This window comes from Pseudomonas sp. Root562, assembly GCF_001427125.1.
Taxonomy (GTDB): domain Bacteria; phylum Pseudomonadota; class Gammaproteobacteria; order Pseudomonadales; family Pseudomonadaceae; genus Aquipseudomonas.
Window position 1 is genome coordinate 394,671 of record NZ_LMGK01000024.1, and the last position, 54,105, is coordinate 448,775.

Here is a 54,105-nt window from a genome sequence, read left to right on the forward strand (position 1 = left end):
CCTTGACCGTGGTCGACGGCGCGCAAGGCGTGGTCCATGGTCGCCATGATGTGCAGGCGCTGGGTTGCGACTTTTATGTGTTTTCCAGCCACAAGCTCTACGGCCCCGATGGCCTCGGTGCGTTGTTCGGTCGCAATGAAGCGTTGCAACGACTGCGCCCCTGGCAGTTCGGCGGCGAGATGGTACTGGACGCCAACTACCACGACGCACGCTTTCGCCCGGCGCCATTGGGATTCGAGGCCGGGACACCACCGATCGCCAGTGTGATCGGTCTTGGGGCGACACTGGACTATCTCGCCGCTCTCGATCAGGACGCGGTGTCCGCCCATGAAGCGGCGCTGCACGACTATCTGCTCAAAGGCCTTGCTGCACGCAATGGCGTCCACTTGCTGGGCAAGCCACAGTTGGCACTGGTCAGTTTTACTGTCGAAGGTGTGCATAACTCTGACTTGGCGCACTTGCTGACCGAACAAGGGATCGCGGTGCGCGCCGGTCATCACTGCGCCATGCCGTTGCTCAAGAGCTTCCATCTGGCCGGAGCGATTCGGGTGTCGTTGGCGTTGTATAACGACTCCGAAGATCTGGAGCGGTTCTTTGAAGCACTGGATCAAGCGCTGGAGCTGTTGCGATGAACCTGCCTGTCGATGCCGTGACGGCACTCGAAACCTTTCAAAACGCGGCCGGCTGGGAACAGCGGGCGCGCCTGCTGATGCAGTGGGGCGATCGCCTGCCTGCGTTGAGCGATGCGCAAATGTGTGATGCCAACCGTGTGCACGGCTGTGAAAGCCAAGTGTGGCTGGTGGGTGAATTACGCGACGGGCACTGGCAATTCAGCGCCAACAGCGATGCGCGATTGATTCGTGGATTGGTGGCGTTGTTGTTGGCGCGGGTTAACGGGTTGTCGGCGCTTGAGCTGCAGCAGGTGGATTTGCACGACTGGTTCAATCAATTGGGGCTGGGTCGACAGTTGTCGCAGTCGCGCAGTAATGGCTTGAATGCCGTACTGCAACGGATGAATGAGTTGGCTGGTTAATCGCTATCGCTGGCAAGCCAGCTCCCACAGGGTTCTATGCCGCTCACAGATCAAGTGAACTCACTGAAATACCTGTGGGAGCTGGCTTGCCAGCGATGGGGCCATCGGCCACGCCGATCAAACTTCAGGCTTGACCCGATCCGCCGGCCGCCGCACACCCGCCACAATCTTGTCCACAGCCTTGGTCGCCGCGACCATGCCGAATGTCGCCGTCACCATCATCACGGCGCCAAAACCACCGGCGCAGTCGAGCTTCACACCCTCACCGACAAAACTCTTCTGCAAACAAATACTGCCGTCCGGTTTCGGGTAGCGCAGTTGCTCGGTGGAAAACACGCACGGCACGCTGTAGTGGCGGGTTACGGTGCGGGAGAAGCCGTAGTCACGGCGCAAGGTGGAACGGACTTTCGAGGCCAGCGGATCGTTGAAGGTACGGTTGAGGTCGCAGACCTGGATCAGCGTCGGATCGATCTGCCCGCCAGCACCGCCGGTGGTGATGATCTGGATTTTGCGGCGTTTGCACCAAGCGATCAGCGCCGCCTTGGCGTTGACGCTGTCGATGCAATCGATCACGCAGTCGATGTTCGGCGTGATGTATTCAGCCATGGTGTCACGGGTAACGAAGTCAGGCACTGCATGCACCGTGCAATCCGGGTTGATCCCGCGCAGGCGCTCGGCCATCACCTCGACCTTGGGCTTGCCGACGGTGCTGTCTAGTGCATGCAACTGACGGTTGGCGTTGCTGACGCAGACGTCGTCGAGGTCGAACAACGATATTTCGCCTACACCACACCGGGCCATGGCTTCCGCCGCCCAGGAACCGACGCCGCCGACGCCGACGATCGCCACATGGGCGGCTTTCAAGCGCTCAAGGCCTTCGATGCCATACAAACGGGCGATGCCAGCAAACCGCGGATCTTCTGTACTCATGACCATTACCCTAAAAACCGGCGCGCATTATAGGGCCACCGACGGTCAAGAGCATCATTACGCTATGAACGGACATCTTCCGGAAAAACTACATCGAACGAAGATTTACCTGACGCGCTCTAACCAAAGAACTTAAACCGACTTGGATTGCCCAACGTCCGGCATTTCCCTGTCCGGTGTACGTTCAGTGAACCGCCAGTGTAGGATGCGCGCCCTTCTACGGCCGCCGACCGTTTATTTGTTCCACAGTCTTTGGAACCCGAAATAGCTATGTCATCGCGTAAATTTGGACTCAACCTGGTGGTGGTACTCGCCATCGCCGCCTTGTTTACCGGCTTCTGGGCGCTGATCAATCGCCCGGTGACCGCTCCCAACTGGCCTGAACAGATCTCCGGCTTCTCGTATTCGCCGTTTCAGCAAGGCCAATTCCCACAGAAAGAACAGTACCCGACCGACGATCAAATGCGTCGCGACCTGGAGATCATGAGCAAGTTGACGGACAACATCCGTACTTACTCGGTCGACGGTACGCTGGAGAACATCCCCAAACTGGCGGAAGAGTTCGGCCTGCGGGTAACCCTGGGGATCTGGATCAGTCCGGACCAGGAACGCAACGAACGGGAAATCACCCGCGCCATCGAAATCGCCAACTCCTCGCGCAGTGTGGTTCGCGTGGTGGTCGGCAACGAGGCGATCTTCCGCAAGGAAATCACCGCAGCAGAACTGAGCGTGATCCTCGATCGCGTCCGTGCTGCCGTGAAAGTGCCGGTGACCACCTCCGAGCAGTGGCACGTGTGGGAAGAACACCCGGAACTGGCCAAGCACGTTGACCTGATCGCCGCTCACGTCCTGCCTTATTGGGAATTCATCCCGATGGACAAGGCCGGGCAGTTCGTCCTCGACCGTGCCCGCGACCTGAAAAAGATGTTCCCGAAAAAACCGTTGCTGCTGTCCGAAGTCGGCTGGCCGAGCAACGGCCGCATGCGCGGCGGTGCCGATGCGTCGCCGGCGGATCAGGCGATCTACCTGCGCACACTGGTCAACAAACTCAACCGCCAGGGTTTCAACTACTTCGTCATCGAAGCGTTTGACCAACCATGGAAAGCCAGTGACGAAGGCTCGGTGGGCGCTTATTGGGGCGTGTTCAACGCTGCGCGCCAGCAGAAATTCAACTTCGAAGGCCCGGTGGTCGCGATCCCGCAATGGCGCGTACTGGCCATCGGTTCGGTCGTCCTGGCCCTGCTGTCGCTTACCTTGCTGATGATCGACGGCTCGGCCCTGCGCCAGCGTGGCCGTACCTTCTTGACCTTTATCGCGTTCCTTTGCGGTTCGGTACTGGTGTGGATCGGCTATGACTACAGCCAGCAATACAGCACCTGGTTCAGCCTGACGGTCGGCTTTTTGCTCGCCCTTGGCGCGCTCGGGGTGTTTATCGTGCTGCTGACCGAGGCTCACGAGCTGGCTGAAGCGGTGTGGATTCACAAACGGCGCCGGGAATTCCTGCCGGTGGTGGGTGATTCCAGTTACCGGCCAAAAGTCTCGATCCACGTGCCCTGCTACAACGAGCCGCCGGAGATGGTCAAACAGACCCTCAACGCCCTGGCCAATCTCGATTATCCGGACTTCGAAGTCCTGATCATCGATAACAACACCAAGGACCCGGCGGTCTGGGAACCGGTGCGCGATTATTGCGAGACCCTCGGCCCGCGCTTCAAGTTCTTCCACGTCGCGCCTCTGGCCGGTTTCAAGGGCGGCGCGTTGAATTACCTGATTCCGCACACGGCCAAGGATGCCGAAGTGATCGCGGTCATCGACTCCGATTACTGCGTGCACCCGAACTGGCTCAAGCACATGGTGCCGCACTTCGCCGATCCGAAGATCGCCGTGGTGCAGTCGCCGCAGGACTACCGCGACCAGAACGAAAGCACTTTCAAGAAGCTTTGCTACGCGGAATACAAAGGCTTCTTCCACATCGGCATGGTCACCCGCAACGACCGTGACGCGATCATCCAGCACGGCACCATGACCATGACGCGGCGCTCGGTGCTCGAAGAACTGGGCTGGGCCGACTGGTGCATCTGTGAAGACGCCGAACTGGGTCTGCGCGTGTTCGAAAAAGGCCTGTCGGCGGCGTATTACCACGACAGCTACGGCAAAGGCCTGATGCCCGATACCTTCATCGACTTCAAGAAACAGCGGTTCCGCTGGGCCTACGGTGCGATTCAGATCATCAAGCGTCACACCGCCAGCCTGCTGCGCGGCAAGGACACTGAGCTGACCCGCGGTCAGCGCTATCACTTCCTCGCAGGCTGGTTGCCGTGGGTGGCGGACGGCATGAACATTTTCTTCACCGTTGGCGCGCTGTTGTGGTCAGCGGCGATGATCATCGTGCCGCAACGGGTCGATCCACCGCTGCTGATTTTCGCGATCCCGCCATTGGCGCTGTTCGTATTCAAGGTCGGCAAGATCATCTTCCTTTACCGTCGCGCCGTTGGCGTGAACCTCAAGGATGCGTTCTGCGCGGCGCTGGCCGGGCTGGCGTTGTCGCACACCATCGCCAAAGCGGTGTTGTACGGTTTCTTCACCAGCAGCATTCCGTTCTTCCGCACCCCGAAAAATGCCGACAACCACGGTTTCTGGGTGGCGATTTCGGAAGCCCGGGAAGAGGTGTTCATCATGCTGCTGCTGTGGGGCGCTGCCTTGGGGATCTTCCTGGTCAATGGCATGCCGAGCAACGACATGCGGTTCTGGGTGGCCATGTTGCTGGTGCAATCGCTGCCGTATCTGGCGGCGTTGATCATGGCGTTCCTGTCGTCCTTGCCTAAACCGGCGCCAGAGACGCAAACGGCACCTGCCGTCTAAATCTTTGCGGATGCACTAAACGGCGGCCAATGGTCGCCGTTTTGCTTTAAGATAACCGCCATTTTGCGGGGCCAGCCCCTACGCCCTGTAGGAGCAAAGCTTGCTCGCGATGAACGCGACTCGATGTAACAGAACCACCTCATCATCGTTCATCGCGAGCAAGCTTTGCTCCTACACATTTACAGCTTCCGGAGTTTTCCATGACGGCCCACGCCGACCTTTCGCCGACCCTTCAACTCGCCATCGACCTGATTCGCCGTCCGTCCGTGACGCCGGTCGACGCCGATTGCCAGAAGCAGATGATGCAGCGCCTGGGCGATGCCGGTTTTGCACTCGAACCGATGCGCATCGAAGATGTGGATAACTTCTGGGCCACCCACGGCAAACACGATGGCCCGGTGCTGTGCTTCGCCGGTCACACCGACGTGGTCCCGACCGGTCCGGTGACCGCGTGGCAGATCGATCCGTTCAACGCGGTGATCGACGAACATGGCATGCTCTGTGGCCGCGGCGCGGCGGACATGAAAGGCAGCCTGGCGTCGATGACCGTGGCGGCCGAACGTTTCGTCGCCGACTACCCGGATCACAAGGGCAAAGTTGCGTTCCTGATCACCAGCGACGAAGAAGGCCCGGCACACCACGGCACCAAGGCAGTGGTAGAGCGCCTGGCGGCGCGCAAGGAGCGCCTGGACTGGTGCATCGTCGGCGAACCGTCGAGCACCGCCCTGGTGGGTGACGTGGTCAAGAACGGCCGTCGTGGCTCCCTCGGCGCCAAGCTGACAGTGCGCGGCGTCCAGGGTCACGTGGCCTATCCGCACCTGGCGAAGAACCCGATCCACCTCGCCGCCCCGGCGCTGGCCGAGCTGGCCGCCGAGCACTGGGACCACGGCAACGATTTCTTCCCGCCGACCAGTTTCCAGATTTCCAACGTCAACTCCGGCACCGGCGCGACCAACGTGATTCCAGGTGATCTGGTGGCGGTGTTCAACTTTCGGTTCTCCACCGAGTCCACCGTCGAAGGCCTGCAAAAGCGCGTCGCCGACATCCTCGACAAGCATGGCCTGGACTGGCACATCGACTGGGCGCTGTCGGGTCTGCCGTTCCTCACCGAACCCGGCGCGCTGCTGGACGCGGTGTCGTCGAGCATCAAGGACATCACTGGCCGTGAAACCAAGGCTTCCACCAGCGGTGGCACTTCCGACGGGCGTTTTATCGCGACCATGGGTACGCAAGTGGTTGAGTTGGGGCCGGTCAACGCGACCATCCACCAGGTCAATGAACGCGTTTTGGCGGCCGACCTCGATGTGCTGACCGAAATCTATTACCAGACCCTGATCAAGTTGCTCGCCTGATGCTTGCTTGCCCCATCTGCAGTGAACCGCTGAACGCGGTGGACAATGGCGTGGCCTGCCCCGCCGGGCATCGTTTCGATCGTGCGCGTCAGGGTTACCTGAACCTGTTGCCGGTGCAGCACAAGAACAGCCGCGACCCTGGGGATAACCAGGCCATGGTCGAAGCGCGCCGCGACTTCCTGAACGCCGGGCATTACGCGCCGGTGGCCAGGCGCCTGGCGGAATTGGCGGCGGGCTATGCGCCGCAGCGCTGGCTCGACATCGGCTGTGGCGAGGGATACTACACCGCGCAAATCGCCGAGGCCTTGCCGGGTGCCGATGGCTACGCCCTGGATATTTCCCGGGAGGCCGTCAAACGCGCCTGCAAACGCAATCCGAAACTGACCTGGTTGATCGCCAGCATGGCGCGAGTGCCATTGGCTTCCGGTAGCTGCCAGTTCCTGGCCAGCGTGTTCAGCCCGCTGGACTGGGAAGAAGCCAAACGCTTGCTCAGCCCCGGCGGCGGCCTGATGAAAGTCGGCCCGACCAGCGGCCACCTGATGGAATTGCGCGAGCGGCTGTACGACGAAGTCCGCGAGTACATTGACGACAAACATCTAGACCTGGTGCCGCAAGGCATGGCGCTGGCACACAGTGAGACGCTGACGTTCAAACTGACCCTGGACAAGCCGCAGGACCGCGCCAACCTGCTGGCGATGACGCCTCACGGCTGGCGTGCCAGTGCCGAGCGTCGCGCGGCGGTCATCGAACAGGCCGAGCCGTTCGAGACCACCGTATCGATGCGCTACGATTATTTCGTTCTTCAATAACTTTTGGTTCCGGGCGAGTGCCCGGGGCCGGCTAAATCCGCGAATGGATTTTTCAGACCCGCAGTGAGGACATCCATGCGCCAACCCGATATAGAGATTTACCTGAAAGACGCCGACGTCGATCACAAAGCCATTTCGGCCTGGCTCGCAGCGGCATTGGGCCCGTGCACCGACTGGGTCCAGAAAGGCCAGACCTACAAGTGCAAGGCCGGCAACGTGCCAGTGACCTGGCTGCCGAAAGCCGTTGGCAAGTGGAACAGCCTGTACCTGGAAAGCGACCAGACCCCCTGGGACGACGACATCGCCTGCGCCCGCGCCGCATTTGCCGCACTGAACGTCGAAGTGCGTTGCGCGCCGGGGACTTGGGTCGAGGAAGAAGGTGAGGAAACGGCGGATCGCTGGATTCGCATCAGCGCCGATGGTGAAGAAGAGATCACCTGGAAAACCGCCTGATTCCGCCCGTTCCCATGCTCTGCGTGGGAATGCAGCCCGGGACGCTCCGCGTCCCAAAGCGGACGCAGAGCGTCCGTTGAGGCATTCCCACGCAGAGCGTGGGAACGATCATCACAGGCCTACAACATCCTCAGCCTGCAACCCCTTCTGCCCTTCCACCACCGCGTACTCGACCTGCTGGCCTTCAGTCAGCGAGCGGTGGCCTTCACCGCGAATCGCACGGTAATGCACGAACACGTCCACCCCGTCTTCGCGCTGAATAAAGCCGTAACCCTTGGCGTCGTTGAACCACTTCACGTTGCCGGTTTCGCGCGTTGCCATGTCAGTACCCCCTTTGTTTTTATTTTGAGCGGCCGAGTATATGACAGACACAAAAACTCTCAACTACAGAATGGTTGACTGCTTTTTTGCCGATTTTCGACGAATCCGGCACACTACGGCCCTCCCAAGCAATTGCTTGGTTTTACTCACTCACGCAGAAGCCGTATGACCCGTTCCCCGTTCCGCCGTCTTGTGTTTGGCACCTTGCGCCGCCTGTTGTACCTCTGGGTCCGCTCGGAGACGATCAACCAGTCGTCGTTCACCCTCAACCTCGACCGCAGTCGTCCGGTGTTCTACGTCCTGCAAAATCCTTCGCTGACCGATCTGGCCGTGGTCGACACCGAGTGCAGCAAAGCCGGGCTGCCGCGTCCGGTGCTGCCGGTGTCGGTCGGTTCATTGATCGAGCCGGCGGCGTTTTTTTACCTGACGCCCGATCCCGACTGGCTCGGCCGCCAGGACAAGCGCGGTGCGCCACCCACCTTGACTCGCCTGGTCAGTGCCCTGAGCCAGAACGCCGCCGAAGACGCGCAGATCATTCCGGTAAGCGTGTTCTGGGGCCAGTCGCCGGACAGCGAGAACAGTCCATGGAAACTTCTGTTCGCCGATAGCTGGGCCGTTACCGGGCGCCTGCGTCGGTTGTTGAGCATCATCGTGCTGGGACGCAAAACCCGCGTACAGTTTTCCGCGCCCATCCACCTGCGCGAACTGATCGACCACAACAAGGGCCACGAGCGTACTGTGCGCATGGCCCAGCGCATTCTGCGGGTGCACTTTCGCAACCTGAAGGCCGCCGTGATCGGCCCGGACATCTCCCACCGGCGCAATCTGGTCAAGGGCCTGGTCAATCAGCCCTTGGTCAAGCAGGCAATCCTCGATGAAGCCGAGCGCGAGAACATCTCACCGGAGAAAGCCAAGGCCCAGGCCCTGCGCTACGGCAACGAGATTGCTTCGGACTACACCTACACCGCTATCCGCTTCCTTGAAGTGGTGCTGAGCTGGTTCTGGAACAAGATCTACGACGGCATCAAGGTCAACCACATCGAAGGCGTGCAGAAGGTCGCCCAGGGTCACGAAGTGATCTACGTGCCTTGCCATCGCAGCCACATCGACTACCTGCTGCTCTCGTACCTGCTGTTCCGCAACGGCCTGACGCCACCGCACATTGCCGCCGGAATCAACCTCAACATGCCGGTGATCGGCAGCCTGCTGCGACGTGGCGGCGCGTTTTTCATGCGGCGCACGTTCAAGGGCAACCCGCTTTACACTTCGGTGTTCAACGAGTACCTGCATACCTTGTTCACCAAGGGTTTCCCGGTGGAATACTTTGTCGAGGGCGGCCGTTCGCGCACCGGGCGCATGCTGCAACCGAAAACCGGAATGCTCGCCATCACCCTGCGCAGTTTCCTGCGCTCTTCGCGCATGCCCATCGTGTTCGTGCCGGTGTATATCGGCTATGAGCGGGTGCTGGAAGGTCGGACCTATCTGGGCGAGTTGCGCGGTGCAAGCAAAAAGAAAGAATCGATCTTCGATATTTTCAAAGTCATCGGCGCGCTCAAACAGCGCTTCGGCCAAGTGGCGGTGAACTTCGGCGAGCCGATCAAACTGGCGGAATTCCTCGACAGCGAACAACCCGACTGGCGTCAACAGGAACTCGGCCCGCAGTTCAAACCGGCGTGGCTCAACGAAACCACCAACCGCCTCGGCGAGAAAGTCGCACAGCATCTGAACGAAGCGGCGGCGATCAATCCGGTGAACCTCGTCGCGCTCGCGCTGCTGTCCACCAGCCGCCTGGCCTTGGACGATCGCGCCATGGCGCGGGTGCTGGACCTGTATCTGGCGCTGTTGCGCAAAGTGCCTTACTCGTCGCACACCACATTGCCGGAAGGCGACGGCCGCGCGCTGATCGAGCACGTCAAGGCCATGGACCTGCTGTCCGAGCAGAGCGATGCGTTGGGCAAGATTCTGTACCTGGACGAGCAGAATGCTGTCCTGATGACGTACTACCGAAATAACGTGCTGCACATTTTTGCGCTGCCGGCGTTGCTGGCCAGCTTCTTCCAGAGCACTTCGCGCATGAGCCGCGAACAGATCCTGCGCTACACCCGAGCGTTGTATCCGTACCTGCAATCGGAGCTGTTCATTCGCTGGCCGCTGGATGAGCTGGATGCGGTGATCGATCAATGGCTGCAAGCGTTCGTTGAGCAAGGCCTGTTGCGTTTCGAGAACGACGTGTATCTGCGCCCGGCACCGAGTTCGCGGCATTTTGTGTTACTGACGCTGTTGTCGAAAAGCATCGCCCAGACCTTGCAGCGCTTCTACATGACTGTGTCCCTGCTGCTCAACAGTGGCCAGAACAGCATCAGCGCCGAAGAACTGGAAGACCTGTGCACGGTCATGGCCCAGCGCCTGTCGATCCTGCACGGCCTGAATGCGCCGGAGTTCTTCGACAAAAGCCTGTTCCGCCATTTCATCCAGACCCTGCTCGACCTTGACGTACTCAAGCGTGATGAAGCCGGCAAGCTGGGTTATCACGAACTGCTCGGCGAATTGGCCGAAGGCGCGGCTAAACGGGTACTGCCGGCGGAGATTCGCTTGTCGATCCGTCAGGTGGCATTGCATCGCAGCGAAGATGCGGCGGATCTTGTCGAACAGGTCTGACGTCTCAAAGCGACAGAGGCAAGGACGCTTCTGATCTGTCCCGTTAACAATTCGCTGACTACTAGCGAACGCTTCCTACATAACACTTGAATGTTCAGGAGATAAGCTCAGCGCTCGTCATTTACGACGAATTCATTTGATAAGGAAATCATCATGACCCAACACACTATCAACACGCTCCTGCATTTCCCCCCCCGATTTGAACTTCTGCCAGGTTGCGAAATCAGCATCAAAGTACAGGACATCAGCGACAGGAATGCACCAAAACTTCACAGCCAGTGGGGTAGCAACCATCTTTCATCGACACTCCCCATCAACTTCCCGGTTGTGATCGACTCCGAAGTGAACGAGGTCGGCAGCCGCTTCTCCATCAATGTAAAAATCTCTTTTCTGGACTCGCAGTTGCTGTTGGATCTGGATCAGACGTTCTGGTGGGGAGGAGGCGATCACGATACCGATATTTACTTGAGCACCGTGAGCCACATCGCTGTGTTCAAATCGTGGATGCCTCAAATTGGTTATCCTGCCGACTCAAAGTTGTTCGTGAAGTTGGTTGAGTTGAACGACGATGGCCAGCCAGGGGCTGTCATCGATGAAGCCGTGGGGTTGACCGCACAGACCACGCCCATCTACTTGAAATATAACCCGTTCAAGATTTGGCCAGGCCAGGAATATGCGTTGATTGGCTCGTTCGAAGGCTATGGTCAGAAGGTGCTGGCTCTGGGTCTTAAGCCGGGGAAATTGATTCTGCAGCCGCAAATCGAACAGACGCCAATTTTCGGCGACTGATTCCAACCGTTCACAACAACGCTTGACGTAAACTTCGCGACGACCGGATTCAAGCGCCAGTTTGCTGCTGGCGCCTTTGCAACACGAATCGACCATCATGCCGTGCAACTCGACGCTTCGCGCCGCGAACAAATCGAGCTGGCGTTGATTGTGAATTTAATCTACTGAAGGAAGCATCCCCAATGTTCCGCCCTACCCTTCGCTTCGCCGCCCTGTGTGCCAGTTTGATGATCGGCGCCAATGCGATGGCCTTGTCACTCTCTGACCTGTCGCAGCAGGACGCCACCGGCGGCCTCAAGGACGCCCTGACCCAAGGCGCGCAATTGGCCGTGAAGCAACTCGGCACGCCGGGCGGCTTCAGTAACAACCCGGAGGTGAAAATCGAACTGCCGGGCAAGCTGGGCAAGGTTGCCAGCAAAATGAAACAGTTCGGCATGGGCGATCAGGTCGATCAACTGGAAACCAGCATGAACAAAGCGGCTGAAACCGCTGTGACCCAAGCCCAGCCCATACTCGTGGATGCGGTGAAAAAAATGTCCGTGGCGGACGCCAAGGGCATTCTCAGTGGCGGCAACGATTCGGCCACCCAATACCTGAACAAAACCAGCCGCGAGCAAATCCGCGCCAAGTTTCTGCCTATCGTCAAGCAAGCCACCGACCAGGTGGGTTTGGCCAAGCAATACAACTCATTTGCCGGCCAGGCCGCGACCATGGGCGTGATCGATACCAAGAACGCCAACATCGAAAGCTACGTGACCGAACAGGCATTGAATGGCCTGTTTGAAATGATCGGCAAACAGGAAGAAGCCCTGCGCCAGAACCCGGCGGCGGCGGCGACCAGTTTGGCCAAAAAAGTGTTCGGTACTTTGTAATTCCTGGCTGACAGCACACAAGAAAAGCCCGCTGAACCTGTGAAGGTCAGCGGGCTTTTCCTTTTCTACTGCTGCGGATTGAGCTGATCCAGCACCTCGCCCACTGAAAGCTGCGCCAGGACAATCATCTGTTGAATACCGAGTACCAGATTACAAGTCGGGCCGGTCAGGATGGATGATAACTCCGTCGCCATTACATTGGCCGAGGCGAGGGTTTCATAAGCATGAACCAACAGGGTTTCGGAATTGATGCCTGGGCGGATGGTGAAAATTGGGCAGGGGTGGTTTGCCGTTTGCTTTTCAGATTTCGAGGCTGAGTAATCAGGACTGTCTTTGATCATTGCGAACCTCCCAAAGTTGGTGCCTAACGAACTATTGGCGGGCTTGCAGTCCCGGTCACTGAATTGGCAGCGACGATCAAAGGCTAGAGATTGAGCTTCCGACGGGCAACCTGAAAGTCTTGTGGGAATGGTCTGAATTTTTGATTAGGCGATAAACAGTTTCCAACTGATAAGCCAGCATTGAGAACACAGTAAGTTGCAGAACTGGATTGGGTAGCATCTGGTAGAGATTGGTTGGCTGTCAGGCCGTCATCGCTGGCAAGCCAGCTCCCACAGGGATTGAGTACATCTGGTAGAGATTGGTTGGCTGGCAGGCCGTCATCGCCAGCAGGCTGGCTCCTACATTGGATTGGAGATATCTGATAGAGATTGGTCGGCTGGCAGGCCGTCATCGCCAGCAGGCTGCTGCTGGCAGGCCGTCATCGCCAGCAGGCTGGCTCCTACATTGGATTGGAGATATCTGATAGAGATTGGTCGGCTGGCAGGCCGTCATCGCCAGCAGGCTGSCTCCTACATTGGATTGGAGATATCTGGTAGAGATTGGTCGGCTGGCAGGCCGTCATCGCCAGCAGGCTGGCTCCTACATTGGATTGGAGATATCTGATAGAGATTGGTCGGCTGGCAGGCCGTCATCGCCAGCAGGCCGCCAGCGGTCGGCTGGCAGGCCGTCATCGCCAGCAGGCTGCCTCCTACATTGGATTGGAGATATCTGATTGAGATTAGTCGGCTGGCAGGCCGTCATCGCCAGCAGGCTGGCTCCCACAGAAGAGCAAAAGCAGAACACCATACAACCGCTGTTGCCCCTCACCACTCCACAGGCCGAGCGTTAGCTCGCCTGCCGCTCTTGATCTGGGCGCCCCCTCGAGAGGCCGAGTGGAGGTTCTGCGCAGTGGGCAACCCGGCATGGATGCCGGGTTAGCCGCCGCCGGCCATGGATGGCCGATGGCGGCGGGCCCACGGAGCAGGACCGGAGCGAGGGCATGCCGAGCCTAGGCGAGGCACCGAACGACAGGGGCAAGAGCGTTTGGTTACTTTGCGCCGGGCGGCGTTCCGCTTTTCAAAGTAACCCGCTGTAAAAGCGGAACCATAAGCGGCCGTTACCGAAGCAACGGATATACACCAAAAACAACCAACAGCCTGGTCGGCCCTAAGGCCGCCACGTTCAAACCATCAAACCGACTCCTTGCGAACCCTGAACCAAGCCGCATAAAGCGCCGGCAAAAACAGCAACGTCAACGCCGTCGCCACAATCAACCCCCCCATGATCGCCACCGCCATCGGCCCGAAAAACACACTGCGCGACAACGGAATCATCGCCAACACCGCCGCCAGCGCCGTCAGCACAATCGGCCGGAACCGCCGCACCGTCGCCTCGATGATCGCCTGCCAAGGCTTGAGCCCCGCCGCGATATCCTGCTCGATCTGATCGACCAGAATCACCGAGTTACGCATGATCATCCCGGACAAGGCGATGGTCCCGAGCATCGCCACAAACCCGAACGGCTGGCGGAACACCATCAGGAACAGCGTCACCCCGATCAGCCCCAACGGTGCCGTGAGAAACACCATCACCGTACGGGAGAAGCTGCGCAACTGCAGCATCAGCAAGGTCAACACCACCACGATGAACAGCGGCACGCCCGCCTTCACCGAGTTCTGCCCACGGGCCGAATCCTCGACCGTGCCGCCCACATCCAGCAAATAGCCATCGGGCAACTCAGCGCGAATCGGATCGAGCGTTGGCATGATCTGCTGGACGAGTGTCGCCGGCTGCTCCTTGCCATAAATATCGGCACGAACGGTGACGTTCGGCAGGCGGTTACGATGCCAGATCACACCTTCTTCGAAGCCGTATTCCAGCGTCGCAATCTGCGAAAGCGCCACGCTGCGACCGTTGTCGGTCGGCACCGCCAGGCTTGGCAGCAGCGACAACTCGGTGCGTTCATGCAGGGTGCCGCGCAACAGGATCTCGATCAATTCGTTGTCTTCGCGGTACTGGCTGACACTGGAACCGGTGAGCGAGCTCTGCAGGAACCTCGACAAGTTTGCCGTGCTCACGCCCAGCGCCCGAGCGCGGTCCTGATCGATGTTCAGATAGACGACTTTGCTCGGCTCTTCCCAATCCAGGTGCACATTGGCCACGTGCGGGTTCTCGCGAACCTTGGTCGCGACTTTGCGCGCCAGCGCCCGGACTTCCTCGATGTGCTCACCCGTGACCCGGAACTGCACCGGATAGCCGACCGGAGGGCCGTTTTCCAGACGGGTCACCCGCGAGCGCAGGGCCGGGAATTGTTCGTTGAGCGTTGCAATCAACCAGGTGCGCAGGCTTTCGCGCTCCTCGATGGTTTTCGCCAACACCACAAACTGGGCGAAGCTCGCCGCAGGCAGTTGCTGATCCAGCGGCAGGTAGAAGCGCGGTGAACCGGTGCCGACGTAGGCAACGTAATTGTCGATCCCGGCTTTGTCCTTGAGCAGTGCTTCGAGGCGTTTGACTTCATCGGCAGTGTTGCTCAGGGAAGCCCCTTCGGCCAGCTTCAGGTCGACCATCAATTCCAGACGCCCGGATGCCGGGAAGAACTGTTGCGGCACGAAGCGAAACAGCACGATGGAGGCAATGAACAACACCACGGTCGCGGTGATCACCGTTTTACGCCAGCGCACGCACCATTCCACCAGGCGCCGAACACGCTGATAAAACGGCGTAGCGTAAGGATCGGGTTGGCCGGAACCGTGTTTGGCTGCATGAATTTTCGCCAGGTCCGGCAGGAGTTTTTCCCCAAGAAAAGGCACAAACAATACCGCCGCCACCCACGATGCCAACAGGGCGATGGTCACCACCTCGAAGATCGAGCGGGTGTATTCGCCGGTGCCCGACTGCGCCGTGGCAATCGGCAGGAAACCGGCTGCGGTGATCAGCGTGCCCGTGAGCATCGGGAACGCGGTGCTGGTCCAGGCGTAGCTCGCGGCTTTGATCCGGTCGAAACCCTGTTCCATTTTGATCGCCATCATTTCCACGGCGATGATCGCGTCGTCGACCAACAATCCCAGGGCCAACACCAATGCCCCGAGGGAAATCTTGTGCAGACCGATGCCCAGGTAATACATGCAGGCGAAGGTCATCGCCAACACCAGCGGAATCGCCAGCGCCACCACCATGCCGGTGCGCACGCCAAGGGAGAAAAAGCTCACCAGAAGCACAATGGCCAGCGCTTCCACCAGCACTTGAACGAACTCGCCGACACCGGTTTTTACGGCGGCGGGCTGATCGGAAACCTTGCGCAACTGCATCCCGGCGGGGAGGTTTTTCTGGATACGATCGAACTCGATTTCCAGCGCCTTGCCCAGCACCAGGATGTCGCCGCCGTCCTTCATCGCTACCGCAAGACCAATCGCGTTCTCGGCCATGAAGCGCATGCGCGGCGCCGGTGGATCGTTGAAACCACGGCGCACGTCGGCCACATCGGAGATACGGAAAGTGCGATCACCGACGCGAATCGGAAAGCTTTTTATCTCATCGACTGTCTGAAAATTGCCCGAGACCCGTAACTGCAATCGCTCGCTAGTGGTTTCGAAGAAGCCGGCCGTGGACACCGCGTTCTGTTCTTCAAGGGCTTGCTGCACCGCTGCCAACGGCAAGCCGAGGGTGGCGAGTTTGACGTTGGAAAGTTCGATCCAGATCTTTTCGTCCTGCAACCCCAGCAGCTCGACTTTGCCCACGTCCTTGACCCGTTGCAGCTGGATCTGGATGCGGTCGGCGTAGTCCTTGAGCACGGCATAATCGAAACCATCGCCGGTCAATGCGTAGATATTGCCGAAGGTGGTACCGAATTCATCGTTGAAAAACGGCCCTTGAATTCCCGGCGGCAAGGTATGGCGGATGTCGCTGACCTTCTTGCGCACCTGATACCAGAGTTCCGGGATGTCCACCGAATGCATGGAGTCGCGGGCAATGAACGTCACCTGGGATTCGCCCGGGCGGGAGAACGAGACGATGCGTTCGTATTCGCCTGTTTCCATCAGCTTCTTTTCAATGCGTTCGGTGACCTGGCGCGAGACTTCCTGCGCCGTTGCACCTGGCCAGTTGGTACGAATCACCATGGCCTTGAACGTGAACGGCGGGTCTTCGCTCTGGCCGAGTTTGGTGTAGGACAGTGCCCCGACGATCGCCAGCAACAGCATCAGAAACAGGACGATCTGGCGATTGCGCAGCGCCCAGGCGGAAAGATTGAAACCCATCGGGGATTACTCCTTGTGCGCCAGATTGACCACGCGGTTGGAGCGATCCACCGGGCGTACTTGTTGCCCGTCGAGCAGCACATGGACGCCCGCGGCTACCACCCAGTCGCTGGCGTTGAGTCCTTCGAGCACCGGGACGGTTTTCTCGCCGAAGGCACCCACCCGCACCGGGGTGCGCTTCAAAGTGTTGTTGGCGCTGACGACCCAGACGTAGGTCACGCCGCCTTCTGCGGTCAACGCCGACAGCGGCACAGACAACGGTGCGGCTTGGGCAGCCTGGACAAACACGCGGGCACTCTGGCCGAGTTCCACCGGCACCTTGCCGGTGTTGAACGCGATGCGCGCGGCGAAGGTGCGGGACTTGGGATCAGCGGCCGGCGACAATTCGCGGATATGCCCGGCGAAGCGCTGGTCCGGATGCGTCCACAGTTCCACAGCTACCGGCTGGCCGACCTTGAAGCGGCCGAAGCTTTGTTCCGGCAGGCTGATCAGGACTTCACGCTCGCCATCGGTCGCCAGGGTAAACACCGTTTGCCCAGCGGCCACCACTTGCCCGACTTCCACGGCGCGTTTGGCTACCACGCCATCCTGTGGCGCACGCAGCACCGCGTAACTGGCCTGATTGGTCGAAACGTTGAATTCGGCTTTGATTTGTTTGAGACGCGCTTCACCGGAACGGTAAAGGTTTTCGTGATTGTCGTATTGCGAACGGCTGACCAGCTGACGCTCCATCAGCGTTTTATAGCGATCACGTTCAGCGCGCACCATGCTCAGATTGGCTTCGGCGGCGGCTACCTGGGCGCGGGTGGCCTCCAATTGCAGGCGCACGTCCTGGGGATCGAGTTCGGCCAGCGGCTGATCAGCCTTGACGCGCTGCCCCTCATCGACCAGTCGTCGGCTGACTTTGCCGCCGATGCGGAATGCCAGATCCGGCTCATAGCGCGCACGCACTTCACCGGGATAGCTTTCCATCGACTGCGTCGAAGGCTCTGGCTGAACCACCATGGCCGGGCGAACGCTGACTTGCGGCGCCTCTTCGTGACCACACGCAGTCAATAAAAACGCCAGGGTAACTGGCAGTGCGAGGGGCAAGGCATAGCGGAACATGGTGAAGGACCTTTCGCTAATGGTGCTTGGAATAATTATACTGGCGAGTATGTTATTAATAGCAAACTCACCAGTCCAGTAATAAAAGCGCATATGCCGAACAATCTTTCAGCACCCAATGGCCCGGGCCGCCCCAAGGATTTGGCCAAGCGCCAGGCGATCCTCGATGCAGCGAAGACGCTGTTTCTGACCAAGGGTTATGCCAACACCAGCATGGATGCCGTCGCTGCCGAGGCCGGGGTGTCAAAGCTGACGGTCTACAGCCATTTCAACGACAAGGAGACGCTGTTCTCCGCTGCCGTGATGGCCAAGTGTGAGGAGCAACTGCCGACGCTGTTTTTCGAATTGCCCGAAGGCGTGGCAGTGGAAACCGTGCTGCTGAACATCGCGCGCGGTTTTCATCAATTGATCAACAGTGACGAGTCAGTGAACCTGCACCGCTTGATGATGACCCTGGGCAGTCAGGACCCGAAGCTTTCGCAGATCTTCTTCGAGGCCGGACCGCAGCGCATGCTGCACGGCATGGAGCGCCTGCTGAGCAAGATCGACGAAAGCGGCGTGCTGAGCATCGACAAACCGCACAATGCGGCTGAGCATTTCTTCTGCCTGCTCAAGGGCGCGGGGAATTTTCGTCTGCTTTATGGTTGTGGCGAACCGCTGGTTGGCGATGAAGCCGAAAGCCATGTGCAGGAAGTGGTGGGGTTGTTTATGCGGGCTTATCGGCCCTAGCGGTGATCGTTCCCACGCTCTGCGTGGGAACGCCTCAGGGGACGCTCCGCGTTCCAGCTCTCGAATGGGACGCGGAGCGTCCCGGGCTGCATTCCCACGCAGAGCGTGGGAACGATCAGCTTCAACTTACGGCTTGAGCGCCTTCTTCGGATAAATGTCATACCGACTGGACTTGCCATCCAGCGCATGGCTCGGCTTCGGCCCTTCAATGCACGGGGCCTTGCGCGGGCGCTTGACCACCACCCGGTGGCTGGCCAACGCCAACGCGGCCTCGAGCAATGCCGGTGCATCCGGGTCATCCCCCACCAGCGGCCGGAACAGGCGCATTTCCTTCTTCACCAACGCGGTTTTCTCACGGTGAGGAAACATCGGGTCGAGGTAGATCACCTGCGGCGGCTCGCCCTGCCAATTGCGCATCACCTCGATCGAGTTGCCCTTGAGCAAGCGCATCCGCGCGACGATCGGCGCCACATCGAAATCTTCCGCGCCTCGGGCCAGACCATCCTCCAGCAAGGCGCCAATCAAAGGCTGGCGCTCGATCAGGCTCATCTCGCAACCGAGGCTGGCCAGCACGAACGCATCCTTGCCCAACCCCGCCGTCGCATCCAGCACCCGCGGGCGCACGCCCTGGGCCACGCCGACAGCCTTGGCGATCATCTGCCCGCTGCCACCGCCGTACAACCGGCGATGCGCCGCGCCGCCCTCGACGAAGTCCACCCGCACCGGGCCCGGCGCATCCGGCCCCAGCTGTTGCAGCTGCAAGCCCATGTCACCCACCTGCAATGCAAACTCGCCATCAGCCACTTGCAGCGGCAGGCCCAGGCGCTCGGCCCATTGCTCGGCCTGGGGTTCGAAGGCTGCGTCCAACGCCTCGACATGGATGCGGCACGCCGCGGGTTGATCAATCATCGGAAAACACGCTCAAAAAATTAATGATCGGCAAAAACGGCCGATAACAAAACTATCGAGCATTTTGCCAGAGCTGAGCGTCGACCGAGAGAAATGTCAGACATTCAACCGACAATCACAGGTTTTATCTCGCCCTACGGCGACTACAACCTGCGAAATACCCAGGCACTGAGCGGCGTCAGCCACATCTGGCAGGATTTCTTTGCCCGGGCGCTGGCCGAACAGTCGGGTGAAGTGCTGCCCAAATCGCTGAACTTTCCACCGGTCGATCTCGACAGCCCGGTTGAACCCACCGTTGGCAGCGATCTGCTGGCGCACATCGTTGCCCAGCGCGAATGCGATGTGCAGGACAACGAGATTCGCCCGCCCGAGCCACTCTTCCTGCCGATTGCCGAGTTCGAAATGGACCTGGCCGACAAGCCGTTCCCACCGTTCCCGGCGCAAGAAATCGTCGCCCAGCAGAAACAACAGGATTTCGAAAGCGGCTGGGTGCGCCCGCTTGTGCTGACCGCCGGCCAGCCATTGCCGGAAGCCGGCCCCGCGCCGCAACCGCGTCCACTGCACCTGCCGATTGCCGAGTTCGAACTGGACCTGCTGGACAAGCCGTTCCCGCCGTTCTCCCCGGAAGAGTTGCTGGAGCAACAGAAACAACTCGATTTCGATAATGGTTGGGCGCGCCCGATCATCCTGCAGAACCTGCGCCTCGCCGCCTGAGCCTCAACGTCCGCTTCAGCGACAAACCCACCACGGCCCGACATCGACATGAAAGTGATTGCGATGCGCGGCGTTGTAATCCGGCCCCAACACCACACTGAACAAGCCGCAGGCGCCATCGCGGACTTGTCTTAGAAACTGCGCATCCTGATTGTCCTTGGGCCAATCCTTGAGCACGCTAATGGTTCGACCATCGGCCAGGCGAAAACCGGCGATGTCCAGCGCATTGGCCGACGCGTGTTGACTACGCCGGCCATTCTCGCGGCTGTAGACATTGCGACAGGCAAAGCTGCCGAGATGGTCGACCCGCGCCACCGCTTGCCCATAGACCGCCTGCGCCGCGGGTTGCAGGGCGTGATGTTCGAACAGCGCGAACGACACGGCCAGGCGGCAACTGGCGAGGAAACTGCTGCTCAGGGCAACATCACCGCCCTGTACGCGCAGGGCATTGCTGAGTGGGCATTGGGCGTCGGGGCTGTTGGCTTGCGGGGTCACGCGCAGACCGGAACTGCTCAGGGCTTGCGCGCAGAGTTGCGGATCATCGCGCAGGCGCATCAGTTTGTAGCGGGTCAGCAGGTTCGGTGCAGCCTTCACATCCAGCGGCGCCCAGGGGTTCCATTGCGGCGGTATTTCCAGCCAACCGCGCCAGATGCTGAGCACCCCACCGCCAATGATCAACAGCACCAGCAGCATCCAGCGCCCGTTGCCCATGCTCAGCCTTTGAACAACTGATTGGCCTGGGCGTACGGCATGGAGCGCGACGTGAACCCGAAGGTGCCGGACGTCTTGATCTCTTCGGCGGCGCGATAGAACTCCCCCAGCGCTGCCAATGCCAGCGCCGAGCCGACGCTGATGCGCTTGACGCCCATGTCGCTCAATTGCTGCACCGTCAGCTGCAAACCTCCGGACATCAACACATTGACCGGTTTCGGCGCCACCGCGCGGACAACCGCCAGCACATCGTCAGCACTGCGCAAGCCCGGCGCATACAACACGTCGGCCCCGGCCTCCGCGAATGCCTGCAAGCGGCGAATCGTGTCGTCCAGATCCGGATTGCCGTGCAGGAAATTCTCGGCCCGGGCGGTCAGCATGAAAGGGAAAGGCAGACTGCGGGCGGCAGCGACGGCGGCCTCGATGCGCGCGACGGCATGCTCGAAGCAGTAGATCGGAGCGTCCTCGCGGCCAGTGAAGTCTTCAATCGAACCGCCCACTGCCCCGGCCTGCGCTGCGCGCAACAGACTTTTCGCGCATTCCGCCGGGTCATCGGCAAAACCATTTTCCAGATCGACCGCGACCGGCAAATCGCTGGCGCCGACAATCGCCCTGACGTTGGCGAGGGTATCGTCCAGGGTCAGGCCACCATCCGGGCGCGCGTTGGAAAAAGCGTAACCGGCGCTGGTGGTCGCCAGCGCCTCGAAGCCCAGGCTGGCGAGCATTTTTGCCGATCCGGCATCCCACGGGTTGGGAATAACGAAAGCGCTGCTGCGTTCGTGCAAGGCTTTGAACGCTTGGGCTCGAAGGGTTTGCGCATCCATTGGCAGGCTCCTGAAGAAGGCGAACGAATCCGCCTTCAGAGCAAGCCAAGTTGCTCGGCGGCGGGTTTCCTGTATAGCTCAGGCAGCGCCGGCAAGCCAGGTAATCGCAGCATCAGGCGACGGTGAAAACGCTGGGCCAGTTTAGCCGCCAGCAGATTGTCGGCGGTGTGCAGGAAAATATACGGCGTGCGCCCCTCTTCAATCCACAGGGCAATTTTTTCCACCCACGGCAATAGAAACGGGTCGTTGGCCTCAAGCTCTGGATGACCGATGAAACGCACCTGCGGAAATGGCGTGAACGCTGCCGGGCGAGGTGGAACACGCGGTTTTTTCGATTGCGCGTGAAGCACCGAAGGATCGATCGAGGTGCAGCTGAACAATGCGCGCGGGTCGAGGCAGATGCGTTCAACGCCGCGATCCAGCAACAGGCGGTTGAGCATCCGTTCGCTGTCACCCTTGGCGAAAAAATCGTCATGCCGCACTTCCACCGCCAACGGCCGCTCCAACGCGTCGATGAATGCAGCCAGCTCGGGCAAGCGTTGCGGGGTGAAGCTTTTCGACAATTGCAGCCACAGTGGCGACACCCGCTGACCCAGCGGGCTGAGCAATCGGGTGAAGGTTTCGACAGCGGTCAGTTGGTCGCGCAGGTCACCGCCATGGCTGATGTCGCCGGGGAATTTGGCGGTGAAGCGAAAGTGCTCGGGCATGGCCTCGGCCCAGCGCTGCACGGTGCCGGCAGCGGGGCTCGCGTAGAACGTCGTATTACCTTCCACGGCGTTGAACACCTGGCAATACAGATCAAGAAAATCGGCGGGTTTGGCGTCAGGCGGATACAGGTATTCGCGCCAGGCGTTTTCACTCCAGGAGGGGCAGCCGAGGTAGTAAGGCAGCAACATCAGATGTACAGGTCGAGACCCAGCACTTCCGCATCCCAATCGACGAACCCGGCGGTGCTGAGGTAGCTGGCCAAAGCCATCGCCACACTTTTGCTCATCGCACGGTGGTAGAGCATGTCCTGCTGACGGGCGGGAAGATTGCTAAGGCGTTGCGCAGCGGACTTGGCGGCTCGCGCAGCCAGTTGCTCTTCAGACGCAAACTCCGGCTCGCCGTCGATTTCGACGGACTCGTCCTCCACCACATGGCCTTTGCGAGGCTTGCGCTTGATGGGGTAGGACTGAGAGGAAATGCCGTCTATACGCATAAGTGCATGCTCGGTATCAGTGATGGCAGTTTAGTGGCGCACAGCCCGCTTCGCAAACCGCCGAGTGATAACTAGAACACATAAAAAGCAAAAGGTTTAAAAGCTGCGGTTAGAAAACGACGATTGGCCAAGTTGGAACAAGATGTGGCAAGGGAGCAAGCTCCCGCTGGGCTGCGAAGCGGCCTCGATTGCGGTCGGTTGAATCGCGTTGGCTGGTTTTACGACTGCTGCGCAGCCGAGCGGGAGCAAGCTCCCTCGCCACAATAAAACCTGATTAACGCGCCTTGGGCGTCGCCACTTTGTCGCGCAGATAAACTGGCTGCGCCTTGTCGGCCACAATCGCTTCACCACGCTCCCAGGCAAATCGCGCCAGGGTCAGCAAATCTTCTGCATGAGGCAACATGCCCGCATCCTGACCGCTCAGGTTGACCGCAATCCGCTCGCCATAACCCCAACCGGTGCCGGCGCCGAACCATTCGCCACTGGCATCACCCGGCAATGCGGCTGACTCGGGCGGCAATACCGCTTCTGCGCCAACCAGGCGCATCTCCCCCGCCGTTTCGCGATAGCAACCCCAATACACTTCATCCATGCGTGCATCGATGGCCGCCGCAACCTGGCTGGCGCCATGTTCGCGGTAAGCGCGCTGGGCCAGCACGGCGAGGTTCGATACCGGCAACACCGGGCGATCCAGCGCGAACGCCAGACCCTGCACCACACCGATGGCAATGCGCACGCCAGTGAAAGCGCCCGGCCCGCGACCGAACGCAATGGCATCGACTGCTTGCAGGGTGGTGCCGGCGTCGGCCAGCAACTGCTGGATCATCGGCAGCAATTTCTGCGCATGCAGACGCGGGATCACCTCGTAATGGCTCGTCACTTTGCCGTCATGCAGCAAGGCAACGGAGCAAGCTTCAGTCGCGGTGTCCAGGGCCAGCAAGGTGCTCATCGATGTTTCCGTAACAAGTGGTCAGAAAAAAGTGCGTCAGTATAAACAACTACGGCCCGCAAGCGGGCCGTGGATGATGCAACGATTCAGAGTTTTCAGCTCAGGGCAGCAAGAACCTTGGCGGTGATTGCTTCTACCGAACCGACGCCTTCGATATGGCTGTACTTCGGCTTGCCATTGGCAGCAGACAGTTTCTGGTAGAAATCCACCAGCGGCTTGGTCTGCGAATGGTAGACCGACAGGCGATGACGCACGGTTTCTTCGGTGTCGTCCTTGCGCTGTACCAGCTCTTCGCCGGTGATGTCGTCTTTGCCGGCAATTTTCGGCGGGTTGTAGACGATGTGGTACACGCGGCCGCTGGCTTCGTGGACACGACGACCGGCAATGCGCTGGACGATTTCTTCGTCTTCAACGGCGATCTCGACCACAGCGTCCAGCTCGACGCCGGCAGTCACCAAGGCTTCAGCCTGAGGAATGGTGCGCGGGAAACCGTCGAACAGGAAACCGTTGGCGCAATCAGCCTGGGAGATACGGTCCTTGACCAGCGCGATGATCAGGTCATCGGAAACCAGGCCGCCGGCATCCATGATGCTCTTGGCCTTGATGCCCAGTTCGGTGCCGGCCTTGACCGCAGCACGCAACATGTCGCCGGTGGAAATTTGCGGAATGCCGAATTTTTCGGTGATGAACTTAGCCTGAGTACCTTTACCGGCCCCGGGAGCTCCCAGCAGAATGACGCGCATCGATGTGCTCCTCAATTTTTTATATGGATAACGTCAGATTCGCCTCGTGGGGCCAATCTCAAAAATAGGGTCGTGACCGCCCAAACGGCCAAAGGCTGATCAAGATACACAGCAGGCTGCGACCACACAAGCCGCCAAAAGTCGGAGAAACCCGCGTCGGCTACGACCTTTGGACGCGGTTTCCCTCGTCGCAACCCCAACATTAACTGTCGCTTGGCAGCACTTTTATCCGCGCCCTCGGACGGCATCCGGCACATGCTCCGGACGCCTCATCCAACGACAAAAACTTTAGCCGGTATTGCGTAAACCAGCGGCAATCCCCGCCACAGACACCAGCAACGCCTGTTCCACCGGGCTGTCCTGTGCCACATCCTGTTGCCGCGAACGGGCCAGCAACTCGGCCTGCAATAGATGAAGCGGGTCGAGGTAAGTGTTGCGCAGGCGAATGAATTCGAGGGTGGCTGGGCTATGTGCCAGTAGCTGCGACTGACCGGTCAGCCCGAGCACGATCGAGCACGCCTGCGACAATAGGTCGCGTAAGTGCGCGCCCAACGGCAGCAGATCCGGTTCGACCAGACGCTGATCGTAGGATTGCGCGATATCGGCGTCGGCCTTGGCCAGGACCATTTCCAGCATATCGATGCGGGTGCGGAAGAAAGGCCATTGCTCGCGCATCTGCCCCAGCAGTTCGCCTTCGCCGCGCTCCAGCGCCTTGCTCAGCGCCGCTTCCCAGCCGAGCCAGGCCGGCAACATCAGGCGCGTCTGGGTCCAGCCGAAGATCCATGGGATTGCGCGCAGGCTTTCGATCCCGCCGGCACGACGCTTGGCCGGGCGACTGCCCAGTGGCAAGCGTCCCAATTCCTGTTCCGGGGTCGATTGGCGGAAGTACTCGACGAACTGCGGGTTTTCCCGCACCACGGCGCGGTACGCACGGACCCCGTCGGCGGCCAGTTCGTCCATCAAGTGGCGCCACTCGGGCGTGGGCGGCGGCGGTGGCAACAACGTCGCTTCGAGTACCGCCGCCAGATACAGATTGAGGTTCTGTTCGGCGATGTCCGGCAGGCCGAATTTGAAACGAATCATTTCCCCTTGCTCGGTGGTACGGAAACGCCCCGCCACCGACCCCGGTGGTTGCGACAAAATCGCCGCATGCGCCGGGCCGCCGCCACGGCCCACGGTGCCACCGCGACCGTGGAACAACAGCAGTTCCACCTGCTGCTCGCGGCAGATATCCACCAGACGCTCCTGCGCCCGATACTGCGCCCACGCTGCTGCGGTGGTGCCGGCATCCTTGGCCGAGTCGGAGTAGCCGATCATCACTTCCTGCGGCCCTTGCAGACGCGAGCGATAACCCGGCAGCAACAACAGTTTTTCAATCACCGGGCCGGCGTTGTCGAGGTCGGCCAGGGTTTCGAACAACGGCACCACGCGCATCGGCCGCAACACGCCGGATTCTTTGAGCAGCAACTGAACCGTCAGCACATCGGAAGCGGCACCGGCCATGGAGATGACGTAGGAACCAAGGGAAGCTTGTGGCGCGGCGGCGATTTCCCGGCAGGTCGCCAACACTTCGGCGGTGTCGGCGGACGGTTTGTAGTGGGCCGGCAGCAAGGGCCGTCGGTTGTTCAGTTCGCGGCTCAGGAACGTGATGCGTTCTTCCTCGCTCCAATCCTCGTAGCGGCCCAGGCCGAGGTAATCAGTGATTTCGCTCATGGCCGCGCTATGGCGCGACGAGTCCTGGCGCACATCCAGCCGCACCAGGAACAGGCCGAACGTCACCGCCCGGCGCAGGCAATCGAGCAGCGGGCCGTCGGCGATCACGCCCATGCCGCACTCATGCAGCGAGTGGTAGCAAAGCTCTAGAGGATCAAGCAGGTCGCGGTTGTCTTGCAGGACGTCCGCCGGAGCTGGCGTCGGCGCGGTCAACGCCGTATGCGCCCAGTTGCGGGTGGCGCGCAGGCGTTCGCGCAGTTGCTTGAGGACGGTTCGATAAGGTTCGGCACTGTCGCCGGCCATGGCTTTCAATTCGTCACTGGCCTGCTGCATCGACAGTTCGGCCGCAAGATGATCGATATCGCGCAGGTACAGATCGGCGGCCATCCAGCGTGCCAGCAGGAGCACTTCACGGGTCACCGCTGCCGTCACGTTCGGGTTGCCGTCACGGTCGCCGCCCATCCACGAAGCAAAGCGGATCGGCGCAGCCTCCAGCGGCAAACGCAGGCCAGTGGCGGCATGCAGTGCCTGATCGGCCTTGCGCAGGTAATTCGGAATCGCCTGCCACAGCGAATGCTCGATCACTGCAAAGCCCCATTTGGCTTCATCGACCGGCGTCGGGCGTGTACGGCGTATTTCTTCGGTGTGCCAGGCTTCGGCGATCAGGCGTTGCAACGTCGTCCTGATCTGCTCGCGCTCGGCGCTGGTCAGGTCGCGGTGGTCCTGGGCGGCCAGTTGAGCGGCAATCGCGTCGTATTTCTGGATCAGTGTGCGGCGCGCGACTTCGGTCGGGTGCGCGGTCAACACCAGTTCGATTTCCAGTCGTCCAAGTTGGCGGGCCAATGACTCGGCGCCATGGCCTTCGTCTCGCAGGCGCGCGAGCAGTTCCGGCAGTACCCGTGACTCGAACGGTGCCTGTTGGGATTCTTCGCGACGATGAATCAACTGGTATTGCTCGGCGATGTTGGCCAGGTTGAGGAACTGGTTGAACGCCCGCGCCACCGGCAGCAATTCAGCTTCGGTCAATTGATTGAGGCTGGCGCTCAGCTCGGCGTCCATCGAACCGCGACGGTCAGCCTTGGCGCCTTTGCGGATCTGCTCGATCTTGTCGAGAAAGCCGTCCCCGTACTGTTCACGAATGGTGTTGCCCAACAGCTCACCCAACAGGTGAACGTCCTCGCGCAAGCGTGCATCGATATCGGTCATCAGCAGTTCTCCAGCAAAGAATCCGGGCGGCCAGTAAACCCAAGAGTGCCGCTCCAGACGTCTTCTTACAAGCAAGACGACGAAGGACCTTTAAACCTTGTGCGATGAAGCTAGTCTGAACAGTACGCCGTACAACGGCTGTCGCCGGCCAACGCCGGATACTCCCCCGGCCTGCCACGAGCAGGCGCGCAACGAGGTGATTATGAAAATCCGTGAACTTGCCCAGCATTGGGAAGAAAACGCCAAGGGTCGCCTGACCAAGACCGGCTACACGATTCACCTGGACGTGGAAGCCGCCGCACGCCTGGCGGCGATTACCGAGATGTACCCCAAGCGGCATCCCGAAGAGTTGCTTGGCGAGTTGATCGGCGCCGCACTTGAAGAACTCGAAAAGAGCTTCCCGTATGTGAAGGGCTCGACAGTGGTCGCCACCGACGAAGAAGGTGACCCGCTGTACGAAGACATCGGCCCGACTCCGCGTTTTCTTGCGCTGTCCAGGCGCCATCTGCACGATTTGTCAGCTGGCAACGACAAGCAGAAACACTGATTCCCTCCTCCGCACATCCCCCCTGTGGGAGCGAGCCTGCTCGCGATAGCTGACTGACATTCAACTTCAATGTCGACTGATACAGCGCTATCGCGAGCAGGCTCGCTCACACATTTTTTGCTTTAAGCCCCTGCCAAGCCGATCACGTTTTTTTCGATAGCTGGCTAAATTTCTCTGAACTTTCAAAAAACGCCTCGGGTCAACCCAAGTAACCACGCCTGGGACGGCCGTTTCAAAACGACCCGAAAATGACGGTTCGGCTCCTTGCCCAGGATGGATGTTCACGTTGTTCAGGAAGTAGTCCAATGGAGTTGAAGATTATGAAAACCAGAACTGGCAAATCCTCGTTTACCCCACTGCATGGCCTGAAGATGGCTGCCCTGGCCATCGGCAGCAGCCTTGTGCTGGCCGGTTGCGCCGGCAACCCACCGTCCGAGCAATTCGCCGTCAGCGAGTCTGCAGTCAAAGACGCCGTCAGCGCGGGCGGTACCGAATTTGCTGCGGTGGAAATGAAGGCTGCCCAGGACAAGCTCAAGCAAGCTGAAATCGCCATGCACGACAAACAGTACGATCAGGCGAAAGTCCTGGCTGAACAGGCTGAGTGGGATGCCCGCGTAGCCGAGCGCAAAGCCCAGGCGATGAAAGCCGAACAGACTGTAAAGGACTCTCAAAAAGGGGTTCAGGAACTGCGTCAGGAAAGTCAGCGCACCGTCCAGTAACGGCGCGACATGACTATCTCTCAGACGATCAAAAGGACGATACCACTATGAATTCCAAACATTTGATGCTCCCTGCTCTGCTGGCCGCAAGCGTTGCCCTGGCTGCCTGCTCCACGCCGCCAAATGCCAACCTTGAACAGGCCCGCACCAATTATTCCGGCCTGCAAGCCAACCCGCAGGCGAGCAAAGTCGCCGCACTGGAAACCAAGGAAGCCAGTGATTACCTGGACAAGGCCGACAAGGCTTACCTGGACAAGGAAGATCAGGCCAAGGTCGATCAGTTGGCCTATTTGACTAACCAGCGGGTTGAAGTCGCCAAACAGACCATTGCCCTGCGCACCGCCGAAGCCAATCTGAAAAATGCTTCGGCACAACGCGCCCAGGCCCGTCTCGACGCTCGCGATCAGCAGATCAAACAGTTGCAGGACAGCCTCAACGCCAAACAGACCGATCGCGGCACCCTGGTGACATTCGGTGATGTGCTGTTCGCTACCGACAAGGCCGAGCTGAAATCCAACGGCCTGATGAACATCAACAAGCTGGCGCAGTACCTCCAGGAAAACCCTGATCGCAAAGTGATCGTCGAGGGCTACACCGACAGCACCGGGACTGCCTCGCATAACCAGTCGCTGTCGGAACGTCGCGCCAACTCCGTGCGCATGGCGCTGGTGAAGATGGGCGTTGATCCAACCCGCATCGTTGCCCAGGGTTACGGCAAGGAATACCCGGTGGCGGATAACACCAGCACCTCGGGCCGGGCGCAAAACCGTCGGGTGGAAGTGACGATCTCCAACGATAACCAACCGGTGATTCCGCGTTCGGCGGTGAGCTCTAACACCCAGTAAGTTGTCAGCACACAAAAACCTGTGGGAGCCAGCTTGCTGGCGATAGCGTTGGATCAGTCAACATCACTGTTGAATGTTCAATCGCAATCGCCAGCAGGCTGGCTCCCACGTTGGTTCTGTGTTGCCTGTGAAAATCGGTTTATTGCTCCAGCTTCTGCGGGGTTTCCTGGCCCATGCAACGCACCGCTTTCTTGCGGTCGTTGACCAGCACGCCGGTGAGGCCTTTCTGTTCGGTGTCGAACAACACCAGCACGCCATCGATGCACTGCGCCACTTGCGCGGCCGGTTCCAGGGAGACTTTGTAGTCTTCGCCCGGCACGGTCTTGAGCATGGTGAACTCATTGAGCAGCAACGCATCCTCGGGCTTGGCGAAGTGCAGGTAGCCGTACCACCACAGGGCGCCGACGGTGCCGAGGATGCTGCAGATACCGGTGATGATCAGCGGGATGGCGTTACGTTCTTCACTCATTGCGGGTTCTCTGATGGTTCGGCGGGGGAATTCGAGGGTGCCGGGTAATTGGGTATTTCACCCAGGCGGCGCAGGCCGTTGAAATGTTGCGGATCGTCCAGATAGCGCAACATGACGGTGCGCCAGACCGGGTCGGCGAATGTCTGCACGTGCCCACCGCGGGTCAATTGCAGCACGCGCGGCGGCGGCGCAGCTTGATACAGTCGGATGCCGTTGGAAAGAGGCACGATCGGATCATCAATGCTGTGGTAGATCAGTTTCGGTACGCCATTGAGCTGGGCCATGGAGTTGATGGCGCTGTCACCGTCCGGCACCAGCCAGGACAGCGGCACCTGGAATGTCCAGAACACCCACGAATGACTCAACGCAAACTGACCGACACTGCGGTAGCTGGCGGGCACACCGTCCAGCACAAATGCCTTGAGCTGTTTCTGCCGCTGCGGGTGCTGAACCAGGTAGTGAACCGCCATTGCCCCCCCGAGGCTCTGGCCGAGCAGAATCACTGGCTTGCCTTTGACCTCGGGTGCCTGATCGAGCCACTTGAACGCGGCATCGATGTCCTGGTAGATCGCCGGCAGACTCGGTTTGCCTTCGGACAACCCATAACCGCGATAGTCCAACAGCAGCACTTGATAACCCTGCTCGGGCAACCAATAACTGCCGCCAAGATGCATCGGCAAATTGCCGCCGTTGCCGTGCAGGTGCAGCACCGTGCCCTTGACCTCGACCCCCTGTTTCGCCGGTAGCCACCAGGCATTCAGCTTCAGGCCATCGGCGGTGACCAAGGTGACTTCGCGGTATTGGAGTTTGGCTTTTTCCGGGGTGAACAACTGGCCGGGTTCGGGGTAGAACAGCAGCGAACTGCAACCGCTCAGGGACAGGAGAAGGCAGAGGGTGCCGAGGATTCTCATCCGGTGAAACCTCGCAAAATTAGGTTGATCAAGATCGTTCCCACGCTCTGCGTGGGAATGCATACCGTGACGCTCTGCGTCACAGTGGACGCGGAGCGTCCATGGCGGCATTCCCACGCGGAGCGTGGGAACGATCAGAGATAAAGACTCTCAGGCAAATGATCAACCTGTGGGAGCGGGCTTGCCCGCGATAGCAATGTCACTGTCAACATTCATGCTGAATGTTATGCCGCCATCGCGGGCAAGCCCGCTCCCACAGGGTTATTCACCAGCCTTATAAAATGTTGGAATAATCCGCCTCGATCCGGTCCAGGCTCAGGTGGTTGAGGAAGTTCGAGAAGCACATCCATGCCGACAATGCGTTCATGTCACGGAACTGTTCCGGCAAATACTTGGGCGGCACTACCAGGCCTTCATCGACCAACTGGCGCAAGGTGCGCATGTCTTCCAGCGTGGTCTTGCCACAAAACAACAGCGGGATCTGCTCAAGCTTGCCTTTGCGCACGGCCAACTGAATGTAGTTGTAAATCATGATGAAGCCCTTGAGGTAGGACAAGTCTTTGGTAAATGGCAGACCTGTCGGTACCGAGCCACGGAAAACGCGACTGGCGTTACTGTAGCTCTCGGGCATTTCAAAACCTTGTTCGCGGAAGAACTCGAACACCTGCAGGAAATCCGCGCCCTCCTCCACCATGTGGATCGCACGGGTGCGGTTGGTCAGTTTGCGCAGGCGGCTCGGGTAGGAGGCGAAGGTGATGATTTCCATCAGGATCGCCAGGCCTTCCTGGGTCACCGTCGACGAGGGCGGACCCTTCGACAGAAAGGTGCAGATCGGCTGGTTCAGGCCGTTGAGCGTGGTGCCGACGTGCACCAGCCCTTCGTGGACTTCCAGGGCGCGCACGTCACGCTCGTTGAACATCGCGTCGGTGCGGATCTTGATGTAGTCGGCGCCCGCCGCCGCGTCGGCGACGATGCCGTCGGACTCGAACACGCGGATGGTTTCCTCGGCCTCGCCAAATACCCTGTTCAAGCGGGTTTGCAGCAGGTGCACGGCTTCTTTGGCGGTCAGGGTCTTGGGTTCATCCTTCAGATCGCCACGGCCGTCAATATTGTTCAGGTACTCGGACAACATCATGCCCAGGTCAGACAGCGTCGGGTCACCGGCGTGGAACGCATCGGATGCGGCACCATACAATTCCTGGGAAATCAGGCCGAAATCCTCGGTGCCGCGCGCTTCGAGCATGCGCACCACCATGCGGTACTCCTTGCACATACGGCGCATGATCTGACCGACCGGGTTGAACTGGCCGAGCTGACGGGTGATGTCGCGCTCGATGTTCTGGAATTCCAGCTTTACCTTGCTGGAGTCGAACGCCAGTGGCCGATTGAGGTAGTAGTCGCGGTCCACCGCTGGCATTTCCTTGCCTTTGGCCTTGAGGAAGCCCTTGCGAATATTCTCGTCCCACTTGACCGCATCGAGGACGCGGATCGGCGTCTGCGCCAGCACAATGCGATCGGACAAAATGCGTATCGACTGCTGGTAATCGTCCACCCGAAACTCCTGTAGAAAATGCTGGGTTTATCTGGTTTTGGCCTGACGCTGATAGCGCACCACTTCGACGAATACATCGGAGTTGGCCGGATCGTCGAGCCAGGCGGACACCTGGTCCATGCTGTTGTCGATCAGCACGCCATCGCCGTCGTCGGTTTGAAAACGCTGGCCGCTCAGGACATTCTGCCCCATCGCCTGTTGGATCTGTTCAAGGTCGAGGTTGTACACCACCAGTTCGTGCTTGTCGGTGAGTTCAAACCCGCCCACGGTGAAGTTGCCTCCAAACTGCGCCGGTACCTTCGCCGAGAAATACCAGCGATTGCCATGGCGCGACACCGTGAACGGGTAGGCCTCGCGCTCCCTGGGTTTGGCCCGGAAGTAACTGACTGCCTGATAGCGATTGTCGCCGACGCGCGTCAGTTCCAGATTGACCGGTTCCCCCCAGGCGTTGGTGCTGGTCCATTTGCCGAGCAACCCTTTGGGCGCAGGTTCGCCGGTGGGCAATGGTTCCTTGAAAGTCACCAGACAGCCACTGAGCAACAGGAACGACAAGGCGATCACAACGACACGCCAGGCTTTCATTCAACACTCCCTTGATGATCAAACCGCTTTGTTGATCGTTCCCACGGTCTGCGTGGGAACGCATCCAGTGAAGCCCAGCGTCACACCGACAAGGGGCGCGGAGCGTCCCGGGCGGCATTCCCACGCAGAGCGTGGGAATGATCGGTACAGGGTTTAGTGACGGCGCGGGATTTATACCGATGCCAGCACCAAATGCATATAACGCGTAAGTATGCCGAGCATTTCCTCTTCGGCGACCGGCTCAGCCTCGTTGAGCAGGCCCTGATATTCCATCCGTCCGATTATAGACGTCAACACTTTGGCATCCTGTTGTGGCTCGCGCGAACCCAATACCTGGAAAAGCTGGCAAGACCCCTGCAACAGTATCTGCTGATGCGAGCGCACCAGCACAGCCAGACGCGGGTTCAACAACGCTTCCTGGCGGAACGCCTGTTCGGCCATCAAATGCTCACGACGCGTCACCAGTTGCCGGTGGACATAGTCGGTCATCAATCGCGCAATGTCGTCCGCCAGTTTCGAGCGCGCCTGTGGACTGCCGTCACCGCTGGCGATCATGTCGCGCAACAGGCCTTCGTTGTTGACCCACAGCTTGGCCATGTACGCCGCGCTGCGTTCGACATATTGGGCGAAGGTATCGGTAAGCAGGTCATCGATATCCTTGAAATAGTAAGTGGTTGCCGACAGCGGCACTTGCGCCTCGGCGGCCACTGCACGGTGCCTTACCGCCCGCACGCCATCACGCACGACAATGCGCATCGCGGCATCGAGAATATCCTGTCGACGCTGTTCGCTGCCCTGTCGGCTGGCCTTGCGCCCCTGGTACTGGACACTCTCAGCGACCGCTGTGGCGACACCCGCCGCACCTTCTTGAGCCATTGCACCGTTCACGACAGGAACTCCTCTTTCACTTCAAAAGTAACCATTTGATACGTTTGTACCAGACAGGCAATAAAAAACCGCCTGAAAAGGCGGCTTTTTAACTGAAACACTTACGTTTGCGGCCGCATGTGCGGGAACAGGATCACGTCGCGGATCGACGGGGAGTTGGTCAGCAGCATCACCAGACGGTCGATGCCGATACCTTCACCGGCCGTTGGCGGCATGCCGTACTCCAGCGCACGAACGAAGTCGGCGTCGTAGTGCATGGCTTCGTCGTCGCCGGCGTCCTTATCGGCCACCTGCGCCATGAAACGCTCGGCCTGGTCTTCCGCGTCATTCAACTCGGAGTAGGCGTTGGCGATTTCACGGCCACCGATGAACAGTTCGAAACGGTCGGTAACGTTCGGGTTATCGTCGTTGCGACGGGCCAGCGGCGACACTTCGAACGGGTACTGGGTAATGAAGTGCGGCTGTTCCAGCTTGTGCTCGACCAGTTCTTCGAAAATCATCACCTGCAGCTTGCCCAGGCCCTCAAAGCCCAGCACCTTGGCGCCGGCCTTCTTGGCGATGGCACGGGCCTTGTCGATGTCGTTCAGGTCGTCAGCGGTCAGCTCAGGGTTGTACTTGAGGATCGAGTCGAACACCGACAGACGCACGAACGGCTCGCCGAAGTGGAACACCTTGTCGCCGTACGGCACGTCGGTGCTGCCCAGAACCAGCTGCGCCAGTTCACGGAACAATTCTTCGGTCAGGTCCATGTTGTCTTCGTAGTCGGCGTAGGCCTGGTAGAACTCCAACATGGTGAATTCAGGGTTGTGTCGAGTCGAGACACCTTCGTTACGGAAGTTGCGGTTGATCTCGAACACTTTCTCGAAGCCGCCAACCACCAGGCGCTTGAGGTACAGCTCAGGCGCGATACGCAGGAACATTTCCATGTCCAGTGCGTTGTGGTGGGTTTCGAACGGCTTGGCCGCGGCGCCGCCCGGAATGGTCTGCAGCATCGGCGTTTCCACTTCCAGGAAGTCGCGCTTCATCAGGAAGCTGCGGATGTGCGCAATCACTTGCGAACGCACGCGGAAGGTCTGGCGCACATCTTCGTTGACGATCAGGTCAACGTAACGCTGGCGATAGCGTTGTTCGGTATCGGTCAGGCCATGGTGCTTGTCCGGCAGCGGGCGCAGGGACTTGGTCAGCAGGCGCACGGTGGTCATTTCAACGTACAGGTCGCCCTTGCCGGAACGGGCCAGGGTCCCTTCGGCAGCAATGATGTCGCCCATGTCCCAGGTTTTCACCGCGGCCAGGGTTTCTTCGGACAGGGTCTTGCGGTTGACGTAGACCTGGATGCGACCGGTCATGTCCTGGATCACCATGAACGAGCCACGGTTAAGCATGATGCGACCGGCAACCTTGACCGGGATCGCAGCCTCTGCCAGCTCTTCCTTGGTCTTGTCCGCGTACTGTTTCTGCAAGGCATCGCAGTAGTTTTCGCGGCGGAAGTCGTTCGGGAAGGCGTTGCCCTTGGCGCGCTCGGCAGCCAGCTTTTCCTTGCGCAGGGCGATCAGGGAGTTTTCTTCCTGTTGCAGGGCTTGCGGGTCGAGTTCTAGGTCGCTCATGTCTTTAAATATTCCATCACGGGTTCGTTGCCCCCGACCTGCGGCCGGGGATCGCCAGCAAGCCGGCTCCTACAAGGGATCGAGACCGATCCCGTATTGCGTCTTTTACAGCCCGGATTTCAGGCTGGCTTCCAGGTACTCGTCGATGTCGCCATCGAGCACCTTGTCGCAGTCGCTGCGTTCGATGTTGGTGCGCAGATCCTTGATCCGCGAGGCATCCAGCACGTACGAACGAATCTGGTGACCCCAGCCGATATCGGACTTGGTGTCTTCCAGGGCCTGGGAGGCCGCATTGCGTTTCTGCATTTCCTGCTCATACAACTTGGCCCGCAGCATTTTCATGGCGGTGTCCTTGTTGGCGTGCTGGGAACGTTCGTTCTGGCAGCTGACCACGGTGTTGGTCGGTACGTGGGTGATACGTACGGCCGAGTCGGTGGTGTTTACGTGCTGACCACCGGCACCGGAGGAACGATAGGTGTCGATTCGCAGGTCTGCCGGGTTGATCTCGATTTCCACCTTGTCATCGATCTCTGGTGAGACGAACACCGCGGAAAACGAGGTGTGGCGACGGTTGCCGGAGTCGAACGGGCTCTTGCGCACCAGACGATGCACGCCGATCTCGGTACGCAGCCAGCCAAAGGCGTACTCGCCCTTGATGTGCACCGTGGCGCCCTTGATCCCGGCGACTTCACCGGCAGACAGCTCCATGATGGTCGCGTCGAAACCGCGTTTGTCGGCCCAGCGCAGGTACATGCGCAACAGGATATTGGCCCAGTCCTGGGCTTCGGTGCCGCCGGAGCCGGCCTGGATGTCCAGGTAGGCGTTGTTCGGGTCCATTTCGTGGCTGAACATGCGACGGAATTCAAGCTTGGCGAGGTTTTCCTCGAGACGGGCCAGTTCGGCGACGACATCGCCCACCGCGCCTTCGTCGTTTTCTTCGACGGCCATGTCCAGCAGGTCGCGGCAATCGGCCAGACCGGCGTTCAGTTCGTCCAGGGTTTCGACGATTTGCGCCAGCGCAGAGCGCTCGCGGCCCAACTCCTGGGCGTACTCAGGTTTGTTCCAGACACTCGGATCTTCAAGCTCGCGATTGACCTCGGTCAGACGCTCATGCTTTTGATCGTAGTCAAAGATACCCCCGAATGGTTTCGGAGCGCTCGGACAGGTCCTTGATGGTGTTAAGGATCGGGTTGATTTCCATGGCGGGCAGCACTCGTTGGCGAACTTTTGAAAGCCGGCGAGTATAACGGCAAACGGCTGGGAACGGCAGTCCGCTTGGCTGAAAAGGCAGGTTTGCAGGCGAACTTTGCAACGATGCGAAACCTGTGGGAGCCGGGCTTGCCCGCGATGGCGGCGTGTCAGTCGATGCAGTATCGCTTGTCAGGCCCTCATCGCGGGCAAGCCTGGCTCCCACGGGTTCTGCGTCGTTTGGTAGAAATTGCAGATTACCCGATCCCTACCTGATTTCGCCCATTGTGCTTGGCCAGATACAACCCCTTGTCCGCCGCCAGGATCAGTTCCCGGCAGTTGCTGCCGGGTGTCGGTGTGACGGTCGACAGGCCGATGCTGATCGTCAGGCTTGAGCCTTCGCTCGGGGAAATGTGCGGAATCTTCAAGGCTTCCACGGTCATGCGCAGTTTTTCCGCCACCAGCCGCGCCCCGCCCTGGGACGTATTGGGCAACACCAGGGCGAACTCTTCTCCGCCGTAACGCGCCGGCAAGTCAGAAGGACGGGAGCTGGCATCGCGGATTGCCGCGGCAACCTTGCGCAGGGCTTCATCGCCTTCCAGGTGGCCGAAACTGTCGTTGTAGGTCTTGAAATAATCCACATCGATCATCAACAACGACAATTGGCTTTGTTCACGTAGTGAACGCCGCCATTCAAGCTCCATGTACTCATCGAAATGCCGACGGTTCGACAGCCCGGTCAGGCCATCGGAGTTCATCAGGCGTTGCAGCACCAGGTTGGTATCGAGCAATTGCTGCTGGCTGACCCGCAGCGCACGGTAGGCGGCATCGCGCTGCAACAGGGTCATGTAGGAGCGCGAGTGATAGCGGATCCGCGCCACCAGTTCGATGTTGTCCGGCAGTTTGACCAGATAATCGTTGGCCCCGGCCGCGAACGCCGCGCTCTTGATCAGCGGGTCTTCCTTGGTCGACAGGACGATGATCGGAATGTCCTTGGTCGCCGGATGGTTGCGGTACTCACGCACCAGGCTCAAGCCGTCGAGGCCAGGCATGACCAGATCCTGCAGGATGACCGTCGGCTTGATACGCACCGCATGGGCGATGGCCTGGTGCGGATCGGAGCAGAAGTGGAAGTCGATGTTTTCTTCGTTCGACAACCCGCGCCGTACCGCCTCGCCGATCATCGCCTGATCGTCCACCAATAACACCATGGCGGCATTTTCGTCAGTCTTGAAGTCGTCGAGCTGTAAATCATTCATGTGCGTTCACCTGAATACTGCTTGGGCCAGGATTGCTGATAGAGGTAGTCATTTTGCAAAGATCTCCAGCAAACGTGGCGCGATCTTGTCCAGCGGGCGTATTTCCACGGCGGCATCGATGGCCGCAGCCGCCTTCGGCATGCCGTACACCGCGCTGCTGTTCTGATCCTGTGCGATGGTCAGGTAACCCTGCTGGCGCATGAGTTTAAGCCCCTGGGCACCATCACGCCCCATACCGGTGAGCAAAACGCCGACCGCGTCACCGTTCCAGTACCTGGCCACACTCTCGAAAAACACATCGATCGAGGGGCGATAAATCTCATTGACCGGTTCCGCGGTGTAGGCCAGCGTGCCGTTTTTCAACAAGCGGATATGGTGGTTGGTGCCGGCCAGCAACACGATGCCACTTTGTGGCGGCTCGCCTTCCTGTGCCAGGCGCACGTTGAGCCCGCTGGCGCTACTGAGCCATTCGGCCATTCCGGCGGCAAACACCTGGTCAACATGCTGGACCAGCACGATGGCCGGGGAAAAATCCCTCGGAAGTCCCTTGAGCAGGACTTCCAGTGCCGCCGGCCCGCCAGCGGATGAGCCAATGGCAATCAGACTCTGGCGCGAACCAGCACTGCGCAGCGGGCCCGGCACTGATCGCTCGCGGTTGCCCTTTTCGCCGATCAGCCAGCCCACATTCATGATTTTGCGTAACAGCGGCGCTGCCGCTTCCTGGGCATTGCCGGCTCCGATGGCCGGGGTGTCGACCACGTCCAGGGCGCCATGGCCCATGGCTTCGAAGACCCGATGCACATTCTGTTGACGATCGACCGTGACGATGACAATGGCGCAGGGCGTTTCGGCCATGATCCGGCGAGTCGCCTCCACCCCGTCCATCACTGGCATGATCAGGTCCATCAGGATCAGGTCCGGGGTCTGTTCGGCACACATCTGCACGGCTTCCCTGCCGTTGCCGGCCACCCAGATCACCTGGTGCGCCGGCTCGAACGCCAGCGCCCGGCGCAGGGCTTCTACGGCCATGGGCATGTCGTTGACAATTGCGATCTTCATGCCCGCGCTCCTCCTATGAGCTCAACCACTGCATCAAGCAGGGCGTCATCATGAAAACTGGCTTTGGCTAGATAATAGTCGGCTCCGGCATCCAGTCCACGGCGACGGTCCTCCTCTCGATCCTTGTAGGAAACCACCATCACCGGCAACGATTGCAGGCGGTTGTCCCGCCGCAACAACGACACCAGTTCGATACCGTCCATGCGCGGCATATCGATATCGGTGATCAACAGATCGAAATCTTCCGAACGCAATGCGTTCCAGCCGTCCATGCCGTCCACCGCCACGGCCACGTCATAGCCGCGATTGAGCAGCAATTTGCGTTGCAGTTCGCGCACAGTGAGCGAGTCATCCACCACCAGAATCCGCTTGCGTGCCGCTTCGGCCGCCTGGTTGCTGTGACGGGCGATGCGCTCCAGGCGCCCGGTGTTGAGCAGTTTGTCCACCGAACGCAACATGTCCTCGACGTCGACGATCAACACCACCGAGCCATCGTCGAGCAAGGCTCCGGCGGAAATGTCCTGGATCTTGCCCAGGCGCTCATCCAGGGGCAGCACCACCAGCGTGCGCTCGCCGATAAAACGCTCGACCGCTACGCCATAAACGGTATCGCGCTCGCGAATGACCACGACTTTCAAGGTCTGCTGATTGCCCTGGCTCGCAGGACGTTGCAGCAATTGGCTGGCGGCGACCAGTCCGACGTGCCGGCCTTCATGCCAAAAATGCTGGCGGCCCTCGACCTGAACGATGTCCCCCGGCTCCAGATCGCACATGCGTTCGATATGCGCCAGCGGAAAGGCATAGGCTTCGTCGCCGACTTCCACCACCAGGCTGCGCACCACCGACAGGGTCAGCGGCACCTCCAGGTGAAAGCGGCTGCCCTCGCCCGCCGTCTGCTCCAGCACCACCGCGCCACGCAACTGGCGGACCATGTGCTGCACCGCGTCCAGGCCGACGCCGCGGCCGGAGACTTCAGTGACCGTGTCGCGCAGGCTGAAACCCGGCAGGAACAGGAACGTCAGCAGTTCCTCTTCGCTCAACTGTGCGGCGGTTTCGGCCGGGGACAATTGGCGTTCGATGATGCTGCGACGGACCTTTTCCAGATCGACACCGTTGCCATCATCACTGAGTTCCAGCACCAGCAATCCGGCCTGATGGGAAGCACGAAGGCGGATCAGGCCTTCCTCGGGCTTGCCGGCCAACAGCCGTTGCTCCGGCGATTCGATGCCGTGATCGACGGCATTGCGCAGCAGGTGGGTGAGTGGCGCTTCGAGTTTTTCCAACACATCACGGTCGACCTGGGTTTTCTCGCCCTCGATCTCCAGGCGTACCTGCTTGCCGAGACTGCGGCCCAGATCGCGGACCATGCGCACCTGACCGGTCAGCACATCGGCGAATGGCCGCATGCGACAGGCCAGCGCCGTGTCGTACAACACCTGTGCCCGCTGACTGGCCTGCCAGGCGAACTCATCGAGTTCGGCGTTTTTTTCCGCCAGCAACTGCTGTGACTCCGCCAGCAGTCGACGAGCATCTTCGAGGGCTTCCCGGGCTTCAAGGCTCAGGGCGTGTTCCTTGAGATGGACGTTGAGATTTTCCAGTGCTCGCAGGCTGTTGTTCTGCATGCGCTTGAGGCGCTGCATGGTGGCCAGGTGCGGCTTGAGCCGCAGGGTTTCCACCAGGGATTTACTCGACAGATCGAGCAGGCTGTTCAGACGCTCGGCGGTCACCCGCAACACGCGCTCGCCGTTTTCGGTGGTGCGTCTGGTCTTCTTCGGCGCGGCGGGCGGCGCTTCAATCTCCGGTTCCGGGACTTCAACCTTGGCCACCGGAGCTTCGAGCTGAAGCTCTGCCATGACCGGAGCGGGCGTTGCCTTGGCCGGCATGACGGCGGCAGCCGGATCGAGCAAGCGCGCCATCAGCCCGACATAGGCTTCGATATCCACAGGCAGCGGGGCGTTGCCGGGTGTGGCGATGCGCATCAGCAAATCAGTGCCTTGCAGCAACGCATCGATATGTTCGGGGCGCAGGTACAACCGCCCTTCCTGGGCGCTGACCAGGCAGTCCTCCATGACGTGCGCGACACTGACGCCGGCATCGACGCCGACAATTCGTGCTGCGCCCTTGAGTGAGTGCGCCGCGCGCATGCACGATTCGAGCTGATCGGCCAGGGTCGGGTCGCGCTCCAGCGCCAGCAGACCTGCGCTCAAAACCAGGGTCTGGGCTTCGGCTTCGAGGCTGAACAGCTCCAGCAAAGAGGCATCGCGCATTTGCTCGGGGGTCATGTGAGGCTCCGGGTCACGGCGGACAACAGCTGTTCTTCATTCAGCCAACGCAGGCTGCGACCTTTGAATTGCAACACGCCTTGGGTGTATTTGGCATTGGCCTGGTTGCCGGATTTCGACGCAGCCTCGAGTACAAGCTCGTCGATGGCGTGAATCCCGTCCACTTCGTCCACCGGTACGACCACCGGCCCACCGTGAGCGGCGATGATCAGCATGCGCGGCATGACCCGCGCGCCCGTCGCCACGCTGCTGACGCCGTCGAGCCCCAGCAATTCGACCAACGACAGGCACGCCACCAGCGCACCGCGTACGTTCGCCACACCGAGCAAGGCCCGCGAACGCTGGTGCGGCAGGGAGTGAATGGCTTGCATCGGCGCCACTTCCACCAGGCTGCGCGTCGCCAGCCCCAGCCATTCTTCACCGAGGCGGAACATCAGCAGCGAGCGGGTTTTCACCTCGCTCTGCAACGTACCGGACACATGTTCACGGTCTTCCTGCTGCAACGCATAGCGATCCAGCAAGCGTGTCGCCGCCGCCGAATACACCGCGCAATTACGGCAATGAATGTGTTCGATCAACAACGGACAGGATTTGTCGCCATGGATCCCGATGCGGTTCCAGCAATCATCGATGGCCTGGGCATCTTCATGGGTGACGCTAAAGGTGTCGGAGGCGATCATCGTTTACGCTCACTGTCAGCGGCGCGCTCGCTGCGGGCGGCGCGTTCCTGCAATCGTCGGGCTCCCGCCGTATCGCCCTGGGACTGCAGCAAGGCGGCCAGATGCATCAATGCGTCGGGATGTTGCGGTTCGAGGTACAACGCCTTGCGGTAAAACCCTTGGGCCTCCAGAACACTGCCGGCGACATCGCTGAGCAAACCCAGCCAGTAGAAAACCTGGGCCACCGGCTCATGGCTGCGCAAGTAACTGTCACACGCGGCGCGAGCCTCGGTACTTTTGCCTTCATTGGCCAGCGCGGCGATGTTCGCCAGCAGCCTGGCGGCGTCGGTGTTGCCGGTGTTCGCCGGTGGCACAGGGCGTGCAGTGCTGGTGAATGGGCGCTTGCTGGTCGCAGGGGCAAGCACATTGCGCAGGGGTTGCGGCACCCGTAAAGGTGTGGGGACGAAAGCTGGCAACGGCTCTGACTCCGCCGGGCTCTGCCGGCTGAAGGCAAAGGATTGCGGGATACCGATCGAACGCATGCCCAAACGCCCCAACAGACTGCCTTCGGCCGGTCCGATAAACAACACGCCATCCACATGAGTCAGGCGCTTGAGCACCTCGAACACTTGTTTTTGTGTGGCCAGATCGAAGTAGATCAGCAGGTTGCGGCAAAACACGAAGTCATAGGGTGGCTCGTTGACCAGCAATGCCGGATCGAGCAGGTTGCCCACCTGCAGGTGGACTTGATCGAGCACTCGCGGGCTGAGCCGATAGCCGTCGCCTTCGGCGGTGAAATGCCGGTCGCGAAACGTGATGTCCTGACCGCGAAACGAGTTCTTGCCGTACCGCGCGCGCCGAGCTTTGTCCACCGACAGCGGGCTGACATCCATGCCTTCGACCTTGAACTGGTGCGGTTTGAACCCGGCATCCAGCAGTGCCATGGCAATCGAGTAAGGCTCCTCGCCCGTGGAGCACGGCAGGCTGAGAATCCGCAGGGCACGCATATTGTTGATGTCTGCCAACCGTTTGGTCGCCAGTTTCGCCAGGGTGGCGAAAGATTCCGGGTAACGAAAAAACCAGGTCTCGGGAACGATCACCGCTTCGATCAACGCCTGTTGTTCGTCGGCAGACGCCTGCAAGGTACGCCAATATTCATCCGCCGACTGCGCCGAAGCCGCCGCACTGCGTTGACGCACGGCACGCTCGATGATCGCCGGGCCGACCGACGTCACGTCAAGGCCGATGCGCTCTTTGAGGAAATCGAAAAAACGCTGGTCGCTGGTCATGGCCGGCCCTCAAGCAGCGTCAGGTCCAGAGGTGGCGTCGGAAACAGCAGCGCACGCACCGGTTCATCCAAGAGATCGGCGACTCGCACCCATTGCAACAGACCGTGCGCATCTTCGCGCACCGGCCCCAGATACGGGGCCTGGCGATTATCCAACCCATAAGGCTGAAAATCCGCCGGGTTGCAACGCAAGGTGTCCGTGGCCTGTTCCAGAATCAGCCCGAGCAGTTGCGCCTGTGCGCTTTCATCCGGTCGGTAATGCACCAGCACCAGCCGCGTGCTGGTGCGCGCTTGCGATGGCGTACCAAACGTCAAAGCACCAAGGTCAATCACCGGCACCACCGCACCGCGATAGGCAAACACCCCCGCAACCCAGTGCGGCGCGTGGGCGATGGGTTTCAGTGGCAGGCGCGGCAGCACTTCCGCCACTTCGATGGCCTGCAAGGCATAGCGCTCGCTGCCGATGCGAAACACCAGAAACAAGGCGTGCAACGCTGGCTTAACGGCGCTGCGTTTGGCCGTCATTTCGCTCATCAGACTTTGAATCGCGAAACGCCGCTGCGCAGCCCGACGGCCACCTGGCTCAATTCATCGATGGCGAAACTGGCCTGACGCAGGGATTCGACGGTCTGGCTGCTGGCATCGCCCAATTGCACCAGCGCATGGTTGATCTGCTCGGCACCGGTGGCCTGGGCCTGCATGCCCTCGTTGACCATCAACACCCGCGGTGCCAGTGCCTGGACCTGATGGATGATCTGCGACAGTTGCTCGCCAACCTGCTGCACTTCCGACATACCACGGCGCACTTCTTCGGAGAACTTGTCCATGCCCATCACACCGGCCGACACAGCGGATTGAATCTCGCGCACCATCTGCTCGATGTCATAGGTCGCAACTGCGGTCTGGTCGGCCAGGCGTCGCACTTCGGTGGCGACCACGGCAAAACCGCGACCATACTCGCCGGCCTTCTCGGCCTCGATGGCGGCGTTGAGCGACAACAGGTTGGTCTGGTCGGCGACCTTGACGATGGTCACCACCACCTGGTTGATGTTGCCCGCTTTCTCGTTGAGGATCGCCAGCTTGGCGTTGACCAGATCCGCCGCGCCCATCACCGAGTGCATGGTTTCTTCCATGCGCGCCAGCCCTTGCTGGCCTGAACCGGCGGCGACCGAGGCCTGATCGGCGGCGGTGGACACCTCGGTCATGGTGCGCACCAGGTCCCGCGATGTTGCGGCGATTTCACGGGAGGTCGCACCGATTTCAGTCGTGGTGGCCGCCGTCTCGGTGGCGGTGGCCTGCTGCTGCTTGGAGGTGGCAGCGATTTCGGTGACCGACGTGGTGACCTGTACCGAAGAACGCTGCGCCTGGGACACCAGCGAGGTCAGTTCGGCCATCATGTCGTTGAAGCCGGTTTCCACTGCGCCGAATTCATCCTTGCGCTCAAGATTCAAACGGCTGCTGAGGTCGCCGGTGCGCATGATTTCGAGAATTTTCACGATACGATTCATCGGCGCCATGATGGCGCGCATCAGCAACAGGCCACAGAGAGCCGCGGCCAGCACGGCGATCACCAGCGAGATACCCATGATGACTTTGGCGGTGAGCACTGCGTCATCAATGGCCGCGATATCGGCGTCCGCCACGGCCTTGTTATGACGAAGAATGTCACTGACCTTCATGCGACCCGCTGTCCAGGTCGGGGTCAGTTCAGCCGTGAACATGTTGATGGCCTCGGCGTTCTGGTTGCGTTTATGCAACTCGATCACCGCGGCCAGAATCCGGTGGTAGTCCTCATGGATTTTTTCGAAGGCTGCGTACTCGCGCTTGTCCTCTTCGTCGGTAATCGTTTGGCGGTAGAGCTCCATCTGCTCTGTCAACCGCGCAGCGTAGCCCTTGAAGTTGGCCGCTTCCTCTGCCGTGAAGCCCTGCCCTTGCTCGAGGCCGAGCATAGCCTGAATGTGTACATAGCTGTCGGACCACGCGCCCCGAATCATGGAGCTGTAATACAGCCCTGGCAGCGCATCCTCGCGCACGCTGGCTTCGCTGTCTTCGATCTTCAACAGCCGGGAATACGAGACGACCACCATCAGCAGCATGATGGCGATGATTACCGCAAAGCTCGCCAAAATGCGTTGGCGCAACGTCCAGTTCTTCACAGTCAGTCCTCGGGGCATATTCGAAATGCGGGGAGTATAGCCGAGGGCGCTGTTTCATTTATAAGACGGTTGCGCTCCACTTCGCATCCCGCGCAAAAAAGCGTGGGTGGGCTCTGGGGAGGGACTGTCCGTCAATTGGGAGGTCGGGTGTTAGGGGTAAATCGGTAGAAAGGGACGGTGGAATGGTCATTGAGCCGAACGCGGAGCGTCCGTTGAGGCATTCCCACGCAGAGCGTGGGAACGATCATGATCCTGAACGATGGCGTTTGCAGAACTTAAACAGCGGCCTGGCGAACCTGTTTCTCAAGTTCAGCCTTCAGGCCCGGCTCTAGTTTGAGTTGACGCGCGAGTTCGTCGAGGTAGGACTTTTCCATGAAGCTTTCCTCGTCCACCAGCATCACACTGGCAATGTACATCTCGGCGGCCATTTCCGGGGTGCTGGCGGCGCGGGCGACATCGGCGGGGTCCAACGGTTTGTTGAGTTCGGCGTGCAGCCAGTGCTGCAGTTCCTGATCGTTGTCGAGCTTGGTGAACTCGTCTTCGATCAGCTCGCGCTCACGGGCGTCAATGTGGCCATCAGCCTTGGCCGCCGCGACCAGCGCCTTGAGAATCGCCTGGCTGTGCTGCTCGACTTGCGCCGCGGGCAAGCGATCAAGGGTCTGCGGCTCGGTCTTCGGCGCCGTGCCCTGCTGAGCCTGCCAATTGCCATAGGCCTTGTAGGCAATCACGCCCAATGCCGCGAGGCCGCCATAGACCGCAACCTTGCCGCCGACCTTGCGCGCCTTCTTGTTGCCGAGTAACAAGCCCATTGCACCTGCCGCCAAGGCACCGCCACCCGCACCGGAAAGCAGACTGCCGAGGCCGCCCGAACCGCCGTTACCGCCGAGCAACCCGCCCAGAGCGCCACCGGACGGTTTGCCCTGCGCCCCGCCTGCCTTGTTCTGCAACAGGTCCTGACCGGACTTGAGCAGTTGATCGAGCAATCCACGGGTGTTCATTTTTTGCCTCCACTAAAAGGTTTGACCAAACCTTGAGGCCACCAGCCTAGATCGAAAGTGCCGCAACCTGACCTGCGAGAGTGCTTCCAGATGTTGCTCGAAGTCAGCCTGCCTTTCGTAAAAATGGATATACACTCGAACCTATCTATAAAAACCGCCCACTGGGTTTCCTCTCATGATGACCTTGCGTCAGATCCGTCATTTCATCGCCGTCGCCGAGACCGGTTCGATCTCCGCCGCCGCGCAAACCGCGTTCATTTCCCAATCGACCCTGACCCTGGCGATCCAGCAATTGGAGGAAGAGATCGGCGTCAGCCTGTTCAATCGCCACGCCAAGGGCATGACCCTGACCCATCAGGGCCACCAGTTCTTGCGTCAGGCGCACTTGATCCTTGCCACTGTCGACAACGCCAAACGCAGCCTGCAACAGAGCACCGACCAGGTCGCCGGGCAGTTGATCATCGGCGTGACCAGCCTGGTGGCCGGTTATTACCTGGCGGATTTGCTGACCCGTTTCCAGCGCGCCTACCCCAACGTCGAGATCCGCGTGATGGAGGACGAGCGCCCCTACATCGAGCATTTGCTGGTCAGCGGTGAGATCGATGTCGGCGTTTTGATCCTCTCCAACCTCGAAGATCGCCACGCGTTGCAGACCGAAGTGCTGACCCATTCGCCCCATCGACTGTGGCTGCCGGCCCAGCATCCGCTGCTGGAGCACGACAGCATCAATCTCGCCGACGTGACCCGCGAGCCGCTGATTCAACTGAACGTCGACGAAATGGACCGCAACGCCCAACGGATGTGGACGGCAGCCTCGTTGCAACCGCGTATCACCTTGCGCACTGCCTCGACCGAAGCGGTGCGAAGCCTGGTGGCCGCGGGTCTGGGTGTTTCGATCCAGCCAGACATGACCTATCGCCCGTGGTCACTGGAGGGCGACATCATCGAAGCGCGGCCCATTGCCGACTTGAGCCAGACCCTCGATGTCGGCCTGGCATGGCGCAGGGGCACGGCGCGGCCGGCGCTGGTCGACCCGTTTCTTACTGTTGCGCGGGAACAACCACACGGCGGACGCAAGCCATCTATTTAATCGAATGCCACCTTCAGTATTTAGAATTTGTCGACCTCGGGGCCGCGCACTAGTCTTGCTGCATCTATATAAGACGGTCGGCCCCCCGGTCACAGGGGAACCGCATGGCCACACAAGAAAAGAGAACTCGAAGAATGACTGGTGCACAGACCCCGTTGTTCACCGCATTGTTGATCGATGGTGAATTGGTCGCCGGACAAGGCTGTGCCGAACCCATCATCAATCCGGCCACGGGCGAAATCCTCACGCAGATTTCCGAAGCCAGCACCGAACAAGTCGAAGCCGCCATCCTCGCCGCCCACCGCGCCTTTGCCGGTTGGTCCCGGACTACGCCGCAACAGCGCTCGAACCTGTTGCTGGACATCGCCAACGCCATTGAAAAAAACGCTGACCAGCTCGCCCGTCTCGAAGCCCTGAATTGCGGCAAGCCGCTGCACCTTGCCCGTCAGGACGACTTGAGCGCGACTGTCGATGTGTTCCGTTTTTTTGCCGGTGCCGTGCGCTGCCAGACCGGCCAGCTCAGCGGCGAATACCTGCCGGGCTACACCAGCATGGTGCGGCGCGATCCCATTGGTGTCGTGGCGTCCATTGCGCCGTGGAATTACCCGATCATGATGGCTGCGTGGAAAATCGCCCCGGCCCTGGCCGCCGGCAATACGCTGGTGTTCAAGCCCTCGGAGCACACGCCGCTGTCGATCCTGGCTCTGGCGCCAGCGCTGGCCGAGATCTTGCCGCGCGGTGTGATCAACATCGTGTGCGGTGGCGGCGAAGGGGTTGGCAGCCATTTGGTCAGCCATCCAAAAATCCGCATGGTGTCGCTGACCGGCGATATCGTCACGGGCCAGAAAATTCTCCAGGCCGCCGCCAAAACCCTCAAACGCACCCACCTCGAACTCGGCGGCAAAGCCCCGGTGATTGTCTGCAACGATGCCGACATTCAAGCGGTGGTCGAAGGCGTGCGCACCTATGGCTATTACAACGCCGGCCAGGATTGCACCGCCGCGTGCCGGGTTTATGCACAGGCAGGGATTCACGACCGCCTGGTGGCTGAACTCGGTGCCGCCGTCAGCAGCCTGCGGTTTGCCGGCAAACGCGATGCCGACAACGAAATCGGCCCGCTGATCAGCACCCGCCAGCGCGACCGCGTGGCCAGTTTCGTCGAGCGAGCCCTCGGCCAGCCGCACATCGAACGGGTGACCGGTGCCGCGGTACATTCCGGCGCCGGGTTCTTCTATCAGCCGACGTTGCTGGCGGGCTGCAAACAAAGCGACGAAATCGTCCAGCGCGAAGTGTTCGGGCCGGTGGTCACCGTGACGCGTTTCGATGAGCTGGAACAAGCGGTGGACTGGGCCAACGATTCCGAATACGGCCTGGCGTCATCGGTCTGGACCCAGAACCTGGACAAGGCGATGCAGGTCGCCGCGCGGTTGCAGTACGGCTGCACCTGGATCAACAGCCATTTCATGCTGGTCAGCGAAATGCCCCATGGCGGGCTCAAGCGCTCGGGTTATGGCAAAGACCTGTCCAGCGATTCGCTCCAGGACTACAGCGTGGTGCGCCACATCATGGCGCGCCACGGGCAACATCTCTGACTACGCTAATAACAAGCCGCCAACGGCATGCTTCACCACGTTCAAAACTGCCCCGACCATAATTTGAAGAAGAGGGAATACCCATGTTCGTGCACAAGACCGCACTGCTCAGTGCAATCACCACGGCGCTGCTGGCCAGCGCCAGCCTCCAGGCCGCCGAGCCGCTGAAAGCCGTCGGTGCCGGCGAAGGCCAACTGGATATCGTGGCGTGGCCCGGCTACATCGAACGTGGCGAAAGCGACAAGGCCTACGACTGGGTGACCGGTTTCGAGAAGGAAACCGGCTGCAAGGTCAACGTGAAAACGGCGGCGACCTCCGATGAAATGGTCAGCCTGATGGCCAAGGGTGGTTATGACCTGGTCACCGCCTCCGGCGACGCCTCGCTGCGGCTGATCGGTGGCAAGCGTGTGCAGCCGATCAACACGGCGTTGATCCCGAACTGGAAAAACCTCGATCCTCGCCTCAAGGATGCGCCGTGGTACGTGGTCAACAACCAGACCTACGGCACCCCATATCAGTGGGGGCCGAACGTGCTGATGTACAACACCAACGTGTTCAAGACTGCGCCTGACAGCTGGGGCGTGTTGTTCAACGCGGAAAATCTGCCGGACGGCAAACCGAACAAGGGCCGCGTTCAGGCCTATGACGGTCCGATTTATATCGCCGACGCCGCGTTGTACCTCAAATCGGCCAAGCCGGAACTGGGCATCCAGAACCCCTACGAACTGACCGAAGCGCAGTACAAGGCCGTGCTCGATCTGCTGCGCGCCCAGCAGCCGTTGATCCACCGTTACTGGCACGACACCACCGTACAGATGAGTGACTTCAAGAACGAAGGCGTGGTCGCGTCCGGCGCCTGGCCGTATCAGGTCAATGGCCTGATCAACGAGAAGCAGCCGATCGCGTCGACCATCCCGAAAGAAGGCGCCACCGGGTGGGCGGACACCACCATGTTGCACGCTGACGCCAAACACCCGAACTGCGCCTACAAGTGGATGGATTGGTCGTTGCAACCGAAAGTCCAGGGCGACGTGGCGGCTTGGTTCGGTTCGCTGCCAGCCGTGCCGGCGGCGTGCAAGGAGAGTGAATTGCTCGGTGCCGAAGGTTGCAAGACCAACGGTTTCGACCAGTTCGACAAGATCGCCTTCTGGAAAACCCCGCAAGCCGAAGGCGGCAAATTCGTGCCGTACAGCCGCTGGACCCAGGACTACATCGCGATCATGGGCGGCAGGTAAGCCGCTCTTCCCTGTGGCGCGGGAGCTCGCTCCCGCTGGTGGGCCGCCCCCCTGTGGCGAGGGAGCTTGCTCCCGCTGGGTGGCGAAGCCGCCCTGTGGCGAGGGAGCTTGCTCCCGCTGGGTGGCGAAGCCGCCCTGTGGCGAGGGAGCTTGCTCCCGCTGGGTGGCGAAGCCGCCCCCCTGTGGCGAGGGAGCTTGCTCCCGCTGGGTGGCGAAGCCGCCCCAAAACCGGTCGATGCGGTTTTTCAGACGAACCGCATCAACTCTTTTGGGAGGGCTGCGCCCTCCAGCGGGAGCAAGCTCCCTCGCCACAGGAGCGGCGGCTTAGCTCCCTCGCCACAAAAAGCAATGATTCAGTTTTTTCAGAAGTCCAGGCAGGGCCGCTGCGACCGCCCTCGCCTTTTTGGAGCACCGCACCATGACGCTTGCAGTCCAGTTCACCAACGTTTCCCGTCTGTTCGGCGAAGTGAAAGCCGTTGACCGGGTTTCCATCGACATCCAGGACGGCGAGTTTTTCTCCATGCTGGGGCCTTCCGGCTCGGGCAAAACTACCTGTTTGCGCCTGATCGCCGGTTTTGAACAACCCAGCGCAGGCTCGATCCGCATTCATGGCGAAGAAGCCGCCGGGCTGCCGCCGTATCAACGTGACGTGAACACCGTCTTCCAGGATTACGCGCTGTTCCCGCACATGAACGTTCGCGACAACGTCGCTTACGGTTTGAAAGTCAAAGGCGTCGCCAAGGCCGAGCGCCTCAAGCGCGCAGCCGAAGCCCTCGACATGGTCGCCCTCGGCGGCTATGGCGAGCGCAAACCCGTGCAGCTCTCCGGCGGCCAGCGCCAGCGCGTGGCCCTGGCCCGCGCACTGGTTAATCGTCCGCGTGTGCTGTTGCTCGATGAACCCCTCGGTGCGCTGGATTTGAAGCTGCGCGAGCAGATGCAAGGCGAGCTGAAAAAACTGCAACGCCAGCTCGGCATCACGTTCATTTTCGTCACCCACGACCAGACCGAAGCGCTGTCGATGTCCGACCGCGTGGCAGTGTTCAACAAGGGCCGCATCGAACAAGTCGACAGCCCGCGCAACCTGTACATGAAACCGGCCACCACCTTCGTCGCGGAATTCGTCGGCACCTCCAACGTGATCCGCGGTGATCTGGCGAAGCAAATCAGTGGTAATCCGCAGCCGTTCTCGATTCGTCCCGAACACGTGCGTTTCGCCGAAGGCCCGCTGGCCAGCCACGAAATCGAAGTCACCGGCTTGCTCCACGATATCCAGTACCAGGGCAGCGCCACCCGCTATGAACTGAAACTGGAGAATGGCCAGACCCTGAACATCAGCCAGGCCAACAATCAGTGGATCGACAGCAGCGCGCAGCACCAGACCGGGCAGCGCCTCAGTGCGCGCTGGGCGCGGGAAGCCATGGTCCAGTTGCACGACACCGTCGTCGGCGGGGTGTGAAATGAGCACCTTGGCTATTTCTCAAACCCAGTCGGGAGGTTCGCCGTTGCGCAGGTTTTCCAACCTGTTGTATCGCCGGCCCAACCTGTACCTGTCGATGCTGCTGGTGCCGCCACTGTTGTGGTTCGGAGCGATCTACCTCGGTTCGTTGCTGACATTGCTGTGGCAAGGCTTCTACACCTTCGACGACTTCACCATGGCGGTCACTCCCGACCTGACCCTGGCGAACTTCGCCGCGCTGTTCCAGCCCTCGAACTTCGACATCATCCTGCGAACCCTGAGCATGGCCATTGTCGTGTCGATCGCCAGCGCCATCGTCGCGTTCCCGATTGCCTACTACATGGCGCGCTACACCACCGGCAAGACCAAGGCGTTTTTCTACATCGCGGTGATGATGCCGATGTGGGCCAGCTACATCGTCAAGGCCTATGCCTGGACCCTGCTGTTGGCCAAGGGCGGCGTGGCGCAGTGGTTTGTGCAGCATCTGGGACTGGAGCCGGTCTTGCAGTTCGTGCTGGGCATTCCGGGTGTTGGCGGCAGCACCTTGTCGACCTCGCACCTGGGACGCTTCATGGTGTTCGTCTACATCTGGCTGCCGTTCATGATCCTGCCGATCCAGGCCTCGCTGGAACGCCTGCCGCCGTCATTGCTGCAAGCCTCCGCCGACCTCGGCGCCAAGCCGCGCCAGACCTTCATGCAAGTGATTCTGCCGCTGTCGATTCCGGGGATTGCCGCCGGTTCGATCTTCACGTTTTCCCTGACCCTGGGCGATTTCATCGTGCCGCAACTGGTTGGCCCACCGGGCTATTTTGTCGGCAGCATGGTCTACGCCCAGCAAGGTGCGATCGGCAACATGCCGATGGCCGCTGCGTTCACGTTGGTGCCGATCGTGCTGATCGCCATTTACCTGTCCATCGTCAAACGTCTGGGGGCCTTCGATGCACTCTGAAAAAGCCTCATTAGGCCTGCGCATTGCCGCCTGGGGTGGGTTGGTGTTCCTGCACTTCCCGATCCTGATCATCTTCCTGTACGCCTTCAACACCGAAGACGCGGCGTTCAGCTTTCCACCCAAGGGCTTTACCCTGAAGTGGATCGGCGTGGCGTTTTCGCGGCCCGATGTACTGGAAGCGATCAAGCTGTCGCTGCAAATCGCGGCCATCGCCACGGCGATTGCCATGGTCCTCGGCACGCTGGCGTCGGCGGCGTTGTATCGCCGGGATTTCTTCGGCAAACAAGGCATTTCGCTGATGCTGATCCTGCCGATTGCCCTGCCGGGGATCATCACCGGCATCGCCTTGCTGGCGACCTTCAAGACGCTGGGCATCGAGCCCGGGATGTTCACCATCATCGTCGGTCACGCGACGTTCTGTGTGGTGATCGTCTACAACAACGTCATCGCCCGCTTGCGCCGCACTTCGCACAGTTTGATCGAGGCCTCGATGGACCTCGGCGCCGACGGCTGGCAGACCTTCCGCTACATCATCCTGCCCAACCTGGGCTCGGCGTTGCTGGCCGGTGGTATGTTGGCGTTTGCGTTGTCGTTCGACGAAATCATCGTCACCACCTTCACCGCCGGCCATGAACGCACCTTGCCTCTGTGGCTGCTCAACCAGCTCAGCCGCCCACGGGACGTACCGGTGACCAACGTCGTGGCGATGCTGGTGATGATCGTGACCATGCTGCCGATTCTCGGCGCTTATTACCTGACGCGCGGTGGTGAGAGCGTGGCGGGGAGTGGCGGGAAGTAACTGACAACCCGATTCCCAATGTGGGAACCGAATTCCTGTGGGAGCTGGCTTGCCAGCGATGGGGCCGGAAGGTTCAACAAAGATGTTGGCTGATCCACCGCTATCGCTGCGATGCGGCGACCCGACTCGCCAGCTCCCACAGGGACCGGTTTCTACGGACAAAAAAAATAATTTTGAAGAGGACAATGCCATGCAAACCCAACTCTTGATCAACGGCCAACTCATCACCGGCGAAGGCCCCGCCCAACCCGTATTCAACCCGGCGCTGGGCCGCGTGCTGGTGGAAATCAACGAAGCCAGTGAAGCCCAGGTCGATGCCGCCGTGCGTGCCGCCGATGCCGCGTTCGACAGCTGGTCGCAAACCCCGCCGAAAGAGCGTTCGCTGCTGCTGCTCAAACTCGCCGATGCCATCGAGGCCCATGGCGAAGAGCTGGCCAAACTGGAATCGGACAACTGCGGCAAACCCTACAGCGCCGCGCTGAACGACGAGATCCCGGCGATTGCCGACGTGTTCCG

General features: G+C 60.3%; 49 protein-coding genes (1 of these 49 cut by a window edge). 21 read left to right on the top strand and 28 right to left on the bottom strand.

Annotated features, from left to right (window positions below; genetic code table 11):
- Together ASD60_RS23440 and ASD60_RS23445 are read left to right on the top strand one after the other, a co-directional pair.
- Positions 1–632, top strand: the 3' portion of a protein-coding gene (locus ASD60_RS23440) for an aminotransferase class V-fold PLP-dependent enzyme (RefSeq protein WP_056856254.1). It extends 574 nt beyond the left edge of the window; the window shows 632 of its 1,206 coding nt (coding positions 575–1,206); the start codon falls outside the window, past its left edge; the stop codon is at positions 630–632.
- Entirely contained in the window at positions 629–1,033 is a 405-nt protein-coding gene (locus tag ASD60_RS23445; RefSeq protein ID WP_056856255.1) for a SufE family protein, read from the top strand. The genes ASD60_RS23440 and ASD60_RS23445 overlap by 4 nt, the downstream gene beginning before the upstream one ends.
- A 117-nt stretch (positions 1,034–1,150) precedes the next feature.
- Here the strand turns inward: ASD60_RS23445 and tcdA are convergent, their stop codons facing one another.
- Positions 1,151–1,963: a tRNA cyclic N6-threonylcarbamoyladenosine(37) synthase TcdA gene (gene tcdA, locus ASD60_RS23450; RefSeq protein WP_442966021.1), complete on the bottom strand. Its 813-nt coding sequence runs from the start codon at positions 1,961–1,963 to the stop codon at positions 1,151–1,153.
- 270 nt (positions 1,964–2,233) lie between these two features.
- On the opposite strand from tcdA, the gene ASD60_RS23455 reads away from it, so the two are divergent.
- From ASD60_RS23455 to ASD60_RS23470, 4 genes are all read left to right on the top strand, one after another.
- Positions 2,234–4,825 carry a glycosyltransferase gene (locus ASD60_RS23455; RefSeq protein WP_056856257.1) on the top strand — a complete coding sequence of 864 codons (2,592 nt, stop codon included), beginning with the start codon at positions 2,234–2,236 and terminating at the stop codon, positions 4,823–4,825.
- A gap of 200 nt (positions 4,826–5,025) precedes the next feature.
- Positions 5,026–6,177, top strand: coding sequence for a succinyl-diaminopimelate desuccinylase (gene dapE / locus ASD60_RS23460; RefSeq protein WP_056856258.1), 1,152 nt, complete (start codon positions 5,026–5,028; stop codon positions 6,175–6,177).
- Positions 6,177–6,986 (top strand): putative RNA methyltransferase, encoded by an 810-nt coding sequence (locus tag ASD60_RS23465; RefSeq protein ID WP_056856259.1) that lies wholly within the window; start codon positions 6,177–6,179, stop codon positions 6,984–6,986. Before dapE ends, ASD60_RS23465 begins: the two co-directional genes overlap by 1 nt.
- Positions 6,987–7,061: 75 nt before the next feature.
- Positions 7,062–7,439 (top strand): hypothetical protein, encoded by a 378-nt coding sequence (locus tag ASD60_RS23470; protein WP_056856260.1) that lies wholly within the window; start codon positions 7,062–7,064, stop codon positions 7,437–7,439.
- A 111-nt stretch (positions 7,440–7,550) separates the two neighbouring features.
- Here the strand turns inward: ASD60_RS23470 and ASD60_RS23475 are convergent, their stop codons facing one another.
- Positions 7,551–7,760: a cold shock domain-containing protein gene (locus ASD60_RS23475; RefSeq protein ID WP_007954750.1), complete on the bottom strand. Its 210-nt coding sequence runs from the start codon at positions 7,758–7,760 to the stop codon at positions 7,551–7,553.
- Positions 7,761–7,925: 165 nt separating this feature from the next.
- Here ASD60_RS23475 and plsB point away from each other — a divergent pair, with 165 nt between their 5' ends.
- The 3 genes from plsB to ASD60_RS23490 all read left to right on the top strand — a co-directional run bounded on the left by plsB (position 7,926) and on the right by ASD60_RS23490 (position 12,079).
- Entirely contained in the window at positions 7,926–10,418 is a 2,493-nt protein-coding gene (plsB, locus tag ASD60_RS23480; RefSeq protein ID WP_056856261.1) for a glycerol-3-phosphate 1-O-acyltransferase PlsB, read from the top strand.
- Between the two features lie 153 nt (positions 10,419–10,571).
- Positions 10,572–11,207 carry a hypothetical protein gene (locus ASD60_RS23485; protein WP_056856262.1) on the top strand — a complete coding sequence of 212 codons (636 nt, stop codon included), beginning with the start codon at positions 10,572–10,574 and terminating at the stop codon, positions 11,205–11,207.
- Between the two features lie 182 nt (positions 11,208–11,389).
- The gene (locus ASD60_RS23490) at positions 11,390–12,079 is read left to right on the top strand and encodes a DUF4197 domain-containing protein (RefSeq protein ID WP_056856263.1); all 690 of its coding nucleotides are present in this window, start codon (positions 11,390–11,392) and stop codon (positions 12,077–12,079) included.
- Positions 12,080–12,144: 65 nt separating this feature from the next.
- Here the strand turns inward: ASD60_RS23490 and ASD60_RS23495 are convergent, their stop codons facing one another.
- The 3 genes from ASD60_RS23495 to ASD60_RS23505 all read right to left on the bottom strand — a co-directional run bounded on the left by ASD60_RS23495 (position 12,145) and on the right by ASD60_RS23505 (position 17,763).
- A complete protein-coding gene (locus tag ASD60_RS23495) occupies positions 12,145–12,420 on the bottom strand; it encodes a DUF6124 family protein (protein WP_056856264.1) in 276 nt (91 codons plus the stop codon).
- 1,170 nt (positions 12,421–13,590) lie between these two features.
- Complete coding sequence (locus tag ASD60_RS23500; RefSeq protein WP_056856265.1) at positions 13,591–16,656, bottom strand: efflux RND transporter permease subunit; 3,066 nt, start codon at positions 16,654–16,656, stop codon at positions 13,591–13,593.
- Between the two features lie 6 nt (positions 16,657–16,662).
- The gene (locus ASD60_RS23505; RefSeq protein ID WP_056856266.1) at positions 16,663–17,763 is read right to left on the bottom strand and encodes an efflux RND transporter periplasmic adaptor subunit; all 1,101 of its coding nucleotides are present in this window, start codon (positions 17,761–17,763) and stop codon (positions 16,663–16,665) included.
- A 93-nt stretch (positions 17,764–17,856) separates the two neighbouring features.
- Here ASD60_RS23505 and ASD60_RS23510 point away from each other — a divergent pair, with 93 nt between their 5' ends.
- Positions 17,857–18,492: a TetR/AcrR family transcriptional regulator gene (locus ASD60_RS23510; protein ID WP_056856267.1), complete on the top strand. Its 636-nt coding sequence runs from the start codon at positions 17,857–17,859 to the stop codon at positions 18,490–18,492.
- A gap of 126 nt (positions 18,493–18,618) precedes the next feature.
- On the opposite strand, the gene ASD60_RS23515 is transcribed toward ASD60_RS23510, so the two are convergent.
- Positions 18,619–19,401: a class I SAM-dependent methyltransferase gene (locus ASD60_RS23515; RefSeq protein WP_056856268.1), complete on the bottom strand. Its 783-nt coding sequence runs from the start codon at positions 19,399–19,401 to the stop codon at positions 18,619–18,621.
- 93 nt (positions 19,402–19,494) lie between these two features.
- Between ASD60_RS23515 and ASD60_RS23520 the strand changes: the two genes are divergently transcribed.
- Positions 19,495–20,115 carry a hypothetical protein gene (locus tag ASD60_RS23520; RefSeq protein ID WP_056856269.1) on the top strand — a complete coding sequence of 207 codons (621 nt, stop codon included), beginning with the start codon at positions 19,495–19,497 and terminating at the stop codon, positions 20,113–20,115.
- A 15-nt stretch (positions 20,116–20,130) separates the two neighbouring features.
- Here ASD60_RS23520 and ASD60_RS23525 read toward each other — a convergent pair whose 3' ends face one another.
- The 7 genes from ASD60_RS23525 to ppc all read right to left on the bottom strand — a co-directional run bounded on the left by ASD60_RS23525 (position 20,131) and on the right by ppc (position 27,462).
- On the bottom strand, positions 20,131–20,826 hold the full coding sequence (locus tag ASD60_RS23525; protein ID WP_056856270.1) for an extensin-like domain-containing protein: 696 nt from the start codon (positions 20,824–20,826) through the stop codon (positions 20,131–20,133).
- Between the two features lie 2 nt (positions 20,827–20,828).
- Complete coding sequence (locus tag ASD60_RS23530; protein WP_056856271.1) at positions 20,829–21,650, bottom strand: isocitrate lyase/PEP mutase family protein; 822 nt, start codon at positions 21,648–21,650, stop codon at positions 20,829–20,831.
- A gap of 35 nt (positions 21,651–21,685) precedes the next feature.
- Entirely contained in the window at positions 21,686–22,546 is an 861-nt protein-coding gene (locus ASD60_RS23535) for a DUF72 domain-containing protein (RefSeq protein ID WP_056856272.1), read from the bottom strand.
- Positions 22,546–22,851, bottom strand: coding sequence for a hypothetical protein (locus ASD60_RS23540; RefSeq protein ID WP_056856273.1), 306 nt, complete (start codon positions 22,849–22,851; stop codon positions 22,546–22,548). The genes ASD60_RS23535 and ASD60_RS23540 overlap by 1 nt, the downstream gene beginning before the upstream one ends.
- 274 nt (positions 22,852–23,125) lie before the next feature.
- A complete protein-coding gene (gene tsaB / locus ASD60_RS23545; RefSeq protein ID WP_056856274.1) occupies positions 23,126–23,800 on the bottom strand; it encodes a tRNA (adenosine(37)-N6)-threonylcarbamoyltransferase complex dimerization subunit type 1 TsaB in 675 nt (224 codons plus the stop codon).
- A 95-nt stretch (positions 23,801–23,895) separates the two neighbouring features.
- Entirely contained in the window at positions 23,896–24,543 is a 648-nt protein-coding gene (adk, locus tag ASD60_RS23550) for an adenylate kinase (protein ID WP_056856275.1), read from the bottom strand.
- Between the two features lie 288 nt (positions 24,544–24,831).
- A complete protein-coding gene (ppc, locus tag ASD60_RS23555) occupies positions 24,832–27,462 on the bottom strand; it encodes a phosphoenolpyruvate carboxylase (RefSeq protein WP_056856276.1) in 2,631 nt (876 codons plus the stop codon).
- 202 nt (positions 27,463–27,664) lie between these two features.
- Here ppc and ASD60_RS23560 point away from each other — a divergent pair, with 202 nt between their 5' ends.
- The 3 genes from ASD60_RS23560 (at position 27,665) to ASD60_RS23570 (ending at position 29,573) form a co-directional block, all read left to right on the top strand.
- Positions 27,665–28,009 (top strand): hypothetical protein, encoded by a 345-nt coding sequence (locus tag ASD60_RS23560; RefSeq protein WP_056856277.1) that lies wholly within the window; start codon positions 27,665–27,667, stop codon positions 28,007–28,009.
- Between the two features lie 305 nt (positions 28,010–28,314).
- Positions 28,315–28,728 (top strand): DUF4398 domain-containing protein, encoded by a 414-nt coding sequence (locus ASD60_RS23565; protein ID WP_056856278.1) that lies wholly within the window; start codon positions 28,315–28,317, stop codon positions 28,726–28,728.
- Positions 28,729–28,775: 47 nt separating this feature from the next.
- The gene (locus ASD60_RS23570; RefSeq protein ID WP_056856279.1) at positions 28,776–29,573 is read left to right on the top strand and encodes an OmpA family protein; all 798 of its coding nucleotides are present in this window, start codon (positions 28,776–28,778) and stop codon (positions 29,571–29,573) included.
- Positions 29,574–29,712: 139 nt separating this feature from the next.
- Here the strand turns inward: ASD60_RS23570 and ASD60_RS23575 are convergent, their stop codons facing one another.
- From ASD60_RS23575 to ASD60_RS23645, 15 genes are all read right to left on the bottom strand, one after another.
- Positions 29,713–30,042: a hypothetical protein gene (locus tag ASD60_RS23575; RefSeq protein ID WP_056856280.1), complete on the bottom strand. Its 330-nt coding sequence runs from the start codon at positions 30,040–30,042 to the stop codon at positions 29,713–29,715.
- Positions 30,039–30,953, bottom strand: a complete 915-nt coding sequence (locus ASD60_RS23580; RefSeq protein ID WP_056856281.1) for an alpha/beta hydrolase — start codon at positions 30,951–30,953, stop codon at positions 30,039–30,041. The genes ASD60_RS23575 and ASD60_RS23580 overlap by 4 nt, the downstream gene beginning before the upstream one ends.
- 274 nt (positions 30,954–31,227) lie before the next feature.
- Positions 31,228–32,505 (bottom strand): flavohemoglobin expression-modulating QEGLA motif protein, encoded by a 1,278-nt coding sequence (locus ASD60_RS23585; RefSeq protein WP_056856282.1) that lies wholly within the window; start codon positions 32,503–32,505, stop codon positions 31,228–31,230.
- Between the two features lie 27 nt (positions 32,506–32,532).
- Complete coding sequence (locus ASD60_RS23590; protein WP_056856283.1) at positions 32,533–33,087, bottom strand: hypothetical protein; 555 nt, start codon at positions 33,085–33,087, stop codon at positions 32,533–32,535.
- Between the two features lie 171 nt (positions 33,088–33,258).
- A complete protein-coding gene (locus ASD60_RS23595) occupies positions 33,259–33,963 on the bottom strand; it encodes a TetR/AcrR family transcriptional regulator (RefSeq protein ID WP_056856284.1) in 705 nt (234 codons plus the stop codon).
- Positions 33,964–34,076: 113 nt separating this feature from the next.
- Complete coding sequence (lysS, locus tag ASD60_RS23600; protein WP_056856285.1) at positions 34,077–35,579, bottom strand: lysine--tRNA ligase; 1,503 nt, start codon at positions 35,577–35,579, stop codon at positions 34,077–34,079.
- A 105-nt stretch (positions 35,580–35,684) separates the two neighbouring features.
- Positions 35,685–36,780, bottom strand: a protein-coding gene (gene prfB / locus ASD60_RS23605; RefSeq protein WP_130904468.1) for a peptide chain release factor 2 whose coding sequence is annotated in 2 segments (ribosomal slippage) — positions 35,685–36,707 and positions 36,709–36,780 — 1,095 coding nt in all. Because the reading frame shifts where the segments join, the coding sequence is not laid out codon by codon here.
- 244 nt (positions 36,781–37,024) lie between these two features.
- Positions 37,025–38,026 carry a response regulator gene (locus tag ASD60_RS23610; RefSeq protein WP_056856286.1) on the bottom strand — a complete coding sequence of 334 codons (1,002 nt, stop codon included), beginning with the start codon at positions 38,024–38,026 and terminating at the stop codon, positions 37,025–37,027.
- A gap of 48 nt (positions 38,027–38,074) precedes the next feature.
- Positions 38,075–39,085: a chemotaxis response regulator protein-glutamate methylesterase gene (locus ASD60_RS23615; RefSeq protein WP_056856287.1), complete on the bottom strand. Its 1,011-nt coding sequence runs from the start codon at positions 39,083–39,085 to the stop codon at positions 38,075–38,077.
- Positions 39,082–41,367, bottom strand: coding sequence for a hybrid sensor histidine kinase/response regulator (locus ASD60_RS23620; protein WP_056856288.1), 2,286 nt, complete (start codon positions 41,365–41,367; stop codon positions 39,082–39,084). Before ASD60_RS23620 ends, ASD60_RS23615 begins: the two co-directional genes overlap by 4 nt.
- Positions 41,364–42,047 carry a chemotaxis protein CheW gene (locus ASD60_RS23625; RefSeq protein ID WP_056856289.1) on the bottom strand — a complete coding sequence of 228 codons (684 nt, stop codon included), beginning with the start codon at positions 42,045–42,047 and terminating at the stop codon, positions 41,364–41,366. Before ASD60_RS23625 ends, ASD60_RS23620 begins: the two co-directional genes overlap by 4 nt.
- Positions 42,044–43,315: a CheR family methyltransferase gene (locus tag ASD60_RS23630; RefSeq protein WP_056856290.1), complete on the bottom strand. Its 1,272-nt coding sequence runs from the start codon at positions 43,313–43,315 to the stop codon at positions 42,044–42,046. Before ASD60_RS23630 ends, ASD60_RS23625 begins: the two co-directional genes overlap by 4 nt.
- Positions 43,312–43,848, bottom strand: a complete 537-nt coding sequence (locus tag ASD60_RS23635) for a chemotaxis protein CheW (protein WP_056856291.1) — start codon at positions 43,846–43,848, stop codon at positions 43,312–43,314. The genes ASD60_RS23630 and ASD60_RS23635 overlap by 4 nt, the downstream gene beginning before the upstream one ends.
- A complete protein-coding gene (locus ASD60_RS23640; protein WP_056856292.1) occupies positions 43,848–45,470 on the bottom strand; it encodes a methyl-accepting chemotaxis protein in 1,623 nt (540 codons plus the stop codon). Before ASD60_RS23640 ends, ASD60_RS23635 begins: the two co-directional genes overlap by 1 nt.
- 275 nt (positions 45,471–45,745) lie before the next feature.
- A complete protein-coding gene (locus tag ASD60_RS23645; protein ID WP_056856293.1) occupies positions 45,746–46,468 on the bottom strand; it encodes a tellurite resistance TerB family protein in 723 nt (240 codons plus the stop codon).
- A 175-nt stretch (positions 46,469–46,643) separates the two neighbouring features.
- Here ASD60_RS23645 and ASD60_RS23650 point away from each other — a divergent pair, with 175 nt between their 5' ends.
- The 7 genes from ASD60_RS23650 to ASD60_RS23680 all read left to right on the top strand — a co-directional run.
- Positions 46,644–47,558: a LysR family transcriptional regulator gene (locus ASD60_RS23650; RefSeq protein WP_056856294.1), complete on the top strand. Its 915-nt coding sequence runs from the start codon at positions 46,644–46,646 to the stop codon at positions 47,556–47,558.
- A 134-nt stretch (positions 47,559–47,692) separates the two neighbouring features.
- The gene (locus ASD60_RS23655; protein WP_056856295.1) at positions 47,693–49,150 is read left to right on the top strand and encodes a gamma-aminobutyraldehyde dehydrogenase; all 1,458 of its coding nucleotides are present in this window, start codon (positions 47,693–47,695) and stop codon (positions 49,148–49,150) included.
- An 83-nt stretch (positions 49,151–49,233) separates the two neighbouring features.
- Positions 49,234–50,385: a putative ABC transporter substrate-binding protein YdcS gene (ydcS, locus tag ASD60_RS23660; RefSeq protein WP_056856296.1), complete on the top strand. Its 1,152-nt coding sequence runs from the start codon at positions 49,234–49,236 to the stop codon at positions 50,383–50,385.
- A 418-nt stretch (positions 50,386–50,803) separates the two neighbouring features.
- On the top strand, positions 50,804–51,841 hold the full coding sequence (locus ASD60_RS23665) for an ABC transporter ATP-binding protein (protein ID WP_056856297.1): 1,038 nt from the start codon (positions 50,804–50,806) through the stop codon (positions 51,839–51,841).
- Between the two features lies 1 nt (position 51,842).
- A complete protein-coding gene (locus tag ASD60_RS23670) occupies positions 51,843–52,790 on the top strand; it encodes an ABC transporter permease (RefSeq protein ID WP_056856298.1) in 948 nt (315 codons plus the stop codon).
- Positions 52,780–53,589: an ABC transporter permease gene (locus ASD60_RS23675; RefSeq protein ID WP_056856299.1), complete on the top strand. Its 810-nt coding sequence runs from the start codon at positions 52,780–52,782 to the stop codon at positions 53,587–53,589. Before ASD60_RS23670 ends, ASD60_RS23675 begins: the two co-directional genes overlap by 11 nt.
- Positions 53,590–53,779: 190 nt before the next feature.
- Positions 53,780–54,105: aldehyde dehydrogenase family protein (locus tag ASD60_RS23680; RefSeq protein WP_156386294.1), on the top strand; the 326-nt coding region annotated here is incomplete at its 3' end.

Coding starts and splice junctions, on each gene's coding strand:
- ASD60_RS23515 (WP_056856268.1), bottom strand. CDS start 19,401: ATGATTGATCAACCCGCGGCGTGCCGCATCCATGTCGAGGCGTTGGAC.
- ASD60_RS23650 (WP_056856294.1), top strand. CDS start 46,644: ATGATGACCTTGCGTCAGATCCGTCATTTCATCGCCGTCGCCGAGACC.
- ASD60_RS23535 (WP_056856272.1), bottom strand. CDS start 22,546: ATGTTGCTGCCTTACTACCTCGGCTGCCCCTCCTGGAGTGAAAACGCC.
- ASD60_RS23490 (WP_056856263.1), top strand. CDS start 11,390: ATGTTCCGCCCTACCCTTCGCTTCGCCGCCCTGTGTGCCAGTTTGATG.
- lysS (WP_056856285.1), bottom strand. CDS start 35,579: ATGAGCGACCTAGAACTCGACCCGCAAGCCCTGCAACAGGAAGAAAAC.
- ASD60_RS23570 (WP_056856279.1), top strand. CDS start 28,776: ATGAATTCCAAACATTTGATGCTCCCTGCTCTGCTGGCCGCAAGCGTT.
- ASD60_RS23590 (WP_056856283.1), bottom strand. CDS start 33,087: ATGAAAGCCTGGCGTGTCGTTGTGATCGCCTTGTCGTTCCTGTTGCTC.
- ASD60_RS23505 (WP_056856266.1), bottom strand. CDS start 17,763: ATGTTCCGCTATGCCTTGCCCCTCGCACTGCCAGTTACCCTGGCGTTT.
- dapE (WP_056856258.1), top strand. CDS start 5,026: ATGACGGCCCACGCCGACCTTTCGCCGACCCTTCAACTCGCCATCGAC.
- ASD60_RS23665 (WP_056856297.1), top strand. CDS start 50,804: ATGACGCTTGCAGTCCAGTTCACCAACGTTTCCCGTCTGTTCGGCGAA.
- ASD60_RS23615 (WP_056856287.1), bottom strand. CDS start 39,085: ATGAAGATCGCAATTGTCAACGACATGCCCATGGCCGTAGAAGCCCTG.
- ASD60_RS23455 (WP_056856257.1), top strand. CDS start 2,234: ATGTCATCGCGTAAATTTGGACTCAACCTGGTGGTGGTACTCGCCATC.
- ASD60_RS23465 (WP_056856259.1), top strand. CDS start 6,177: ATGCTTGCTTGCCCCATCTGCAGTGAACCGCTGAACGCGGTGGACAAT.
- ASD60_RS23575 (WP_056856280.1), bottom strand. CDS start 30,042: ATGAGTGAAGAACGTAACGCCATCCCGCTGATCATCACCGGTATCTGC.
- ASD60_RS23520 (WP_056856269.1), top strand. CDS start 19,495: ATGTCAGACATTCAACCGACAATCACAGGTTTTATCTCGCCCTACGGC.
- ASD60_RS23595 (WP_056856284.1), bottom strand. CDS start 33,963: ATGGCTCAAGAAGGTGCGGCGGGTGTCGCCACAGCGGTCGCTGAGAGT.
- adk (WP_056856275.1), bottom strand. CDS start 24,543: ATGCGCGTCATTCTGCTGGGAGCTCCCGGGGCCGGTAAAGGTACTCAG.
- ASD60_RS23620 (WP_056856288.1), bottom strand. CDS start 41,367: ATGACCCCCGAGCAAATGCGCGATGCCTCTTTGCTGGAGCTGTTCAGC.
- tsaB (WP_056856274.1), bottom strand. CDS start 23,800: ATGAGCACCTTGCTGGCCCTGGACACCGCGACTGAAGCTTGCTCCGTT.
- ASD60_RS23470 (WP_056856260.1), top strand. CDS start 7,062: ATGCGCCAACCCGATATAGAGATTTACCTGAAAGACGCCGACGTCGAT.
- ASD60_RS23565 (WP_056856278.1), top strand. CDS start 28,315: ATGGAGTTGAAGATTATGAAAACCAGAACTGGCAAATCCTCGTTTACC.
- tcdA (WP_442966021.1), bottom strand. CDS start 1,963: ATGAGTACAGAAGATCCGCGGTTTGCTGGCATCGCCCGTTTGTATGGC.
- ASD60_RS23670 (WP_056856298.1), top strand. CDS start 51,843: ATGAGCACCTTGGCTATTTCTCAAACCCAGTCGGGAGGTTCGCCGTTG.
- ASD60_RS23610 (WP_056856286.1), bottom strand. CDS start 38,026: ATGAATGATTTACAGCTCGACGACTTCAAGACTGACGAAAATGCCGCC.
- ASD60_RS23645 (WP_056856293.1), bottom strand. CDS start 46,468: ATGAACACCCGTGGATTGCTCGATCAACTGCTCAAGTCCGGTCAGGAC.
- ASD60_RS23510 (WP_056856267.1), top strand. CDS start 17,857: ATGCCGAACAATCTTTCAGCACCCAATGGCCCGGGCCGCCCCAAGGAT.
- ASD60_RS23500 (WP_056856265.1), bottom strand. CDS start 16,656: ATGGGTTTCAATCTTTCCGCCTGGGCGCTGCGCAATCGCCAGATCGTC.
- ppc (WP_056856276.1), bottom strand. CDS start 27,462: ATGACCGATATCGATGCACGCTTGCGCGAGGACGTTCACCTGTTGGGT.
- ASD60_RS23630 (WP_056856290.1), bottom strand. CDS start 43,315: ATGACCAGCGACCAGCGTTTTTTCGATTTCCTCAAAGAGCGCATCGGC.
- ASD60_RS23525 (WP_056856270.1), bottom strand. CDS start 20,826: ATGGGCAACGGGCGCTGGATGCTGCTGGTGCTGTTGATCATTGGCGGT.
- ASD60_RS23530 (WP_056856271.1), bottom strand. CDS start 21,650: ATGGATGCGCAAACCCTTCGAGCCCAAGCGTTCAAAGCCTTGCACGAA.
- ASD60_RS23675 (WP_056856299.1), top strand. CDS start 52,780: ATGCACTCTGAAAAAGCCTCATTAGGCCTGCGCATTGCCGCCTGGGGT.
- ASD60_RS23485 (WP_056856262.1), top strand. CDS start 10,572: ATGACCCAACACACTATCAACACGCTCCTGCATTTCCCCCCCCGATTT.
- ASD60_RS23540 (WP_056856273.1), bottom strand. CDS start 22,851: ATGCGTATAGACGGCATTTCCTCTCAGTCCTACCCCATCAAGCGCAAG.
- ASD60_RS23625 (WP_056856289.1), bottom strand. CDS start 42,047: ATGATCGCCTCCGACACCTTTAGCGTCACCCATGAAGATGCCCAGGCC.
- ASD60_RS23655 (WP_056856295.1), top strand. CDS start 47,693: ATGACTGGTGCACAGACCCCGTTGTTCACCGCATTGTTGATCGATGGT.
- ASD60_RS23560 (WP_056856277.1), top strand. CDS start 27,665: ATGAAAATCCGTGAACTTGCCCAGCATTGGGAAGAAAACGCCAAGGGT.
- ASD60_RS23495 (WP_056856264.1), bottom strand. CDS start 12,420: ATGATCAAAGACAGTCCTGATTACTCAGCCTCGAAATCTGAAAAGCAA.
- ASD60_RS23635 (WP_056856291.1), bottom strand. CDS start 43,848: ATGAGCGAAATGACGGCCAAACGCAGCGCCGTTAAGCCAGCGTTGCAC.
- ASD60_RS23475 (WP_007954750.1), bottom strand. CDS start 7,760: ATGGCAACGCGCGAAACCGGCAACGTGAAGTGGTTCAACGACGCCAAG.
- ASD60_RS23580 (WP_056856281.1), bottom strand. CDS start 30,953: ATGAGAATCCTCGGCACCCTCTGCCTTCTCCTGTCCCTGAGCGGTTGC.
- ydcS (WP_056856296.1), top strand. CDS start 49,234: ATGTTCGTGCACAAGACCGCACTGCTCAGTGCAATCACCACGGCGCTG.
- plsB (WP_056856261.1), top strand. CDS start 7,926: ATGACCCGTTCCCCGTTCCGCCGTCTTGTGTTTGGCACCTTGCGCCGC.
- ASD60_RS23445 (WP_056856255.1), top strand. CDS start 629: ATGAACCTGCCTGTCGATGCCGTGACGGCACTCGAAACCTTTCAAAAC.